Annotated in this window: 30 protein-coding genes (2 of these 30 only partly in view); all 30 read left to right on the top strand. The window is 32.1% G+C overall.

Annotated elements, in window-relative coordinates; translation table 11 throughout:
• Positions 1 to 13, top strand: partial view of a BNR-4 repeat-containing protein gene (locus DIS07_RS02260; RefSeq protein WP_109403590.1) — the end only. 2,180 nt of this gene lie to the left of the window's left edge; the window shows 13 of its 2,193 coding nt (coding positions 2,181–2,193); the start codon falls outside the window, past its left edge; its stop codon occupies positions 11 to 13.
• A gap of 1 nt (position 14) precedes the next feature.
• Positions 15 to 716, top strand: a complete 702-nt coding sequence (locus tag DIS07_RS02255) for a fibronectin type III domain-containing protein (protein ID WP_109403589.1) — start codon at positions 15 to 17, stop codon at positions 714 to 716.
• 187 nt (positions 717 to 903) lie between these two features.
• Positions 904 to 3,105 carry a glycoside hydrolase family 3 N-terminal domain-containing protein gene (locus DIS07_RS02250; RefSeq protein ID WP_109403588.1) on the top strand — a complete coding sequence of 734 codons (2,202 nt, stop codon included), beginning with the start codon at positions 904 to 906 and terminating at the stop codon, positions 3,103 to 3,105.
• Positions 3,106 to 3,125: 20 nt separating this feature from the next.
• Positions 3,126 to 3,440, top strand: coding sequence for an L-rhamnose mutarotase (rhaM, locus tag DIS07_RS02245; protein ID WP_109403587.1), 315 nt, complete (start codon positions 3,126 to 3,128; stop codon positions 3,438 to 3,440).
• Between the two features lie 90 nt (positions 3,441 to 3,530).
• Entirely contained in the window at positions 3,531 to 6,119 is a 2,589-nt protein-coding gene (locus DIS07_RS02240; RefSeq protein ID WP_181374510.1) for a T9SS type A sorting domain-containing protein, read from the top strand.
• A 171-nt stretch (positions 6,120 to 6,290) separates the two neighbouring features.
• Entirely contained in the window at positions 6,291 to 9,068 is a 2,778-nt protein-coding gene (locus DIS07_RS02235; protein WP_109403585.1) for a family 78 glycoside hydrolase catalytic domain, read from the top strand.
• The gene (locus DIS07_RS02230) at positions 9,065 to 10,564 is read left to right on the top strand and encodes a sulfatase family protein (protein ID WP_109403584.1); all 1,500 of its coding nucleotides are present in this window, start codon (positions 9,065 to 9,067) and stop codon (positions 10,562 to 10,564) included. The genes DIS07_RS02235 and DIS07_RS02230 overlap by 4 nt, the downstream gene beginning before the upstream one ends.
• Entirely contained in the window at positions 10,564 to 13,311 is a 2,748-nt protein-coding gene (locus DIS07_RS02225) for a family 78 glycoside hydrolase catalytic domain (RefSeq protein ID WP_109403583.1), read from the top strand. Before DIS07_RS02230 ends, DIS07_RS02225 begins: the two co-directional genes overlap by 1 nt.
• A complete protein-coding gene (locus tag DIS07_RS02220) occupies positions 13,301 to 14,263 on the top strand; it encodes a family 43 glycosylhydrolase (protein WP_109403582.1) in 963 nt (320 codons plus the stop codon). Before DIS07_RS02225 ends, DIS07_RS02220 begins: the two co-directional genes overlap by 11 nt.
• Positions 14,264 to 14,288: 25 nt before the next feature.
• Complete coding sequence (locus tag DIS07_RS02215; RefSeq protein WP_109403581.1) at positions 14,289 to 15,818, top strand: sulfatase family protein; 1,530 nt, start codon at positions 14,289 to 14,291, stop codon at positions 15,816 to 15,818.
• A 34-nt stretch (positions 15,819 to 15,852) separates the two neighbouring features.
• Positions 15,853 to 17,538, top strand: coding sequence for a sulfatase-like hydrolase/transferase (locus tag DIS07_RS02210; RefSeq protein WP_109403580.1), 1,686 nt, complete (start codon positions 15,853 to 15,855; stop codon positions 17,536 to 17,538).
• An 18-nt stretch (positions 17,539 to 17,556) separates the two neighbouring features.
• Complete coding sequence (locus tag DIS07_RS02205; RefSeq protein ID WP_109403579.1) at positions 17,557 to 19,002, top strand: sulfatase; 1,446 nt, start codon at positions 17,557 to 17,559, stop codon at positions 19,000 to 19,002.
• 119 nt (positions 19,003 to 19,121) lie between these two features.
• Positions 19,122 to 20,162 (top strand): GntR family transcriptional regulator, encoded by a 1,041-nt coding sequence (locus DIS07_RS02200; protein WP_109403578.1) that lies wholly within the window; start codon positions 19,122 to 19,124, stop codon positions 20,160 to 20,162.
• A 199-nt stretch (positions 20,163 to 20,361) separates the two neighbouring features.
• On the top strand, positions 20,362 to 24,351 hold the full coding sequence (locus tag DIS07_RS02195) for a two-component regulator propeller domain-containing protein (protein WP_181374509.1): 3,990 nt from the start codon (positions 20,362 to 20,364) through the stop codon (positions 24,349 to 24,351).
• Between the two features lie 90 nt (positions 24,352 to 24,441).
• Positions 24,442 to 27,471, top strand: a complete 3,030-nt coding sequence (locus tag DIS07_RS02190) for a sugar-binding domain-containing protein (RefSeq protein WP_109403576.1) — start codon at positions 24,442 to 24,444, stop codon at positions 27,469 to 27,471.
• A gap of 39 nt (positions 27,472 to 27,510) precedes the next feature.
• Complete coding sequence (locus DIS07_RS02185; RefSeq protein WP_109403575.1) at positions 27,511 to 28,719, top strand: alginate lyase family protein; 1,209 nt, start codon at positions 27,511 to 27,513, stop codon at positions 28,717 to 28,719.
• A gap of 100 nt (positions 28,720 to 28,819) precedes the next feature.
• The gene (locus tag DIS07_RS02180; protein ID WP_181374508.1) at positions 28,820 to 30,874 is read left to right on the top strand and encodes a polysaccharide lyase family 8 super-sandwich domain-containing protein; all 2,055 of its coding nucleotides are present in this window, start codon (positions 28,820 to 28,822) and stop codon (positions 30,872 to 30,874) included.
• Positions 30,875 to 30,880: 6 nt separating this feature from the next.
• The gene (locus DIS07_RS02175; protein WP_109403573.1) at positions 30,881 to 34,267 is read left to right on the top strand and encodes a glycosyl hydrolase; all 3,387 of its coding nucleotides are present in this window, start codon (positions 30,881 to 30,883) and stop codon (positions 34,265 to 34,267) included.
• A 3-nt stretch (positions 34,268 to 34,270) separates the two neighbouring features.
• Positions 34,271 to 37,768: a glycosyl hydrolase gene (locus DIS07_RS02170; protein WP_109403572.1), complete on the top strand. Its 3,498-nt coding sequence runs from the start codon at positions 34,271 to 34,273 to the stop codon at positions 37,766 to 37,768.
• 12 nt (positions 37,769 to 37,780) lie between these two features.
• Positions 37,781 to 39,244, top strand: a complete 1,464-nt coding sequence (locus tag DIS07_RS02165) for a tagaturonate reductase (protein ID WP_109403571.1) — start codon at positions 37,781 to 37,783, stop codon at positions 39,242 to 39,244.
• Positions 39,244 to 40,851 carry a UxaA family hydrolase gene (locus DIS07_RS02160; RefSeq protein ID WP_109403570.1) on the top strand — a complete coding sequence of 536 codons (1,608 nt, stop codon included), beginning with the start codon at positions 39,244 to 39,246 and terminating at the stop codon, positions 40,849 to 40,851. The genes DIS07_RS02165 and DIS07_RS02160 overlap by 1 nt, the downstream gene beginning before the upstream one ends.
• 32 nt (positions 40,852 to 40,883) lie before the next feature.
• Entirely contained in the window at positions 40,884 to 43,730 is a 2,847-nt protein-coding gene (locus DIS07_RS02155; RefSeq protein WP_109403569.1) for a glycoside hydrolase family 2 protein, read from the top strand.
• Positions 43,731 to 43,908: 178 nt separating this feature from the next.
• Positions 43,909 to 47,391, top strand: coding sequence for a T9SS type A sorting domain-containing protein (locus DIS07_RS02150; RefSeq protein ID WP_109403568.1), 3,483 nt, complete (start codon positions 43,909 to 43,911; stop codon positions 47,389 to 47,391).
• Between the two features lie 9 nt (positions 47,392 to 47,400).
• Complete coding sequence (locus tag DIS07_RS02145) at positions 47,401 to 48,840, top strand: BNR-4 repeat-containing protein (protein WP_109403567.1); 1,440 nt, start codon at positions 47,401 to 47,403, stop codon at positions 48,838 to 48,840.
• A gap of 21 nt (positions 48,841 to 48,861) precedes the next feature.
• Entirely contained in the window at positions 48,862 to 50,193 is a 1,332-nt protein-coding gene (locus DIS07_RS02140; protein ID WP_235869073.1) for a sulfatase family protein, read from the top strand.
• Between the two features lie 127 nt (positions 50,194 to 50,320).
• Complete coding sequence (locus DIS07_RS02135; RefSeq protein WP_109403565.1) at positions 50,321 to 52,246, top strand: hypothetical protein; 1,926 nt, start codon at positions 50,321 to 50,323, stop codon at positions 52,244 to 52,246.
• A gap of 26 nt (positions 52,247 to 52,272) precedes the next feature.
• Positions 52,273 to 53,808 carry a sulfatase gene (locus DIS07_RS02130; RefSeq protein ID WP_109403564.1) on the top strand — a complete coding sequence of 512 codons (1,536 nt, stop codon included), beginning with the start codon at positions 52,273 to 52,275 and terminating at the stop codon, positions 53,806 to 53,808.
• Entirely contained in the window at positions 53,809 to 55,131 is a 1,323-nt protein-coding gene (locus DIS07_RS02125) for a family 43 glycosylhydrolase (RefSeq protein WP_219930510.1), read from the top strand.
• Between the two features lie 17 nt (positions 55,132 to 55,148).
• A complete protein-coding gene (locus tag DIS07_RS02120; protein ID WP_109403563.1) occupies positions 55,149 to 56,420 on the top strand; it encodes an alginate lyase family protein in 1,272 nt (423 codons plus the stop codon).
• Between the two features lie 56 nt (positions 56,421 to 56,476).
• Positions 56,477 to 57,671 carry the 5' portion of a sulfatase gene (locus DIS07_RS02115; protein ID WP_181374507.1) on the top strand. 296 nt of this gene lie beyond the right edge of the window, so only the first 1,195 of its 1,491 coding nucleotides appear in the window; its start codon is at positions 56,477 to 56,479; its stop codon lies beyond the right edge, outside the window.

Below are 57,671 nucleotides of genomic sequence, written 5' to 3'. Positions count from 1 at the left end.
AATAAAGAAATAACATGAAAAGATCATATATATATTTAATAGCAATTGGGTTTATAATGTTTTCTTGTGGAGGAGGTGATGATAAAGTAGATAACCAACAACAGGATCAAAATACAGCACCTAGTTTACCTAGTATGGTATTTCCATTAGACAACACAGTTTGTGTAGATAATAATGTTGTGTTTCAATGGGGAGCATCAACAGATGCCGAAGGCAATAGAATTACATATAAAATAGAAGTGGCAGAGAATAATTCTTTTACTCCTATATTACATACAGAAACTAGTTTTTCTGAGTCTAAGTTAATTAGTTTAGAAAAAGGGAAATCTTATTATTGGCGAATTAAAGCAATAGATAGTAATTTAGCAGAAAGTGGTTATGCTCCAACGAGTAATTTTTTAACTGAAGGAGACGGGGTTTCTAATCATGTTCCATTTGCACCAGCTTTAATAGCACCTGCGTTAAATTCAGAAATTAGCGGTACTAGTACAACTTTAAGTTGGTTATCAACTGATTTTGATGGAGATACATTAACTTATGATGTGTATTTAGATACCAATTCTAATCCAGTAACTAAAGTTTCAGAAAACCAATCAGAAAGTACTTATAGTGCTTCAGGTCTAACACCTGCATCTACATACTATTTTAAAATTGTAGTAAAAGATGGGAATGGTGGAGTTAGTATTGGGCAAATTTGGAGTTTTACAACAAAATAAACATCGCTTACCATATTAAAAACTGCTGAAATTGTAAAGATTTTAGCAGTTTTTTATTGCTGATAGGTTTTTTGTAAAGTAAAGAATGTTATGGCTTTCTATTTGCAACATAGAACAGGATGCAATCTATTTTTTTATGTAATACTTTTCAATTAGTTAAACTTTTAATAAAGCAATTTCTTATATAATGAAACATGTAAAAAAACTTTCAAATTTATTTCTAACGATTTTATTTATTATTTCCTTGAATACTAAAGCGCAATCTGTATGTGATTCCAAATTATGGAAGAATAGTAATTTAAGTTTAGAAAAGAGAATAGAAACTCTCATTAATTGCATGACGCTTGACGAAAAAATATCGCAGTTGCTTAATGCTAGTTCAGAAATTAATCGATTGGACATTAAGTCTTACGATTGGTGGAATGAAGCTTTGCATGGAGTTGCTAGAGGGCCAAAAGCTACTATTTTTCCACAGGCAATAGGTTTAGCTGCTACATTTGATACGAAAATAATTAAAGATGTGGGTAATGCAATTTCTGATGAAGCAAGAGCTGTTAATAATTATTTAATCAAAAAAAATAAAGAATCTATACGTTATATGGGGCTTACATTCTGGAGCCCAAATGTGAATATTTTTAGAGATCCTAGATGGGGAAGAGGACAAGAAACTTATGGGGAAGACCCTTATTTATCAGGTAAAATTGGAGCATCATTTATAAAAGGAATGCAAGGGAGTCATCCTAAATATTTAAAAACAGCAGCATGTGCAAAACATTTTGCGGTACATAGTGGGCCAGAAGCGCTAAGGCATAGCTTTAATGCAATTGTAAATCAACAAGATTTGTATGAAACATACTTACCAGCGTTTAAAGCTTGTGTAGATGCGGGAGTAGAAGCCGTAATGTGCGCATATAACAGAACAAATAATGAAGCATGTTGCGGAAGCAAAACCTTATTGCAGTCCATTTTAATGGATAGTTGGCAATTTAAAGGACATGTTGTTAGTGATTGTGGAGCCATCCGAAATTTTCATAAATCACATAAATTAACTAATTCTCCAGAAGAATCTGCAGCCCTAGCAATTAAAAGCGGAACAAATTTAAATTGTGGACAAACATACAAACAATTAAAAAAAGCTTTTGAAAAAGGATTAATAACAGAAGAAGATATTAATATCGCTTTGCGTCCATTGTTAAAAACAAAGTTTAAATTAGGAATGTTCGATAACCCTATTAATAATCCATATTCAAAAATTAGTTTAGGAAAAATTCATTCTAAAGAACATATTACACTATCCAGAAGAGTAGCTCAAAAATCTATTGTATTGCTTAAAAACAATGGAGTGTTACCGCTTAAAAAGGATATTGATCAATTGTATATTGGAGGGCCTTTCGCTGGAGAAATTAGAACTCTTATAGGTAATTATTATGGATTAAGTGATAATCTAGTAACGCTATTAGAAGGTGTTGTAGGGAAAGTTTCTCCAACAACAAGAGTGCAATATCGTGCAGGAGCAATGATAAATCAAGAAAATAAAAATAAAGGTAACAATTACAGTTATTTAGCAGGCAAAGTAGATGCAACAATTGTTGCTTTAGGGCTTACTGTAGTTATGGAAGGAGAAGAAAATGAAGCGATAGGTTCTACTGACAAAGGAGACAATATTAGTATGAAACTTCCAAAAAGTCAGTTAGAATATCTCAGAAAAATGAGAGGAAAACATAAAAAACCAATTATTGCAGTAATATTTGCTGGTTGCCCAATTGATTTAACTGAAATAAATAAATTAGCTGATGCTATAATTTATGCTTGGTATCCTGGAGAGCAGGGAGGTAATGCCATTGCAGATGTTATTTTTGGTGATGTTTCTCCATCTGGTAAATTGCCGATTACTTTTCCAAAAAATGTAACTCAATTACCTCCATATGATGATTATAGCATGACTGGAAGAACCTATAAATACATGATTAAAAAACCAATGTACCCTTTCGGATTTGGATTAACGTATTCAAATTTGGTAATTTCTGATGTTAAACTATCAGCATCAACTATTAAAAAAGGAGATACTGAAACTGTAGAAGTTACCATAAGAAATACTGGAAAATATGATGTTAATGATGTTTTTCAAATGTATGTTTCTTTAAAAGAAAATAGTCATAATGCACCTTTATCATCGTTAAAAAGTTTTAAGAGGATAAAAATTGATGCTGGAAAATCAAAAAAAATAAAATTCAAATTAAGCGATGATGCTTTTAATTTTATAGATAAATCAGGTGTAGAAAGAAGACACAAAGGGTCAGCTATAATTACTTTAGGAAATTCGTCTCCAGGAAGTAGGAGTTTAGAACTAGGAGCTGAAATTAAAGAAATCAAAGTTCAAATAAAATAATAAAAATAAAATAATATCAAATGCAAAGATTAGCCTTTAAAATGAAATTAAATCCTGGTCAGAAAGAAGCCTATACAAAACGCCATAATGAACTTTGGCCAGAATTAAAGAAACTACTTAAAGATGTAGGCGTAAGCGAATATTCTATTTTTTTTGATGATGAAACCAGTACACTTTTTGCTTTTCAAAAAGTATCTGGAGCAGGAGGTTCGCAAGACTTATCATCCAATGAAATTGTTAAAAAATGGTGGGATTTTATGGCAGATATTATGGAAGTAAATCCAGATAATTCTCCAGTTTCAAAACCCCTTGAAGAAGTTTTTTATATGCCTTAACTTTTAGCATAGGTTTTTCTTACAGGTTATTACGGGATAATTTAATTGTTTTTTAGTTGTAACTTTATGAAAATAAATGTATTAGATTTTATGAAAAAAGATAAATTCCATTTTATTATTTTACAGTTTTTTTTTCTTTTAGTTAGTTTTCTATCTTTTTCACAAGTTACATTTGAAAAAGAAGTAAAAATAACAGATTTTGGATTGCATTTTGATGGAAGTAAAGTAGGTGCTGATGCTCCTAATACAGGAGTAAACACGCCTTATGACCGTTATTTTGGTACAAATATATCAGCAAAAGGTGATTGTCTAAAAACGTATGGAGATTTTGTTTTTATGACTTGGTATAGAGGCGGTAAAGCAGATCGTCACGTAATGCTAACACGTTACAATACAGTTACCGGAAAAAGTGTAGATTTAGAATTTCCTCATAGGCATACAGGCTTTCATAATAAATGGTGGATTGGAGAAGCCCATAATGCAATAGCAGTTGCCATAAGTCCATTAGATGGTACAATTCATTTGATATATGATATGCATGCTTATGGCACAACAAGACCAACAGATGGCAGTTTATCCAAAGATTATTTTAGATATAGCTACTCTGTAAAAAATGCTGCATCTCTTTCAGACGAAGAATTTACATTAGATAAATTTGTAAAAAACAGTGATAATGGTTACAAACATTTAAGTTTAAATAGTGGGAAAGCTGGTTATCCTGATGAAGAATATTCTAAATATTCATTCTTAACTTATCCACAGTTTTTTACTAATGATTCTGGGGATATTTTCATGTACATGCGTGAAGGTGGCAATAGCAATGGAGCGTATAAGTTTTCTAAATATGATGCAAATACTTCTACTTGGTCAGATTTTACACATTTTAATGTTTTAAATGCCAAGAACCAACAAGGTATAACTTATAATTGGGGCCTTTATGGTAATATGAAATACGTAAATGGAAAAATTAGAGTTGGTTTTCAGCGCAGATCAGCAAATAGTAATGATAAGTACATACATCAGAATGGTGTTTATTATGCGTATTCAGATAATCAATCTGGGGCAGATAGTTGGAAGAATCATTCAGGAACTCCCTTTTCATTACCTCTTTATGATGCTGACAAAATTAAAGTGATGGAACCTGGAGATTATGTCCAAACGACTCAAACTGATAAAGTATCTATTGTTGGTGATTTTGATTGGACTGTAACAGAAAATGGAGATGTACACATTATTAGTAAAGTAATTGATAGGCAAAATGGTGTTACCAAACCTTTACATACTTACAAGGCAGCAGATGCCTCAGATTTTATAACATCAGAAGATTTTGCTGGAGGAACATCTATTTATACAGCAGGAAATGATGTTTTTATTATTGGGCTAAAAAATAATAGAGTTTTTGTCCAAAAGGCAGTAGGGGGTACCAATAATTTTACAACAGTATACCAAGCTACTTCAGGGAGATTATTTCATCATGGTAGAGTTCATATAAATAATGGTAAACTTTACTATTATTTAATGGAAAAAAAATCAGGAAGCGCACAACCTTTGTATTTACAAATTATAGATTTAGGTATTACAAACGACCCCTTTAGAGTTTCTATTACATCACCAACTAATGGACAAAATATTAATCTTGGAAAAACTGTGGCTATAACTGCTGATGCTATCAATGAAAACGGATCTATCTCTAAAGTAGAATTTTTAGTTAATGGTACGTTGTTTGGAGAAGACACTAATGCACCATATAGTTTAGATTGGACACCAGATACTGAAGGTGCTTATACTGTTCAAGCTGTAGCTTATAATGCAAATAATGAAACAGTATCTTCAAACGAAATTACTGTTAATATTCAAGTTTTTGATCATACAGATCAACCATGTCCTGAACTATGGCTTGAACCTAGTATTTATAAGATTGCAACATGTGGTTTGGCTGGAAATGAACTTTATATGACCATTAATTTAGCTAAAGGTCAGTTAGAGTGGGCTGCAGAAATTACGACAGCACCAGCTGAAGCAACACAACTTTGGACTGTAACCCACCATAGACAACCAGCTTCTAGTGGATATGTTGAAATTACAGCAGACCTCTCTGCTCTTGGTGCTGGACCATGGACCATGATTGTAGATCAATCAACTTATGATGAATCTGGATCAGATCCTGAAATTAGAGTTAACGCTAGAACTGGTGTGCCGATAAGTGATACGGGTGATGCAAACTATGGTTATGACCAGTTTCAAAGAAGAAAAGCGAAGGGTTGGACTGGCACTGGAAACAATGCATTGTTCGCGAAACCTCCAGGACAAGGAAACTTAAGATATAGTGTAACTCCAGTCACAGCAGGTGATCAAGTTCGGTTTCAAAATGGGGGTACAATTAGCCCACTTCGTTACATTCTTGTTCAAACATTAAGCACTGGAGAGTTTGAGGACAATTCCTTCTTGGCAAAGATTTATCCAAACCCAGCTAAAGAAGAGTTTACAATTGTACTAACTAGAGAAACCAATGCTAATATTGTTATATATAATCTTTTAGGAAAAATAGTTTATGAAAATACCGTAACCTCTAATAGAATTGATATTGAGAATAATGGTCGATTTAAACCAGGAATTTATGTAGTTAGAGTGGTAGGTCAAAATCAAAAAATTTATAATAAAAAACTTATTGTGAAGTAAGAATTAACACATTTGATATTTTAAGAAAAGAGGGTAGTAATTAAATTATTACCTTCTTTTTGTTTGATGTGAATTTTAAGGACAGTTCAGGATAGTTTTAAAGAAAAAAAACAACATCTTGCTTTTGATTTATAATAAATTACAACGAAGCATTTAACCATAATCAATAAGATGAAATTCAAATATTTTATTTTAACTTTTTTTATAGCAATAATATCTTGTACTCAAGTTAATATTCAACAACCAAAAGAACTTAGCATTTCAGAAGGTTTCAAAAATTCTATTGGTTTTTACAACGCTAAACCAACGTTTTCATGGAAACTACCTGTTTCAGAACAAATTAAATCGCAATTTGCTTACCAAATACTTGTAGCGTCGTCAAAAGAACTATTACCAGATAATGCTGATTTATGGAATTCTAAAAAGCAAAAAAGTACACAATCTACTTTTGTAAAGTATCAAGGAAAAGCATTAAAATCAAGACAAAAAGTATATTGGCAAGTAAGGTATTGGAACCAAGATGAAAAGGCTTCAGATTGGAGCGAAACCAATTCTTTTGAGTTGGGACTATTAAATAATTCCGATTGGCAAGCCCAATGGACAGGATTAGATACTGCAAAAGATAGCATTAAAGGAGTTCGTAAATTTTTAATGCACAGACCACAATATTTAAGAAAAGGTTTTGAGTTAGCTTCGGATGTTGTTTCAGCAAGACTATATATTACAGCAAAAGGTGTTTTTGATGTGCATTTAAATGGAAAAGATGTTAGTGACGATGTTATGACTCCGGGGTGGACACCATACAATCATCGCATAGAAACATTGACTTATGATGCTACTGAACTTTTGCAAGTTGGTAAAAATGTTGTAGCGGTTGAGTTGGCTTCTGGGTGGCATTCAGGAAGAATTAGTAGAGGTAGTGCATTGTATGAAAATTTTGCTTCACCAAAAATTCTATGTCAGTTAGAAGTTGTGCTGAAAGATGGCTCAAAACAAACCATTGTTTCTGATGAATCTTGGAGAGGAACAACCAACGGACCAATACGTTTAGCAAGTGTTTACGATGGCGAAGTGTATGATGCAAATTTTGAAATACCAAATTGGAATACTGCTGCTTTTGACGACTCTAACTGGAAATCGGTTGAAGTTGAGGCGATTGCTAAGAATGTTAAATTAGCTCCAAAAAGACATCTCACCGTAAAAAATCAAACCGTTTTAAAAGATGTAGAAATAGTTTCAGTTAAAGAAAACTCCGCAATTTTTAATCTAAAACAAAATATGGTGGGCGTGCCAAAAGTAAAAGTTCCTATGAAAAAAGGCGATACTTTAAAAATTCGTTTTTCTGAAATGTTACTAAAAGACAATACATTCTACACTAAAAATTATCGTTCAGCAAAATCTACTGATTACTATATTGCAGCAAAAGATGGAGTGATTGAATATACCCCAAAATTTACATTTCACGGATTTCAATTTTTAGAATTAAGTGGTTACGATAAAAATGCGAAACCAGACGCCTCTTGGGTACAAGGTATAGCACAACATTCTAATTTTGAGAAAAAAGGAACGTTTACATCATCTCACAATAAATTGAATCAATTACAAAGTAATATTATTTGGGGTTTACGAGATAATTTCTTCGATATTCCTACAGATTGTCCACAACGTGATGAACGTTTAGGCTGGACAGGAGATGCTCAGGTAATTGCGCCAACATCTTTGTTTAACTATGACGTGCATGCATTTTGGACAGCTTGGTTGCAAAGTTTAAGAGAAAATCAGTCTGAACATAAAGATGGTATGGTGCCTTTTATTGTACCTGATGTATTACAAACCAAAAGTGGAAGTTCTGGTTGGGGTGATGCTGCTGTAATTATTCCTTGGGATATTTATAATACTACTGGAGATATTACTGTGCTTGAAGAAAGTTACGAATCAGCAAAAAAATGGGTTGGCTACTATCAATCGAAAGTGAAAAAACAACCTTATTTACCAAAGATGCATTCGTTTGCAGATTGGTTGCAACCTTATCCTTCTAAACCTGGGAAATTAGGGAATAGAGGAGATACTCCAAAAGACCTAATACATGCTGCTTTTTTTGCACATTCTGCACATTTAGTGTCTAAAATAGCTAATACTTTAGGAAAAACGGATGATGCAAAAAAATATAAAGATTTATACAAAGCAGTCGCCAATGCTTTTGAAAATGAGTTTTTTGATGAAAATGGAAAGTTTAAGCAAGAAAGACAAACTCAAACAAGTTATTTACTAGGTATATATTTTGATTTATTTAAACCAGAAACCAAACTAAAAGCCCAAAAATATTTATTGGAAGAAATTAAAAATGCCGATTATCATCTAGGAACAGGTTTTTTAGGAACACCAATTTTACCAAAGGTTTTAGATGATATGGGAGAAATAGATTTGATGTATAAAATTTTGTTTAAAGAAACGTATCCATCTTGGTTTTACTCTATCAATCAAGGGGCAACCACCATGTGGGAACGTTGGAATAGTTTTAGTAAAGCCGATGGCTATAATCCACAGCCTATGAATAGCCTGAATCATTATGCATACGGCGCTATTGGTCAATGGATGTACGAGCGTATCGCTGGTTTATCATCTTTAGCACCAGGATACCAGAAAATTAGAATTGCCCCCATACCAAATGCCGAGTTTTTAACATCAGCATCCGCCAGTGTAAAAACACCTTATGGAAAAGCGTCATCATCTTGGAAAATTGAGAATGATTCTTTTAAACTTGATGTTATTATTCCTCCCAATACAACGGCATTGGTAAGTATTCCAACAACAAATAGTAATGACGTGGAAGTTAATGGTGTGAAAATAAGCAAGAATCAAATAATTGACCAAAAAGAAGATAAACTAGTAATAGAAGTTTCTGCGGGTACTTATAATATCAATTCAAAATTTGAATCAAAAAAATGAGATACGCAATTCTAATATTGCTTTGTTCAATTAGTTTAAGTGGATGTTTATCTTCAAAAAAAGAAGAGCAACAAAAAACACCAATTAAACCAAATTTGTTAATTGTCCTATCGGACCAACATTCTTATGATATGGTTGGTGCCTATGGCAATACACAAGTAATTACACCCAATTTAGACAAGTTTGCGAAAGAAGGGATGTTATTAGAAAATAGTTTTTCAAATCAACCTGTTTGTACGCCTTTTAGAGGGATGTTAATGAGTGGTATGCACCCATTAAAAAATGGAGCCTTTACAAATGATTGTCCGTTGCTACCAAACAAAAGTGTTTTATTGGCTCAAAAGTTAAAAAAAGAAGGGTATCAAACGGCATATATTGGGAAATGGCACCTTCTTGGAGGAGATCGGGATAGAGGTATTCCTAAAGGAGATTTACGTTATGGGTTTGATAAGGTAATTACCAACAATTGTCATTTAGATTTTAGAGCTTATAAATCATTTTTTTGGAACGAAAAAGGTGAAAAAGAGTTTTTTGATGAATGGGAAGTGTATGGGCAAACAAAACAAGCACTAACCTATTTAGATACTATAGATAAAAGTAAACCATTTGCGCTTGTCGTTTCATGGCATCCACCTCATGATTGGGGTAAAAAGAAAGGTAAAGATGGAAAAAGCCACTACAGATATGATACCTTAGATGAACTCATGTCTATGTATAATCCAGATTCTATTAAAGTAAGACAAGGTATTGAACCAACTCCAGATTTAATCGAAATGTATCATGGTCATATGTCTATGATTAGTGGAGTTGATAAAGCATTTGGTATGCTAATGAATAAACTAAAGGAAACTAATTTAGAAAATAATACGCTAACCGTTTTTACGGCAGATCATGGCGATATGCTAGAGTCTTACGGAGCTATATTACCTAAGCAATATCCATATGATTATTCGAATAGAACACCGTTTCTTATTAAATATCCCAAGAAAATTAAACCTAATAGCAAATCAGATGTACTTTTTGGAAATTTAGATTTTATGCCAACCATTTTGGGTTTTATGGATATACAGAGTGAACAAAAATATGATGGAAAAGACCTTTCAGGTGCCTTATTGACAAATGACCAAACGGCTGTCGATTTTGTTCCCATTTTTAATTTTGAAAGAGGCACTGTAAAAAAACACAGTTGGAGAGGTGTAATAACCAAAGCATATACATTTACAATGAATGGAGGAGATAATCCACTTGAAATGAACAATGTTTTATTTGATAGGAAAAATGACCCAAATCAATTGAATAATTTGTTTTATAACCCAGTTTATAAAAATAAAAGGCTTGAATTAGAAAAGTTAACATACGAATCAATGGCTTCATTTAATGATAAATTTTATGTTGAAAAAGATTTTAAAAGTGTTGAGCCAGAGGAAACTTGGGAATATAATTATTCAAAGAGTCCTGTAGAATTATTTGAAAATAAAATTAATCAAACTAAATAATGAATTTAAAACCATCTTTTTACATGCTAATGTGTATCATTGTATTATGCACATCTGTTTCTTGTAAAGAACAAGCAACTATAGCAGAAGCTCAAAAATTAACCATTTCAGAAGGGTTTGAAAATCCGTTGGGATTTTATGATAAAACACCTAGTTTTTCATGGCAATTACCAGTCTCAGAAGGCGTTTTAAGTCAGTCAGCATATCAAATAGTAGTGGCTAGTAGCCCAGATTTATTACCTGACAATGCAGATTTATGGAACTCTAAAAAACAGCAAACAGCACAATCTACTTGGGTAAAATATGCTGGAGCAGCTTTACAATCACGTCAAAAAGTATATTGGCAAGTTAAATATTGGGATCAAGATCATGAAAGTTCGAAATGGAGTGAAATCAGTCATTTTGAGTTGGGCTTGTTAAGCAATAGCGATTGGAAGGCAAAATGGATTGGTTTAGATACCAAAAGAGAAAAAGTTATCGGAAGTCAAGACAATATTTTACACAGACCCCAATACTTAAGAAAAGGTTTCGAATTGTCTAATGATGTAGCTTCAGCAAGATTATACATTACAGCAAAAGGCGTGTTTGATGTGGCTATAAATGGAGAAGATGTTAGTGATGATGTGATGCCTCCTGGATATACACCTTATAAAGTGCGTATAGAAACCATTACTTATGATGTTACGGATTTAATAGAATCTGGGCAAAATACGATTGGTATTGAAGTTGCTGCAGGATGGCATTCAGGACGTTTAGGTTGGATGAAAACATATTGGAGTGATACAGAGACTCCAAAAGTTTTGGCTCAGTTAGAATTAATTATGAAAGATGGTTCAAGAGAAATGATTTTATCTGATGATACTTGGAAAGGTACAACGAATGGTCCGATAAGAGTTTCTGAAATCTATGATGGTGAAACCTATGATGCCAACTTAGAAATGCCAAATTGGACTACAAATAATTTTGATGATAAAACATGGGAGTCAGTAAATACTTTTCCTTTAACAAATAACATCCGTTTAGAACCTAAAAGACATACCACTGTTAAAACTAAAATTGAGTTAGCAACACAGGAGGTTGTTGAAAAAGAAGGAACAGCTGTTTTTGATTTACAACAAAATATGGTAGGTGTGCCATTGCTTAAAGTACCTATGAAAAAAGGTCAAATATTAAAAATTCGATTTGCTGAAAAGCTGTCTCCAGATGGTACTTTTTATACTGAAAATTATAGAAGTGCGCAGTCAACAAATTACTATACAGCTTCAAAAGATGGTGTTATAGAATGGATGCCAAAATTTACATTTCACGGATTTCAGTATGTAGAATTAAGTGGATATGACACTTCAAAAACCCCATCAAAAGATTGGGTAACAGGTTTAGTTCAATATTCAGATTTTGAAGAAAACGGAACATTTACATCGTCTCACGAAAAGTTAAATCAATTACAAAGCAATATCGTTTGGGGATTAAGAGGGAACTTTTTCGATATTCCAACCGATTGTCCACAACGTGACGAACGTATGGGGTGGACAGCCGATGCACAAGTGTTTGCACCAGCATCTATGTTTAATGCAGATGTATATAAATTTTGGGCAAGTTGGATGCAAAGTGTTGGTGAGTCGCAATATGATAATGGAGCTGTACCATGGGTAGTACCTGATGTGTTATTTAACAATAAGGTAAGTGCAGGTTGGGGAGATGCATGTACCATTATTCCTTGGAAGATTTACCTAAGAACTGGAGATAAAAAAATCCTTGAAGAGAATTTTGAAACCATGAAAGGTTGGGTAAAATACCATGAAAGTGTTACAAAAAATTATATTTCTAAAATGGGATTTTTTGCGGACTGGTTACAACCGCTTCCTGAAAATGGCGATAATAAAGGAGATACCTCTAAAAGCTTAATAGGAACTGCATTTTTTGCACATTCAGCAAACCTAACAGCAAAGACAGCTAAAGCTTTAGGCAAAAATGAAGAATTTGAAAAGTACAATTCTTTGTATAAATCAGTTGCCAAAGCTTTTGAAAACAAGTTTTTTAAAAACGGAAAAGTAAAAGATGTTGCAGAAACGCAAACCTCTTATTTACTGGCTCTAGCGTTTGGTTTATTGTCTGACGAAAATAACGCCAATGCAAAAAAGCATCTATTAGAAAAAATAGCAGAAGCCGATAATCACTTAAGAACAGGATTTTTAGGAACACCATTATTATCAGAAGTTTTAGATAATACAGGAGAGATAGATTTGATGTATAAGATATTATTTAATGAAACCTATCCTTCATGGTTTTATTCAATCAATCAAGGTGCAACCACTATCTGGGAACGTTGGAACAGTTATAGCAAAAAAGATGGTTTCAATCCGCAAAACATGAATAGCTTAAACCATTACGCTTATGGTGCCATTGGCGAATGGATGTACGAGCGTATTGCAGGAATTGCGCCTTTAGAAGCGGGTTACAAAACCATTAGAATAGCGCCTGTACCAAAAGAGCCATTAACATCAGCGGCAGCTAGTTTAAATACGCCTTATGGAAAAGTAGTTTCTTCTTGGAAAATAAAAGAAGGAAAATTGACACTTGACGTAACCATCCCACCAAATACAACTGCAAAGGTTATAGTACCAGGAGTTATTAGTAATTTTAACGAAAATGTTGAAATGTTGAGCGATAAAAAAGAAAACGCAACGTTTTTAGTACAACCAGGTACCTATCAATTCACATCAAAATTAGAATCGTATGAAAATTAAATATATTTTAATTTGTGCTATAACTGTTTTGCTAAGTTGTAAAACCAACAAAAAGGAAGCCAAAACAGAAGAAAACCCAAAAGAACAGGTTATAGAAGTTACAGAGAATAATCCTGTTATTCGCCATGTAAGAACAGCAGATCCATCCGCACATATTTGGAAAGATGGTAAAGTATGGATGTATACTTCTGGAGATGCAGAAGATGCAGTAAATTACAATACCATGGATGGGTACCGCGCATTTTCATCAACAGATATGGTTAATTGGACAGATCATGGACAGATATTACATTCTAAAGACATTCCATGGGGAGTTCCTGGTTGGATGTGGGCGCCAACTGCTATTTATAAAAATAACAAGTATTATTTATTGTATCCTCATTCTGTAAAAGGTAATAAAGACGATATGCGTTGTGGAGTTGCAGTAAGTGATGTTCCTGAGGGGCCTTTTAAATATGTAGGATGGATTAAGGGAGTAGAAGGGCAATGGTTAGATCCTTGTGTTTTCGAAGATGATGATGGGAAAACGTATTTGTACTGGGGTGTTAGAGAGCCAAAAATGGCTTTGTTAAAAGACAATCTTTTGGAATTGGCTGAAACTCCTAGAAGTATAGCGTATGGAGCTAAAAATTTCTTTGAAGCCAGTTATATGCATAAATACAATGGAAAGTATTACTATTCTTATAACGCAGGTTTAGGTGGTTTTTATGCTATGGGAGATAGTCCTTATGGACCATTTGAATACAAAGGAGCCATCAATCCAAAGCAAAGACAAGATCATCATTCTATAGTTGAGTATAAAGGGCAACATTATTTCTTTTACCACTGGCAAGGTTGGAATGGAGGTTCAAAATTTAGAAGAAACACGTGTATCGAATATTTATATTATAACGAAGACGGAACAATACAAGAAATTTACGCAACAAAAGAAGGAGTTCAAAAAATTAAATAAAACCAACCCAACAATTATTTAAAAAATGAAAATTAAATTATTTTCGATAACTCTATTATTAACCGTAGTTTCTTTATTAAGTTGTAAAAAAGAAACAAAATCTGAGTCAGTATCAGAGAATTCTAAAGAAGTATCTAAAAAGCCAAATATTGTATACATTTTAACCGATCAATGGAGAGGCTCTGCGTTAGGATATGCAGGAAACGTTGATGTAAAAACACCTAATTTAGATGCATTTGCAAAAGAAGCTGTCAATTTTACAAATACGGTATCTGTAACACCTGTATGTACTCCGCATAGGGCAGCATTATTTACAGGAAGATTCCCAACAACAACAGGAATGATTGTAAACGACGTGTATTTGCCTTCGGAAGAATTGTGTATGGCAGAAATATATAAAGAAGCAGGTTATAATACAGCTTATTGGGGTAAATGGCATTTAGATGGTCATGGTCGTTCTACTTATATTCCAAAAGAAAGACGTCAAGGATTCGATTTTTGGAGAGCTTTAGAATGTTCTCATAATTATACAAAAATGCCTTATTATGATAACGATAATGAAGAGTTGAAACACTGGGATAAATATTCGCCTTTTGCAATTGTAGAAGATGCAAACCAATATTTAGCGCAGCATGCCAAAGATGAAGCACCTTTTTTAGCGGTAGTTTCTATAGCTACACCACATTATCCACATAGTTCTGCACCAAAAAAATATAAGGACATGTATCCTCCAGAATCTCTAAAATTGAATCCGAATGTTTCCAAAAAATATGAAGAACGAAGCAGGAAAGAATTGCAAGGATATTATGCACACGCTACAGCTACGGATGAAGCTATAGGACGCTTATTACAACAAATAAAAGCTTTAAATCTTTCAGAAAATACGATTATTGTATTTTCCGCAGACCATGGCGAAATGATGGGGGCACATAACATTAAGCCTTTTGTAAAACAATTGGCTTGGGATGAATCTATTAGAGTGCCTTTTTTAATTAAATATCCAGGAATAAATACTCAAAAGGGAGCAGTTGTAAATGCACCTTTAACCACACCAGATATTTTACCTTCTTTATTAAGTTTATCAAATATTAAAATACCAGAAACGATTGAGGGAGAGAATTTAGCTGATTTAATGAAAAAGCCTGATCCAAATGCAGATCGTGCTGCTTTGGTAATGAATGTTGCACCTTTTGGAGCGAATTTTAATGATCCACCTTATCGTGCTATAAAGACCAAACAATATACCTATGCTAGAACACCTGAAGGGCCAAGTATGTTTTTTGATAATGTAAAAGATCCTTATCAGATGAATAATTTATTGGGTAAACCTGAATTAGAAGCCATTCAAAAAGATTTAGACGAAAAGCTAAATGCGAGGTTAGCAGAAATAGGCGACGAATTTAAATCGAGAGACTATTATCTTAAAAAATACAATTATGTTTTTGATAAAAAGAAGCATGCTATTCCGTTTTGGGGTTTTAATGAAGGAAAAGGAAAATATAAAAATATTGGAGATATAAAACCTGTAGTACAATCTCCAAGACCAGTAAACTAAGGTTTCTATATAAACACTAATCAATATTATTAAAATGAATAAATTACTAGCACTATCAATAATAGGATTATCATTTTTAGCTTGTAATAAAAAAACATCTTCTAAAACAAAAGAAGAAAAACCTAATATTATTTTTATTCTTACCGATGACCAAAGATGGGATGCTTTAGGTTATACTGGTAACGCACTAGCGCACACTCCAGAAATGGATAAATTAGCTAAAAGTGGCGTATTTTTTAAAAATACCATAGCAACAACACCTATTTGTGCAGCAAGTAGAGCAAGTATATTTAGTGGTTTGCAAGAACGTACACACAATTACAGTTTTACTAGTAAAGCAATGAAAGATGAGTATATGGAGCAGGCTTTTCCACGAGTTTTAAAACAATCAGGATATTATACGGGGTTGTATGGTAAATTTGGAGTAAAATATAAAAAACTAGACTCTCTTTATGATGTTCATGAAAATTACGATTTAAGATACGATCGTAAAGATATTACCAGCTATTACTATAAAACTTTAGGTAAAGATACGGTACATTTAACGCGCTATACAGGAGAAAAAGCATTGCAATTTTTAGACAAAGCACCAACAGACAAACCGTTTTGTTTGCAGTTGAGTTTTAGTGCACCTCATGCTAGCGATAATACAGTTGAGCAATATTTTTGGCAAGAAGAAAACAATCATGTTTTAGAAAACGTAACCGTGCCAGATGCTAATATTTCTTCAGATGAAGATTATAATAAATTGCCACAATTGGTAAAAGATGGCTTTAATCGTTTACGTTGGTATTGGCGTTATGATACTCCAGAAAAGTACCAACATAGTGTTAAAGGGTATTTTAGAATGCTTGCTGGAATTGATAATGAAATAGCCAAAATTAGAACAAAATTAGAAGCCAAAGGTATCGCAGATAATACCATTATCGTTTTAATGGGCGATAATGGATTTTTCTTAGGAGAAAGACAAATTTCTGGGAAATGGTTGATGTACGATAATTCTTTAAAAGTGCCTTTAATTATTTATGATCCTAGAAATAAAGAACATAAAGATGTAGAACAAATGGCTTTGAATATAGATGTACCTTCAACTATTTTAGATTTTGCAGGTGTAGAAGCACCTAAAAGTTGGCATGGAAAAAGTTTAAAACCATTTATTAACGAAGAAAATGTGAATTTAGAACGTGATACGATTTTAATAGAGCATTTATGGGACTTTAAAAATATAGCGCCAAGTGAAGGGGTTAGAACCCAAGAGTGGAAGTATTTTAGATATGTAGATGACAAGTCTATTGAAGAATTGTATAATTTAAAAGATGATCCTAGAGAAACAAACAATCTTATTCATAATGAGCAATATCAAGATGTGTTAAACAACTTAAGAGCAAAATGTGAAGATTTAATAGAAAAGTATAAAGATCCTTATGCTTTAATTATTGAAAATAACACGTTTGATGGTAAAGCATTCCGTTGGATTGTGTCTAAAGATTCAAAAAAACAATCGGCTTATCAAATTTTATTGGCTTCTTCTCAAGAAAATATCAACAAAAATATTGCAGATGTTTGGAACAGTACTAAAATAAAAGGCAATACCAAAGAAGTTGTAAAACCAAAAGCACTCAAGTTAGAAAAGGGTAAAACCTATTACTGGAAAATGAGAATTTACGACGAATTAAATAGAACAGGAGCGTATACAAAAGCTCAAAAAATTACGAACTAGTAAAAAACAATATATAAAATGAAGAAGTTATTTTTCTTATTTCTAATTAGCTTTTCTTTTTCAACAACAGTTGCTCAAGAACAGAAACCCAATGTATTGGTGTTTTATGTAGATGATTTAAGAGCAGAATTAGGTTGTTACGGAAGTAAAACAGCAATCACACCTAATATAGATAAATTAGCTAGTGATGGCGTGATGTTTAATAGAGCTTATTCGCAACAAGCCATTTGTGCACCTTCGAGAATGAGTACATTAACGGGATTACGACCGGAAACCATGGGTATTTACAGTATTTTTACACCTCTTCGCAAGATTCATAAAGATGTGGTGTCTATGCCGCAATTGTTTAATAAAAATGGTTACAAAACGGTTAGTATTGGTAAGGTATATCATCACAGTTCAGACGATAAAAAAGAATGGTCTGTGTATTTTGGAAAAGAGGCAAACACTTACAATGACCCAAAAAATATAGCAATAATAGAACAATTAAAAAAAGAAGGAAAAAATCCAAAAGGCCCCGCTTTTGATATGGCAGATGTAGCAGATGAAGCTTATAAAGATGGTCGTGCTTCCAAATACGCAATTGAAACACTACATAAACTGAAAGATGATAAATTCTTAATGTTTGTAGGATTGAGTAAACCACATTTACCTTTTAATGCTCCAAAGAAGTATTGGGATATGTATAATCGAAATGATTTTGAGGTTCCCTCTAGAAATAAACCGGAAGGAGTGTATAGATTATCTTTAACAAAATGGGGAGAATTGAAAGGTTATCATGGCATTCCCAAAGATGGTGATTTAGATGATGAGTTAACTCGAACTTTAATCCATGGTTATCATGCTTCAATTAGTTATGTAGATGCTCAAGTAGGTAAGGTTATGCAAACTTTAGAAGACTTGGATTTGAGAAAAACCACCACCATTATATTTATGAGTGATCATGGATACAAAATAGGCGAATATGGAGCTTGGTGTAAGCACTCTAATATGGAAATAGATACAAGAGTTCCTTTAATTGTTAGTAGAGAAACCAATTATAAAAAACGAAAGACAGGAAAAACCTCTAAAGCACTGGTAGAAAATGTAGATATCTTTCCTACACTCGTTGATTTATGTGGTTTAGAAGGTCCAGAATTTGATGGTAAAAGTATTCTGTCTATTATAAATAAACCCAATAAAAAAGGAGATGAATACGCAACAAGTGTTTATGCAAGGGGTAAAAAAATTATGGGTGTTACAGCTACTGATGGAAAATGGCGTTATACAGAATGGAGAAATGCTAAAACTCATGAAATTTTACAAGCTGAATTGTATGAACATAAAAATAGCTTACTTTCTTATCTAAACTTATCAGGAAATAAAAAATATAAGAAGATAGAACAAAAAATGAAAAAACTTTTGGAAAAGCAATTTCCGAGAGACAAACCTTTTTTGCAAAATGATCAACCAAGAAAAAAATAATTTAATTAAAATTATTAATATAGTATAGAAAAGTGTTAAAAAACTTTTAGTTACCATAAATCAGATTATTAATTTGATGTGACTTCATAATTTTACAGTAATATTCTTAACAAGAAATTATGATTGAATATATTAAATTAGATACTAACTCTGTGGTTCCTAAGTATATACAGATTATAGATTCTATAATCCATAATATTACTATAGGAAATGTTAAAATTGGTGATAAAATTCCTTCAATCAATAAATTAAGTGAAGAGTTTTTTCTATCTAGAGATACTGTTGAGAGAGCTTATAGTGTTTTAAAAAAACGAAAATTAGTGGTTTCTGTCCATGGGAAAGGTACTTATATTTCTCAAAATCAGATAATATCAAAACTTAATGTACTGTTTTTAGTTAATAAACTAAGCCCTTTTAAAATGGAAGTTTACAATTCTTTTGCAAAGGAAATGGGTGATGGATGTCATGTAGATCTTCATAGTTATCATTGTGATGAAACGCTATTTTTAGAGTTAATGGAAAAGTACGAATCTTCTTATGATTATTATGTAATAATGCCTCATTTTAGACTCAAAGACCTATCACATATAAGTGTTACAGAAAAAGTAAAGAAAGCTATTAATAAAATACCTAAAGAAGATTTAATTTTATTAGACAATAAGAACCATAAAATAGAAGGTAATTTTATCGAAGTATATCAAGATTACGAAAATGATATTATTGCAGCTTTAAATAAAGGAGCAGAAAGTATATCCAAATACGACAAATTAACCATTGTGTATCCAAATACTTCATTTTATCCTTACCCGAAAAATATATTAAGTGGATTTGAAAAATATTGCACCCAAAATAATTTTAAATATGAAATTATTAAGGAAATAACTAATGAAACAAAATTAGAAAACAAAAATTTGTTTATCACAATTGAAGAGAGTGATTTGGTTAGTATTGTAAATAGAATTAAAGAAAGTAAGTACAATTTAGGTGCTGAAATTGGAGTGATTTCTTACAATGATACTCCTTTAAAACAGTTGTTAGGAATTACTGTATTATCTACAAATTTTAATGCTATGGGGCAGCAGGCTGCTAAAATGATTATTAATAATAAAATAGAAAAAGTTAAAGTACCTTTTAAATTAATAGAAAGAGATTCTATTTAATAGCTTTTGATATCTTTATAAAATAAAAGGAAGTCTTAAAAGACTTCCTTTTATTTTATAAAGATAATATATGAGTAAATAAAATCTATTTTTTACCTTCGGGAATATATTCTAAACTTAAAACTCAACGAATTTTTTAATGAAAGCTAAATTGTTTTTTTTATTAATATTCATTCATATTGTAAATATAAATGCTCAGATGAGCATTTATAATTTTAGAAATATCAATATTTCAGATGGTTTATCTAATAATACAGTATCATCTATAGCTCAAGACAAGTTTGGACAATTGTGGTTTGGAACAAGTAATGGATTAAACAAATACAATGGTCAAGAGATTACAGTTTATAGAAATTCACCAAAAGATAGGTATAGTATAAGTAATAGCGAGATTTCTAATGTTTTGGCAGATAAAGAGGGCTATGTTTGGGTTGGTACCTACAATGGATTAAATAGGTACAACCCGAAAAATAATACATTTAGAAGGTATTACAAAAGGAGTTCAAAAAAAAATTCTTTAACGCACAGTTTAATTATTAGTAGTTTAGAAATGCCATCTGGTAATATTTGGTTTGGTACTGCAAATGGAGTGTCTATTTATGAAAAAAAGAAAAACAGGTTTATTAAATTTTTACAAGGAAACGAAAAAACAGGTCTTAATTCGATACATGATATTTATTTAGACAAAAATAATATTATTTGGTTAGCTACAAATTCAAGTATTATTAAGGTCGAAAAGGATGAAAACAATAAATTTAAGGTTAAAAAATATAAAATTGATATACTAAAAAACAAGTCTTATGTTAATAGTATAAAAGAAGTTGCTCCTAATATACTAGGTATCGCAACTAGATATAAAGGGTACTTGAATTTTAATAAAAAAACAGAAAAATTTTTTAGACCTAAAGATTTAGATATACCAGATAATTTAGATGTTAGAGATTTAGAAATAGATGAGGATAAAAATTTATGGATAGCCTCTACAAGTGGTCTTTATATTGTGTCTTCTTCAAACAAGACTACTGTTATTAAAGAAAGTAATTTTAGTAATTATGGTAATATTCAAAATTTTATAAGAAGCATTTATAAAGATAAAAATGGGTTCTTTTGGTTAAGTACAGAAAATGGAGGTGTTATGACATGGCACAAATCTTACCAAAACTTTTTGCATCTTAAAAATAGCAATTCGTATAAAAATATAACCAATAGTATTATAGCAGGTAAAGATGGTGTAGTTTTTTTCGGCACTGAAGAAGGGGTAGTAAATAAAATAGATAAAGAAGGCAATGTGTTTGAAATTTTTAAAATTAGTAATGCAGATAATAGTATTAATTATACAGTAAAATCATTGTTCTTTTGCGAACCTAATTTACTGTTTATAGGAACCATAAATAAAGGCATAATTGTACTAGATATAAACACAAAAAAAATAGTACTTAACTATTTTTCTAATGATCTAAATAACTACTTAAGAAATACAACAATTATTGAATTAAAAAAAGATTTAAAAGAAAACTTGTATATAGGTACTTTTGGTAAGGGACTGGTTAAGTACAATTTAAAAACGAAGGTTTTCCAAACATACAGAAGACCAAAAATAGCAACAAACATAGTAAAAAGCATTGCCATAGATAATAACAATAATCTTGTTATTGGAGGTATGGGAGGGGTTTCTATAATTAAAGTGAATAGCAAAGGATATTTTAAAGTAAGCAACTATTTTAAAAACAATCCTTTAATCACCTACAATATAAGTTGTGTTTTTAAAGACTCTAATAATAACATATGGGCAGGCACTACAACAAAAGGACTCTATAAATTTGATAAAGAAGATTTTAAAAAAGCAAATATTCTCTATAAAGACAGATTTTCAAAAGTTAATTCTATTATAGAAGGAGAAAAAGGTGTGTTATGGATAAGTACAGATAAGGGAATTGTAAAATACAATTCTAATACAGGGAAAAGTTTTACCTACAATCAGAACATTATAGTTAATAATAGTTTTAGAGAAAATTCTAGTCTAAAATTAAAAGATCAATTTTATTTTGGAGATTTATATGGAATTACTGTTTTTAATCCTAAAAAAATTATAAAAATAACAAAGGTGCCTAAAGTGGTACTATCTAAGTTAAAAATTAAAAATGAACTAGTAGCTATTAATGATAATAACCAGGTTTTATCAAAAAGCTTGAATTATACAGATGTGTTAGAACTAGATCATACAAATTCTAATTTTTCTATAAGTTATGCGTTGCCAAATTATATTAATTCTAAAGGAAATAGATATGCATATCGTTTAAAAGGGTTAGATGATACATGGACGTTTACTAAACAAACTGAAGCCTTTTTTACTCTTCAAACAGCAGGTACATATACTTTTCAGGTAAAAGCTGCAAATCATGATAATGTTTGGAATAATAGACCTACTAACATAAAAATAATTATTCATCCTGCCCCTTGGAAAACCTGGTGGGCATACACTATTTATTTACTCTTACTTTTTTTTCTTTTTTATACAGTTTCATGGTTTATTCAATCAAAAACAAGGCTAAAAGATAAATTAGAGTTAGAATATATAGCTAACAAAAAAAATGAAGAATTAAATAAAGCCAAACTGCAATTTTTTACCAATATTTCTCATGAGTTTAGAACACCTTTAACTTTAATTTTAGGACCATTACAGAATGTTTTAGAAAACTATAAAGGAACAAACGCAACATATAAAAAGTTAAGAATTATTGAAAGTAGTACCAATCATCTATTAAGGCTAATTAATAGATTAATGGATTTTAGAAAATTAGAAAGTAATCAATTTAAACTAGAAGCTGCAGAGGGGAATATTGTAAAATTTTTAAGAGAAATATATTTGTCGTTTTCTGAATATGCAAAAGATAAAAACTATAACTATAGTTTTAATACTTCAGAAGAAGAGATTAGTGTTTATTATGACAGATATAAATTAGAAAGAGTTTTTTATAATTTAATATCTAATGCCTTTAGGTATACCAAAGAAGGTGGAACTATTTCTATAAATATAACCAAAGACAAAGAAAACGTTTTTATTACTGTAAAGGATTCTGGTGTAGGAATTGCAGAAGAATATATAGATAAAATTTTTGATCGCTTTTTTGAAGTGGCTGCTCATAAACAAGGAGAAGGAAAATATATTAAAGGAACAGGTATAGGTTTGTCTATTGCTAAAAATATAGTAAAACTTCATCATGGAAGCATTTTTGTAGAAAACGTAAAACCTTCAGGAGCTTTATTTTCGGTAAAATTAAAATTAGACAAAAAGCATTTGTCTTCAGATGAGATTATAGAAAATTTTAAAATGAGCGATGATGTTTCTCAGTATGTTTCTCAAATAGACATTCCAAAAGTAAAAACAGATTATAATATTCAAGACTTAATCACTCAAGATAAAAAATATACAATTCTTGTTGTTGAAGATAATGCCGTTTTAAGGTCTTTTATAAAAGAGATTTTAAAAATTAATTATAATGTGTTAGAAGCAGAAAATGGAAAAGTTGCCTTAGAAAAGGCTATTAAAAATTTACCAGATCTTATAATAAGTGATGTAATTATGCCAGAAATGGTGGGTACAGAACTATGTTCTAAAATAAAAACAACCCTGACTACCAGTCATATTCCTGTAATTTTATTAACCTCTAGAACATCTTTAGTATACAAATTTGAAGGTCTAGAGAGTGGCGCAGATGATTATATTAGTAAACCGTTTAATTTAAAAGAGTTTAACTTAAAAATTCGAAATCTTTTAGAATCAAAACAACGAATCAAAGAAAAGTTTTTGACAGATCAAAGTTTTGAATCTATGGACGTTTCTTTAACTTCTTTAGATCAGAAATTACTAGAAAAAGCATTTAAAACTGTAAAAGACAATATCGCAAACGAAGATTTTAATATTGCTCAATTTAGTGAAGATTTAGGTGTAAGTCGTTCTATGCTTTTTACTAAAATTAAAGCTTGGTCTAATGCAACTCCTAATGATTTTATTCAAGAAATAAGATTAAAACACGCTGCAAAATTATTAGAATTAGACAAATTTAGTGTTTCAGAAGTTAGTTATAAAGTAGGTTTTAAGAGGCCTAAGTATTTTAGTCAATGTTTTAAGAAAAAATATAATTTAACACCTAGCGAATTTTCTGAAAAATTCAAAACTAACTTGTAGAAAATAATACTTTATAATCCTGACAGTACAGGATTATTCTTTAGTTTTATAAAATTAAGTTTGGTAATTATCTAAAAACCTAAATAAGAAATGAAAAGATTACTCCTAATACTATTTTTATTTACCTGTGTTAGTTCATTCAATGCACAGCGAAAAGAAATCAATTTTAATAATAACTGGTACTTTATTTTAGAAGATAATCCTTCATTTTCAAAAGAAAAACTTGATGCTTCGTCTTGGGCAAACTTAAATGTCCCTCACGATTGGTCGTTTGAAAAAGGAGTTAGAAAAGGTGGTGATCAAGGACAGGGTGGTGGTTATCATGATGGTGGAATTGGGTGGTATAGAAAGTATTTTAATGTAAAAAAAGAAAGTCTATCTAAAATCACTTACATCAATTTTGATGGTGTGTATATGAATAGTGAAGTTTGGATAAACGGGAATTACATTGCAAAGAGACCTTACGGGTATATTAGTTTTAGATACGATATTTCTAAATATTTAAAAGAAGGAAAAAACACTATTGCAGTTAGAGTAGATAATGCTTTAGAACCTTCAGCAAGGTGGTATCACCCTTGTGGAATATATGCACCCGTAAAATTAATTGAGGTAAACAAAACGCACATTCAACCCAACAGCATTTTTATAAAAACACCTTCCATCAATAAAAATAAAGCAAAAGTTGTGGTTGATGCTGTTGTTAATGGAGCAATAAAAAAGTTGAAATACGAGGTAAAACTATTCTCTCCAGAAGGAAAAGAGTTAACCAATAATTGCGAAAAATTAGAGTCATCAAATCCTAGTTATCAATTTGAAGTAAAAAACCCACAATTATGGAGCCCGGAAAGTCCAATTTTATACAAAGCTGTCACACAAATTTTAAAAGGCAAAAAAGTAATTGATGAAATAGAAACAAGGTTCGGATTCAAAACTGTAAAATGGGAAACGAAAACAGGTTTCTGGTTAAATGGAGAAAACGTAAAGTTAAAAGGTGTTTGCGAACATTGGGAAGGTGGTCCTGTTGGTGGTGCTTGGACAAAACCTTTGTTACGTTGGAAATTACAATCTTTAAAAGATATGGGAATTAATGCTATCCGTCCTTCTCATAACCCAACACCACCTATGTTTTATGATATTTGTGATGAAATTGGACTCTTGGTTATGGATGAAATTTTTGATGGTTGGCACAAAAAAGCACCTCAAGATTATGGAAAACAAGCTTTTGATCAATGGTGGAAACGCGATGTAAAAGAATGGATTACAAGAGATCGTAATCATGCCAGCATTTTTGTTTGGAGTTTAGGTAACGAAACCCATAGTGATGTTGCTCCAGAAATGGTGGAATTTGGAAGAAATTTAGATCCAACACGATTGTTTACTTCAGGAGCAGGAAATCCAGAAGATATGGATATTCAGGGTGTAAATGGAGGATCTGAAACCAAATCTTTTATTGAAGGTAAAACTCTTGAAAAACCTTTTATTTCTACAGAAGCGCCGCATACTTGGCAAACTAGAGGTTATTATCGAACACAAACTTGGTGGAGAGACAATGAACTTCCTGGCACTTATCCTTTACCCAATTTAACTGAAAAAGAAATTTTCTTTTACGAGGGTATTAATCCTAAAAATTGGAGAAACAGAAAACAAAGTTTTAATTCATCTTATGATAATGCTACTGTAAGAGTTTCAGCTAGAAAGTATTGGGAAGTTGTTAGAGATACTCCTTGGCATAGTGGACAATTTAGATGGACAGGTTTTGATTATTATGGAGAAGCAGGTTTAGTGCACGGTGGATTACCTTTTAATCTATTTATGGGAGGCGCTTTAGATGTAGCCGGATTTAAAAAAGATTTATTTCATTTTTATAGAAGTCAATGGACAACAAAACCTATGATTCATATGTTACCACATTGGACACATCCAAGAATGAAAAAAGGAACGGTTATTCCTGTTTGGGTATATTCTAATGCTGATGAAGTTGAATTATTTTTAAACGGAAAATCATTAGGAAAAGATAAACCAGGAACTATTTGGAATGAAATGCAATGCGAATGGATGGTACCTTATCAAGAAGGAAAGCTAGAAGCTGTGGCGTATATTAACGGGAAAGAAGTTAAACGAACCTCATTTAGTACAAGTGCTCAACCATCAACATTAAAAACAACCATTGAGAAATTAGATGCTGAAGATAGTTTTACGACAAGTTATATCATAACTTCAGAAAGTTTAGATAAAAATGATAACCTATATCCTTACGGCGAAAATAAAGTTTATTACAACATTCAAGGTGATGTAAAAACGATTTCCATGGAAAATGGAAATCCAATAGATCCAACAAGTAGAACAAAATCAAATTTTAGAGCTTTGTTTTTTGGGAAGACAAGGTTATTTTTAAGAGAGCAGCCAAATGCGAAAAAAGCTTCAATAATAACTGCCTCAATTTTAGGTGATAAAGCTCTATATAGTTCAAATGTAATTACAATTGATACTAGACAGGTTAATGTTTTAGGAGATAATCAATCTTCTGACTTATCAATTTACTATACCGTTAATGGAGATAATCCTATTTCAAAAGGAATGTTATATACAAATGAATTCGAAGTTTCAGATGGTACAACAGTAAAAGCTGTTGTAAAACAAAATGGTAAAATCATTTTAGAAATGAATGAAACTTTTGGTAAAAACGAAGGATTGTTTTGGGGTGATGAACATTCTAAAGACATGTGGATTGGTAGAGGTGTAAATATTTCTGCTGAAGAAGGTATTTTAAAAGGAGGTGCAAAAGCAAGTAGAGATGCTAGACGCTACAAAGGAAGTGGGTTTGTCCGTTTTGACGGGATGGAAGGATCAGTTGAATTTTATCAAGAAAATGATGGAGAAGAAGGAGATTATAGTATGCGTTTTAGGTATATGCATAATAACAAAAATAAGTTACATCCTATGAAACTATATTTAAACGATGAATATATAAGAACTATAGAATTTAAAGCCACTGGTGGATGGGAAAAAGAATGGAAATTTGTTCCAGCTATTTTAAGATTAAAATCAGGAGCAAATAGTATTAGATTAGAGACTACCGGTCAAAGTGGACCATATATAGATGAATTATTTATCGATTGATGCTATTAGAAAAATAAATTACAATAAATGTAAATTTTTATGATAAATCTTTTTAAGCACAGAAAAAACATATTTTTTATACTTTTAATAAGTTTATGTTATAGTGCTTTTTCGCAAAAAAATAATTCAAAGATTTATGTTGTTGATTTTGATGAATTAGAATCAAAAAAAAAACATATTACGAATAGTAGAAATAAAAAAGCTTTAAAAAATTATAAAAATTTAATTAATAAAGCAGATCAATTACTTGATAGAGCGGTGTTTTCTGTAGTAAATAAAACAGGGATTCCACCAAGCAAAAGTAAGCATGATTATATGAGTATTGGCCCATATTATTGGCCAAATCCAAAAACTAAGGACGGTTTACCATATATTAGAAAAGATGGAAAAGTAAATCCTGAGACTAGAAATAAGTTTACAGACATAGTAGAAAAAAGCAATTTTATCTCTGCAATTAAAACTCTTAGTAAAGCCTATTTTTTTAGTGATGATATTAAGTATGGAAATAAAAATATTGAGTTTATTAACGCTTGGTTTCTAGATGAAGCTACAAAAATGAATCCTAATATTAACTACGGACAAAGTGTTCCAGGGAAATCGGAGGGAAGATGTTTTGGTATCATAGAGTTTGGAGATATTATTGAAATTATTAAATTTTTAGAAATCGCTAGCAAGAAGGGTATTCTAGACAATGATACTGAAAAAGGAATGTTTAATTGGTTTACGGAATATAGTAATTGGTTAAAAAATAGTGTGTTAGGTAAAGAAGAGGCTACCAGAAAAAATAACCATGCTACACACTATGATGCGCAACTGCTAAATATTTTATTGTATTTAAATAAAATAGAGGAAGTTAAAACCTACATTTCAACAATTACAAGATCTAGAATTTTTAGTCAAATAGAACCAGACGGTAGCCAACCTTTAGAGTTAGCAAGAACAAAATCATTTTCATATTCGGTAATGAATTTACATGGATTTTTAGAGTTGGCAATTATTGGTAAAAAAGTAGGTGTTGATCTTTGGAACGAAACCTCAGAAGACGGCAGAAGTATAAAAACAGGATATCAATATATGGTACCATTTCTTACCAAAAAAAAGAAATGGGAATACCAGCAAATTAAAAGCAGGACATACTCCGAAGAAAGAATAATATCAGATTTAAAGTTGATTCGTAAAATTTTTAAAGATGATTCTTTTGACAACTCACTTCTTAAACTAAAAAAGATTAATCGTAAGATGCACTAAATAATTTAAAGCAAAAATAGCTTAACAGAACACCATTTTTATGAAGTTATATGTCACATGTTTTTTTATCTTGCTTATAACAATTACACTGTTTAGTTGTGTGGATTCAAAAGTTGAAAATAACTCAGTAGTTTCTTATCCAAAGGATTTAACACAATTGCATAAAAATGTGCTTAATTATTTTGTAAATCAAAGAAATGATGATGATGAAATTAAACAATTATTACAAAATTTTCAAGAAGATGGATCATGGTCGACTATAGATTATACAAATAAAATAAGAGGAGGTTGGCCTGTAAAAAAACATCTAAAATATGTGCAACAGTTCGCTATTAATTACAAAACAAAAACCTCTAAATACTATCTAGATAAGCATCTTTCAAAAAAAATACATAAAGGTTTAAATTACTGGTTAGATAACGATTTTTTAAGTACCAATTGGCATGATCAACACATAGGTGTTCCAGAATTATTATTGCCAACTCTTTTTTTAATAGAAAATGAATTAACGAAACAGCAGTTAAACAAAGCTACTGTGTTGTTGCATCGTGCAAGAATAAAAATGTCTGGTCAGAATAAAGTTTGGTTAGCTACAAATGTAATGTTGCGCTCATTGTTATTACGAAAACCTGATTCAGTAGCCATTGCCAGTAAAGCTATTCAAAATGAATTACAGATAGCAACAGGTGTTGGCGTTAAATCAGATTGGTCTTACCATGAGCATGGTGCACAATTGCAATTTGGTAATTATGGATTGTCTTATTTAGAAGATATGATAAAATGCTATACTTTAGTTAGCAACACATCTTTTCAGTTTGATGAAAGTAAAATTAATTTTCTTAGAAACATCATTTTGAAAGGTCAGCAGTGGATTATTTATAACAATATATACGATGTAAGTGCATCTGGAAGACAGCTTTTTAACAACGAACAACGCAAAAAAGCAGCCCGTTTAGAAATTTGTATTCAAAAAATGAAAAATTTAGACAAAAAATTTTCAAAAGAATATGATAAGGCTATAGATACTAAAATGTTATCTGGAAATAAACATTTTTGGAAATCCGATTTTCAAGTGCACAGAACGGAAGATTTCTATTTTTCGGTTAAAATGAGTTCAAAGCGAGTTGTTGGTACTGAATCTGTTAATAAAGAAAATGTTCAAGGATACTATTTGGGAGATGGAGTTTCAATATTATCAACAACAGGAAAAGAATACGAAAATATCTTTCCATTTTGGGACTGGAAAAAACTACCAGGAACTACAATTATTCAAGATAACAAACCTTTACCAATTATAAAATTTAGTGGCTTTAAAACCAATAGTGTTTTTGTTGGAGGTGTTAGTAATGGCAAAAACGGAATTGCAGTTTTAGATTATAATCGTGATGGCTTAAAAGCCAAAAAATCATGGTTTATGTTTGATGATAAAATTATTTGTTTAGGAAGTGGAATTTCTACAAATGCAAACCATCAAGTTGTAACATCAATAAATCAATCTTTCTTAAAAGGTAGCGTTGTAATCGGAAAAGATGGTGTTTTAGAAACTAGCGTCAGAAGAAAAAGAGGATTTACACCAGATTGGATTTTGCATGATAATATTGGGTATTTATTTCCTAAAGGTGGTAATGCTAACCTATCTACCCAAATATTAGAAGGTAGTTGGAACAAAGTTGCAAAACGTTACAGACCAGTTATTCTCACAGAGCATATTTTTAAATTGTGGTTATCTCATGGCGCACAACCTAAAAATGCATCTTATAGATACATTTTAGTGCCAAATGCCTCTGAAGAAAAAATGAAGAGCTTGCACAAAAACAATCCTTTTAAAATTATGAATACCAAAGTGCAACAGTCTGTTGTTTCGTCTGATGAAAAAAAGGCAGGTTTTGTATTTTATAAAAAAGGAACAACTACAATTAAAGAAGGAATTTCTGTAGATGCACCTTGTGTGATATTATTAGAAGAAAAGTTAGATTATTTAGATTTGGCAATTAGCGACCCTTCTCAAAAGCTCACTAAAATTGGCGTATCTGTTAAAGGGAACTATAGTATTAAAAATAGTAATTACAAGAATGGTAAAACTCATTTTGTAATTCATTTACCTCAAGGAGAACAAGCAGGAAAAACGGTTCAATTGCAATTAAAAAGAAATTAAAAAAGTATGAAAAAGACAGTTTTGTTTTATACACTAATACTATTCACGCTTGTTTTTACAGTAAAATGTCAAAACATTAAAAAGGAAGTAAAAACAACAAAAGAATTAGCAAAAGGATTTCAAAATCCGCCTGACGAATCAAAACCGAGAACTTGGTATCATGTAAATAGTGATAACATGTCTAAAGAAGGGTTTACTAAAGATTTAAAAGCCATTAAAGAAGCGGGTATTGGAGGTGTTTTGGTATTTAATGTTTCTATGGGTTTGCCAGAAGGCGATGTAAAATACAATTCGCAAGAACATAGAGATATTTTAACACACGCAGCCAAAGAGTGCGAAAAATTAGGACTGAGTTTTGGTGTGCATAACTGCGATGGATGGACGTCTAGTGGTGGCCCTTGGGTTACTCCAGAAAACGCCATGAAAGTTGTGGTACATAGTGAGCAGATTGTAAAGGGAGGTCAAATAAATACCAAACTTGCACAACCACCTTCAAGACACAATTTCTATAAAGATATTGCTGTGGTTGCTTATCCTTCATTAAAAACAGAATTAATAGACGCAGAAGTGCAGCCTATAATTACTTCTTCAGATAAGGCGTTTAATCCAAAATTAGCAACCGATAAACAAACCAATACGCATGCAGATTTAAAGCAAAAAGAATGGGTTCAGTTCGATTATGGTAAACCACATACCATACGTTCGTTGTCTATTTTTATCAATAAAAGAAAAGGAAGATTTAGTTTGTTAAAATCAGACGATGGTATACATTTCACTATAGTTCGTAAACCCAATGAAGAACGTATTGGAAAAGATGAATGTTATTTTAAAGAACAGTTTAAAGCTGTTACTGCACGCTATTTTAGATTGGTTACAGACTTAGATACTGGTATTTATGAAATGAAACTTTCAGCGAATTATAGCTTGGGAAACGAACTAGAATTTACTTCCTACAGAAGACGCAAACGACCTACAGGAAACCCTGATAAGGAAACGTTTATTCATAAAAAAGACATTGTCGTACTAACTGATAAAATGGACGATAATGGTGTTTTAAAAACGAGTTTACCAGAAGGAAACTGGACCATTATGCGATTTGGTTTTACAGCTTCTGGAGCAACAAACGAGCCTGCTTCTGATGCAGGAACAGGTTTAGAGATTGATAAATTCAGTAAAAAAGCTTTAAAAATTCACTATGATGCTTTTGTGGGTAAATTGGTAAAACAAGCCAAAATTGATGCTCCAAATGCTTTGCAATATGTAGAAATTGATAGTTATGAAGTAGGGCCACAAAATTGGACAGACGACATGGAAATTATATTTGAAGAGAAATACAACTATGATTTTGTGCCCTTTTTACCATTATTTGCAGGTAAATATGTAGAAGATGTAGCAACAGTAGAAGATGTGTTTTGGGATATGAAACGTTTGGTTAGCGATTTAATGGTAACCAATTATTTCGATTACTTCACAGAATTATGTCACGAAGATGGATTGTTGTCTTATATAGAACCTTACGGTTTTGTAGGGCCTTTTAATAGTTTAGACGCAGGTAGAAGTGCAGATATTCCTATGGGAGAATTTTGGTTGGGGAAACCAAACAATCATAAAAGAGCAGCCGTGTCATCAGGACATATTTATGGGAAAAATGTCATTTCTGCGGAAGCTTTTACAAGCACCAAATTAAACTGGAGTTTTCATCCAGCGTTAGCCAAACAAAAAGGCGATTACGAGTGGACAAACGGTATTAACGAATATATGTTTCATCGTTTTGCACACCAATCCAATACCCATGTAGAACCAGGCATGTCTATGAGTTTTGTAGGTTCTCACATAGATAGAACGCAAACGTGGTGGGACAATGCAGGGCCAGAGTGGTTCAATTATTTGGCAAGAGGTTCGTACATGTTACGTCAAGGAAATCCAGTAGTAGATTTGTTATTTTTTGTTGGAGATAGAGCTCCAAATCATGTGATACATCGTAAACAAATTAAACCACAATTGCCTAAAGCTTATAAATACGATTGTGTAAATGCTGAAGTTATTGTAAAACGATTAACGGTAGAAAACGGCAAGTTGAAATTACCTAATGGTATTACGTACAATGCTTTGGTTTTGCCTAATACTGATGTAATGACTTTTGCAACCGTAAAAGGTATTTGGGAATTAAGTAAACAAGGCGCAATTATTATCGGGAAAAAACCGAAACGTTTAGGAGGTTATCAAAAATCACAGGAAAATCAAGAAACGTTTAACGAATTAATCGAAGCGATTTGGTCAAGTAAAAAAACTTATACTGATTTTGAATGGGAAAACATTTTCAAAACAAATAACATTCAAAAAGACCTCATTGTTAAGGGGCAACCCGATTTTAACTATTACCACAGAAGAACTGAAAATGAAGATATTTATTTTATCTACAATCATAATTTAACGGAATCTGAAACTTTAGAGTGTAGTTTTTTAATTGATGGAAAAGTGCCAGAATTATGGAAAAGTACTAGTGGCGAAATTGTTGAATTGGCAGCCTATTCTCATAAAGATGGAAGAACAAATGTGTCCATTGATTTAAAACCACAAGAATCGGTGTTTGTCGTGTTTCAAAAGTCTTCAAAAAAAGCGACTAAAATTACTGCTATTGAAACAAATGCTTCAAAAAAACCTTTGTTTTCAGTAAATCAAAAAGACCAAAAATTGAAAATGGAAGTTTTCGAAAACGGAAACTATTCAAGCTTAATTAACAATACTGAAAAATGGAATATAAACGTTACTGATATTCCTAATCCTGTAGCAATTGATAACGAATGGACCATCGATTTTCGCGAACAAGATCATCACAAAGCACAAATAAAAACAACTAATTTATTTGATTGGACAACCCACAAAGAAGAAGGTATTAAGCATTATTCAGGTACAGCTATTTATCAAACAAAGTTTAATATAGAAAAAGGGTTTTTACAAGAAGATAAAGCGTTTACGTTAAACCTTGGAGCAGTTCATGTTATTGCAAAGGTAATGCTTAATGGAAAAGAGATTGGGGTAAGTTGGCTAGCACCTTACAATCTTGATGTAACTTCAGCCTTAAAAGAAGGCGAAAATGAGTTAGTTATTGAGGTAACCAACCAATGGACTAATCGTTTAATTGGTGATGAAAAGTTACCTAACCAAGCAGGTTATGATATAAGACGAGGTAGTCCAGGTTTTGGACCTTCAGATTTTAGAGGCGATATGATAAAAATGCCAGAGTGGTTTAGAAATAATGAGCCACTTCCAGAAGGACCGAGAACAACATTTAGTGCCTATTCGTTTCAAAAAGCAACAGATAAATTATTACCATCTGGTTTGTTAGGACCTGTTACAATTACTACTTCAAAAATTATAAAAAGAAAATAAGCAATGAAAAAACTAGTTATTTTAGGGATACTCTTTTTATGTTTTGGGTGTAATAATCCGTCTTTAGAAAAAGAGAAACAAACCCTAACTTTAGAAGCGGGATTTCAAACCCCACCAAATCAAGCCAAAGCCAGAACTTGGTGGCATTGGATTAGTGGAAATGTTTCAAAATCAGGCATCACAAAAGATTTAGAAGCAATGAAGTCTGTTGGCATTCAAGAAGCGCAATTATTCAATGTGCATTTGGGTTTTCCAAAAGGCGGAATTACCTATTTAAGTGAAGAATGGCTAGATTTATTTCACTTTGCAGCGTCAGAAGCAAAACGTTTAGATTTAGAATTGGCATTTCATAACAGCGCTGGTTGGTCTTCTTCTGGTGGTCCCTGGGTTACCGAAGAAAATGCAATGCAAACTGTAGTTTTTAGTGAGCTTATTGTTGATGGAGAACAAGAATTTAAAGGTCAAATCCCTAAGCCAAAAACCAAATTCAGTTATTACCAAGATATCGCTGTTTTGGCGTTTCCAAAGCCTAAGGCATCTGTGAAAATTGATGGCTTAGATTATAAAATATTATCAGATAGAATCAGAAATCATTTGTTGCCAGATACCAAAGAAATTCCAAATGCAGCCATTATACAAAAGGAAAGTATCATTGACATTACGTCTAAATTTTCTGAAAATGGTATTTTAGAATGGAAAGTACCTAAAGGAGAATGGGTAATTCTACGAATAGGACATACGCCAAATGGTGCAAAAAATAGACCAGCTGTAGATGGTGGACACGGTTTTGAAGTTGATAAAATGTCTACAGCTGCTTTAGATGATTATTGGAACAAAGGTGTACAGCCCATTTTAAATAAATTAGAAGATTTAGTTGGAGAAACTGTAAAAAATTGTTTGATTGATAGTTACGAAGTAGGTTCTCAAAATTGGACTTCTGGTTTTGAAGATGAATTTCAAAAATTAAGAGGATATAATTTAACTTCATATTTGCCAACTTTGGCGGGCTATTATGTAGAAAGTGGAGAAATTACAGAACGTTTTCAGTGGGATTTTAGAAGAACTATTGGCGATTTAATTGCTGAAAACTACTATGGACATTTTGCAGAATTGTGCTATAAAAACAAACTAAAATTTTCTGTAGAGCCTTATTGGGGACCTTTTGATAATATGCAAGTTGGAGCCAAAGGAGACATAGTAATGTGCGAGTTTTGGAGTGGTGGTTATCCATTTTTTGACTCGTCAAAATTTGTGTCTTCTATTGCTCATTTAAACGGAAGTAGTATTGTTGGTGCAGAATCCTTTACAGGAATTGGTGGTTGGGACAAACACCCAGCAACTATAAAATCTATTGGTGATAAAGCTTGGGCAGAAGGCATAACCCGTTTTATATTTCATACATACGTGCATCAACCTTGGGATATTGGACCAGGCATGGCGCTAAGTTATCACGGTTTTGATTTAAACCGTTTGAATACTTGGTGGACACAAAGCAAATCGTATTTAGATTATATCGCCAAATCGCAATATTTATTACAACAAGGTACTAATGTTGCAGATGTATTGGTGTTTACTGGAGATTCTTCTCCAAATACAGCCTTTTTATTACCAGAACTTAAGAAATCTGGTTATGATTATGATTTAATTGGAGCTAATAAACTAGCAGAATTATCTGTGAAAAATGGAAAAATCGTTACGAAATTTGGTGTAGCTTATGAAGTATTGCTTTTACCAGAGAGCAATTGGATAACGCCTAAAACCTTAAAAATAATAGAGGCTTTGGTTAAAGATGGAGCCAAAATTATTGGGAAAAGACCAAAAAAATCTCCAAGTTTAACGAATTATCTTCAGAACGATGTTGTTATTAAAAATACTGCTAAAAAACTTTGGGATTCTAATTCGATAAAAGATATTTCAATCAATCAATTTTTAGAAGAAAATAAAATTATACCAGATTTTTCAGTTGAAAATGGCAGTAAAGACGACATCAGTTTTATTCACAGAAAAACAGCAGAAGCAGACATTTTTTTTATCGCCAATACAAAAAAAGAAAGCAGAGAAATTGTTGGAAGATTTAAAGTAGAAGACAAACAACCTGAACTATGGAATGCAGAAACTGGCGAAATAAAAAAAGTAGCTGTTTGGAAAAGTAATGAAGATGGAACCATAAGTATTCCTTTAAATTTAGATAGTGAACAATCCATTTTTGTCATTTTTAAAGAAAATTCAGAAGATAAAAATCACATTGTAAATGCTGATGTAAAATTAGAAAAACCAAAACCAAAACCAACACCTTTATCTAACTTAAAAATCATAAAAGCAGAATATGGTAATTTTTTACAAGAAGGTTTAGTAGATATTACGGATAAAGTAGCTGCAAAGGTAAATGGTGGAGCATTAAATTTTCAGATGTCTAGAGGATTTTGCGATTGTGATCCAGCAATGGGCTATGTAAAAGAGTTTCGAATGGAATATCAAATTGGAGATAAAGTAGAACACATTCATGCCGAAGAAAGAGAGTTTGTTAAAATTGATGCAGGCAATCAACCCCTCAAAATAATTTCTGCGGTATTTGGTAAATTTAAAGCAGAAACCAAAGGTGTGCCTAAAAATTTTGAAGCTTTTGATGTTACCAAAGACATCGAAAAACAAGTGACTTCTGGAAACTTGAATATCAAAATTTCAGATGAATTGGTAAATGGAAAAGCATTAAAAAATGCTAATAATTTTCTGAAAATCACATTTGAAACCGATGGTAATTCAAGAACTGCTATAATCCCTGAAGGCAATTTTTTGAATTTAAATAGATCTATACCTTCATCAGAAATTTATAAAATAAAAGGCAATACCATTTGGAAAACACCTTTTTCTGGAAGTTTGTCGTATACAAAGGCATCAGGAAAATCTAAACAAATAAAGGTTAAGGTTCCACAACCAAAAGAACTGTCTGAAAATTGGGACGTTACATTTCCTTTAAAAAACGGTCCAGCACTAAAAAAGCATTTTAAAACATTATCATCTTGGTCGGAAGTAACTGAAGAAGAAATTCAGCATTTTTCAGGAACTGCGATTTATGAAAAAGAATTCACTCTATCTAAAAAACATTTATGTAAAGAGAATGCTTTTGAATTGGATTTAGGAAGTGTAGCTATTGTAGCCGAAGTCTTTATAAACGATATAAAGGTAAGTACCTTATGGAAAGCACCTTTTAGAGTCGCTATTGATGATTATGTAAAAAAAGGTAACAATACTTTAAAAATAAAAATCACGAATTTATGGGTAAACCGCTTAATTGGTGATGAAAAAGAACCTTTAGATTACCAGCGCCGAGGTAATAAAACCAAGGCACTTCCTAGTTGGTTGTCAAATCCAGAATCTCGTGATTCCAAAAGAAAAACCTTTTCCTCTTGGAAACATTGGAAAAAAAATGATGCATTAAAAATGTCTGGTTTATTAGGGCCTGTGAAAATTAATATCTATAAAGTAAAGCCACTAAAATAGATAGTATAAATAATGAATACAAAGCAAGATTTAAATAGAGCAAATTTAAATTTAGAAGAAAAATCGCCAATACGAATCGTTCAATTTGGAGAAGGGAATTTTTTACGCGCATTTGTAGGGTATGCATTTCAAGAATTAAATAAAGCCGCTAATTTTAATGCGGGTATCGTCATAGTACAACCTATCGAAAATGGTATGGTGAACCTAATAAATGATCAGGAAGGCTTGTATACGCTTTTTATGAAAGGCATAACAAAGGGACAAGAAATTCAAGATATTTCTTTAATAAAAAATATTGTAAAAGGAGTTAACCCCTATACCGATTTTCAAGACTATCTTAGTTTAGCTAAAGAAGATACCTTAGAGTTTGTTATATCTAATACCACCGAGGCAGGTATTGCTTATAGAGAAGCAGATACTTTAGAAATGCAACCGCCAAGTTCTTTTCCTGCAAAACTAACTGTGTTTTTATACGAACGATACAAGCACTTTAATGGAGATACCACAAAAGGATTAAAAATAATTCCTTGCGAGCTGATCAATTACAATGCAAAAACACTTAAGGAAATTATATTACAATACATTGAAAATTGGGATTTAGACTTGAAATTTAAAACATGGGTTTTAGAATGTAATTCATTTCACAATACTTTGGTAGATCGTATTGTACCTGGATACCCAAGAAATGATATTGAAAATTATAATAACCAATTAGAATATAAAGATAACTTAATAGTTGCTGCCGAAACGTTTTTTCTTTGGGTTATAGAAGGAGGAGAGTCATTACAAAAAGCATTACCATTTAATAAAACCACTTTAGATGTTAAGATTGTAAAGGATATGCAACCTTATAGAACCAGAAAGGTTAGAATTTTAAATGGAGCACATACCAGTATGGTGCCATTCTCTTTGCTATATGGTAATACAACCGTAAAAGAAACGATAGATAATTCATTTACAGGAGCATTTATACATAAAGCTGTTTTTAGTGAAATTATAGAAACTTTAGATATGGATAAGGCAGAGTTAGAGAGTTTTGCTGAAGAAGTTTTTGATAGATTTAGAAATCCTTTTATAGTTCACAATTTATCAAGTATTGCTTTAAATACGGTGTCAAAATTTAAAGTTAGAGTATTGCCAAGTCTGTTAGAGTATGTGAAAATTAAAAATAAATTACCAATACATTTAACTTTTGCTTTTGCCTGTTTAATTCAATTTTATAAAGGAAATTGGAAAGGTGCAGTGTTACCTGTACAAGATAGTAATGATATAGAAGCGAAATTTTCTAAAATATGGGAATCTGATAATTACTTAGAAATTGTAAAAACAGTTTTAACTATAGAAGAATATTGGGGACAAGATTTAAATGAAGTCTCAAGTCTCACAAATACTTTAGCAATAGCTTTGATAGAAATAAATGCTAATGGAGTAGAACAAGGTTTTGTTAATTTTTCTAAACAATTTGAAGACGTATAATGAAAGAAAAATTAATAAAAGTAAATACACTAGATAATGTAGCGGTTGCTTTGGTAGACCTAGAAGCAGGAGCAACGGTTTTTTGTCAGGATACTGCCGTAAAAGTTATAGTAGCTACAGAGTCTAAGCATAAGGTTGCTTTAAAACCCTTTAATGTTGGTGATAAAATCATAATGTATGGTGTTTTAGTAGGTAAAGCCACAGCACCAATAAACGTAGGAGAGGTATTGACAATAGAAAATGTAAAGCATCAAAGTGAAAAAGTTTCTGGTAAAACCGAATCTTTAGGATGGAATGCACCTAATGTTGAGAAATGGAAAGACAAAACATTTTTAGGTTACCATAGAGCAGACGGACAAGTTGGTACAGAAAACGTGTGGTTGTTTTTTCCTCTTGTTTTTTGTGAGAACAGAAATATAGAAACCTTAAAAGAGATCTTTGATAAAGAACTATTAGAACATAAAAATAATCCGCATCAAAACCTATTAAAGGCATTAATTTCAGGAACAGAAGTTGTAGAGCAAGAAGAAAAATCGACTAGAGTTTTTGATAATATTGATGTGAGGTTTATAACGCATTCTGGTGGTTGTGGTGGTATTCGTCAAGATTCCGAGAGTTTAGCAAAATTATTAGCAGGGTATGTGAATAACCCGAATGTAGCAGGAGTAACCGTATTAAGTTTGGGCTGTCAAAACTTACAAATAAGTATTTTTAAAGAAGCATTACATGCCATAAATCCTAATTTAGAGAAACCTGTTTTAATTTACGAACAGCAACAAATGGGGACTGTAGATGATATGTTATCTACCATTATAAAAGAGTCTTTTATCGCTATAAGAGAAGCTAATAATATCAAACGAAGCCCAGTACCACTATCAAAATTACGCATAGGACTAGAATGTGGAGGCTCCGATGGTTTTTCAGGTATTTCTGCTAACCCCACTTTAGGGATGGTGTCTGATATGCTGGTTGCTTTAAACGGAACTGCGGTTTTAGCGGAATTCCCTGAATTATGCGGGGTAGAACAAGAATTGGTGAACCGATGCGTACATGAAGAAGATGCTGAGAAGTTTTTAAAGCTAATGAAAGCCTTTGAAAAATCGGTTATAGACGCAGGATCTGGTTTTGATATGAACCCGTCTCCAGGAAATATAAAAGATGGTCTTATTACAGATGCAATGAAATCTGCTGGGGCAGCTAAAAAAGGAGGGTCTTCTCCCATAGAGGATGTTTTAGATTATGGAGAATATTTATCCAAATCAGGATTAAACCTTCTATGTACACCCGGAAATGATGTAGAAAGTACAACTGCTTTAGCAGGTGCAGGTGCTAACTTGGTGTTGTTTACAACAGGATTAGGTACCCCAACTGGTAATCCCATTGCACCCGTAATAAAAGTATCCTCTAATACAGAATTGGCAAATAAAATGCCGGATATCATAGATATAGAAACAGGAGCTGTACTACGTGGCGAAAAAACAATTAATGAAATGGCAGAAGAAATGCTGGATTTTATTATAGAAGTAGCAAGTGGTAATATAATTACGAAAGCTAAATTATTAGGACAACACGATTTTATTCCTTGGAAAAGAGGCATGTCATTATAAAGCGTTAAAGACAATAAATTAAAAGTAATACAATGAATATTAAGTTAAAGAATTTATTTGGGGTACTGTTGTTTTGCTTTATCATAACTAGCCTTAAATCACAAACTAAAACCTATTTATCCGGTACTTATGCCAATACAGCTGTAGATTGGGAATTTAAAATGTCTGAAGGACGCAATAGCGGTTATTGGACTACTATACCCGTGCCATCAAATTGGGAAACCAAAGGCTTTGGTTATTATACCTATGGTAAAGATCATAAAGATTATAAAACAAAACCTGAAATTGGGTTTTATCGTCATAATTTTAAATTCAATTTAAAATCAGACAAACGTTATTTTATTGTGTTTCAGGGTTCCATGACAGAAACTACAGTTACTTTAAATGGACAACAAATAGGAGAAACACATGTAGGTGGTTTTACAGAGTTTAAATATGAAATCACTAATTTTTTAAAAACAGGAGACAATCTTTTGGAAGTTGAAGTATTGAAACCAGCAACACATCCACAAGTTGTAAAAGCAGAACGTATTGCAGATTACTGGTTGTTTGGAGGCATTTTTAGACCCGTTTATATTGAAGAATTACCCACAAATTTTATAGATCGTGTTGCTATTGATGCCCAAATGAATGGCGATTTTAAAATGGATGTATTTACAGATGCTTCTAAAGAAAATGTATCATTAACAGCACAAATTTACGACAGTAATAATCAAAAAGTAGGGAAGTCATTTTCTGGAAAAATTTCAAAAAATAAAGGTCATTTAGAAGTGACTCTTAAAGATGTTGCATTATGGTCTCATGAATACCCAAATCTGTATAATGTTGAGGTTACATTAAAACAAAAAAAGAAAACATTACATAGCTATAAACAAAAATTTGGATTTAGAACTTTTGAAGTAAGAGACCATGATGGCTTTTATTTAAATGGCAAACGTATATTGTTAAAGGGTGCGAATATGCATAGTTTCAGACCAGAAACAGGACGTACATTAACGAAGCAAGATATGCTGGATAATCTTAAGTTGATGCAGGATATGAACTTTAATACCGTGCGTATTTGTCACTACCCTCCAGATGCTGAGTTTTTAGATTTATGTGATTCTTTAGGACTTATGGCAATGGATGAATTGCCTGGTTGGAGGCATCCTTATCCAGATACTATTGGTGAAAAAATCGTAAAAGAACTGGTGGTAAGAGATGTCAATCATCCATCGGTAGTACTTTGGAGTAATGGTAACCATTTGGCTCACAATCCTAAATTTGATGAAGATTTTTTTAAATGGGACATACAAAAACGACGTCCTTTAAAAAATGAAACTAAAACAGGCGACATTTATCAAAACTATTCTCCTGATTTCGATATTATAAAAACCAATTTTTATCCATCTTATGATTTATTAAAACAAAGACTCTTTGGAGAAAATCATATTGTATTACCAAATGAAGCTTTACATGCACTTTATGATGGAGGAGGAGGAGCAAATTTAAAAACATACTGGGATGCTATTGAGAAATCTAAAGTGGGTGGCGGTTTGATGATTTGGGCACTTTTTGATGAAGGTTTGAGAAGAACCGATATGAACAATCAGCCTTTTCATCAAGGAAATAATGCACCGGATGGTATTGTTGGACCCAATGGAGAAAAAGATGGAAGTTATTATGCAGTCAGAGAAATATGGTCTCCAGTTCGTATTAAAGAAGATAAAATAACATCAAGTTTTAATGGCAAACTGACTGTTGAGAATAAGTTTGATTTTGTGAATTTAAATGAATGCAAAGTCAAATGGAAACTTATAGCTTTTGAAACCCCAAATACATCGGCACCAGGATTTAGAACCGTAGCAACTGGAAAAGTAAGTATGCCGAGCATTGTACCTGGAGGTGCAGGAGACTTAAGGATAGTGTTACCAGATAATCTCCCTAAATTCGACGCGTTAACTATTGAAGTTTTTGATAATAAAGGGCTGTTAGTCCATGAGAAACGATTACTTCTTGAAAAAGAAACAGTCTTTTTTCAAACATCAGTACAAAATAAAGTAATCCAAGACGAAAAGAATCCGTTTCTTTTTTATATCGGTGAGACCACAATTTTGTTTGATGAATATACAGGGATTTTAAAAACACTAGCTGTAAAAGGAAAAGCAACGAGTATTAAAAATTTCCCTTTTGTTGATATAAAAAGGGCTGACACGCTAAAAGTGAAATATAATAAGGAGCTTTCGATAAAAGCTTCAATTAAAAATGAAGAAGATCATTTTATTATTGAAAGTAAAAACCAAAATGGTTTTGAATCTATTAGATGGACGATCAAACATTCAGGAGAATTAAAATTGGACTATACATATTCTGTCAAAAAAGGTATTTATGAATATGCTGGAATTGGTATGGAAGTAAATGCTAAAACAATAAAAAGTAAACGTTGGCTAGGAGAAGGCCCTACAAGAGTATGGAAGAATCGTTTAGAGGGAGGTATTTATGATGTACATGCAGTAGAAAAAAAGATAAATATTCCTGGAGAAGTTTACAATCAGCCAGAATTTGAAGGGTGTTTTGCACCTTGGAAGTGGGCTGTGTTTTATATGGATGATAATGTGTCTGTAGGTTTTCAGAATAATAGTGATGTGATTTTAGGTGTCTTAAATCCTATAAATGGTGAAAATGCAAAAATGGCAAGTTGGAAATACCCAAAAAAGGAGGGGTTTTATTTTTTTAATGCGATTCCTGCAGTAGGATCAAAATGGAAAAGGCCAACGGAGTTCGGACCTGATGCGCAACCAACTAAAATAAATACATCCTTATCAGGTTCGGTGTCCTTATTTGTAAATTGGAATAATGCTAAAAACGATAATAGAATTTTTAAAATATCAATAGAATAAAAAGTTTACTTAAATATCTGTAAAAAATACTGATCATCAAATAGATGAAGTCAGTTTTATTGATGGAAGCATCAGTTTAAAAGTTACAAATTAGTAAGTTTTTTTACTAGTTACTGTAAGTGTATCAAAATCAGTAATTATAAAACTAGAATTAAATAAATAAACTAAATCAAAAAAAATGAAAAAAATACTCTTTGGATTATTTTTATTTAAGGTGTTGTTTATGTCTGCGCAATCCTTAGAACATCCTGTTATTTGGACTACTGCAGCTGAAAAACCAGCAATTTTACAAAAAATTCAAAATTATGCTTGGGCAAGTACCATTGTATCCCAAGTAAGAGGGCTTGTAGACGCTAAAGTAAATGCTCATATTTCCAATCCAGCAGCATTTTTAAATACTATTCCAGCATTAGCAGCAGACGATAATATTTCTGAAGCAAATGCAGGTTCTGCCATTTCAGGACATGCTTCAATTTTAAATTACGCATCATATGCTGCCCTGATGTATTATATTTCTGGAGAAGAGAAATATGCTCAATTTGCTGCAGATGTTTTATGGTATTACATAGAAGAACTTGCCCCAAGAACACCAGATAAGACTGCTATGAGTGGTAATTATTTTGCAGATCCTCGAACTGGGTATTTGCAATTTGCGATTGCATATGATTTTATGGTTAATTATTTAAAGAAACCGGAAACCAAAGTGTATCAAAAATCTTCAGGAAATAAAATTTCTTTTGATAACGTAAAGGCGCAAAAAGCTGTACACAATATTGCAGTAAATGCACTAGGAGAATTTACAGGGCAAGACAATAGATATGGTAGAGTAGTAAGTAACCATCCTATATTGACAGCTCCTGGTTCTTTATTTACCATACTTTGTGTAGAGAATGATGCTGAAAGAGAAAGATTGTTTAACATTTTCTGGAACGCAGGAACAAAACGTCAAAATTCTTTTACCAAAACAATTTTACCAATATTTGGAGATCAAGGTATTTGGCCAGAGCCTATAAGCTATAGTTTTATGCCCAATGTAACTATGGTACTCAATATAGTGGATCGTTTGAAACCAGAATTGAACGTTTTGAACAATTACACAAAAATATTAGACGGAAATTTTCTATTTGATAACTTAAGGCATCCTAACAGAACTTTTGTACGTTTTGGCGATTCTAAAAGATACAGTGATCAAACAAGAAAAATTTACAGATATACACACAATTTTGCATCAAGAAAGGGGTTAAGCGATTATGTTCAAAAAGCAGAAATAGCTTTAAGACAGGGATATGATGCTGTTGGAGGTTATACGCCAAACATCAAAATAAGTACATATGAAAACGTAGATGCTTTTGAACAATTATTTTGGGCAAAAGATATTCCTAAAACTATAGATGGAGAAATTGATTTTGAAAAACCAACCGTTATTATCAAACACGCAGGAGTAGCATTGCAACGTAATTTAGTAAAAGAAAATAACGAAGATTACGGTCTTACTGGTATTATTGGAGGAGCACATTATGTGCATTCCCATGCTACAGGAATTACGATGGAATTGTATGGAGCAAATTATATTATGGCTCCTGGTGCGGGGTTACCCAAAACAGTTGCAGAAAGAAAACTACCAGAACATACAAATTATTTTTGGCGACACGCAGGAAATAATACAATGATTGTAAACGGGACTACGCACGGTATTCAACCTGGTTCTTGGAATTCGGATTCTTATTTATGGATGAACACTACCGTTAATGAAGCTGCAGAACCAAAACATTTGGAAGATCCTATAAACTCTAATTTTAGTTTTGCTACACAATTCTTAGATGATAAAGTAAATAATGATCAACAAAAAAGAACCTTAAGTACAATTAGAACTAGTGAAACTACAGGGTATTATTTTGACATGTTCCGTTCAAAATCTTTGGGCGAAAATAATTTTCATGATTACATATATCATAATATAGGTGATGTAACGAATGTAATGACAATGGATGGAACAGAATTAGCGGTTTCTCCAACAACCAGATATCAAAATGACATCGGAGATTTACAAAAATCTCCAGGTTGGCGATTTTTCGAAGATACCAACGTTACACAATCTACAGATGCAGCAATAAAGGTGCGTTTCGATTTGAATGAAACCAACACGTATATGAATATGTTTGCTCCATCTGGAGTTTCTAGAGAATATACTAAAGCTTTAGGACCTGCAACTCGTGAAGCTAAAGGAGGATACATAAATAAAAAAACACAAATACTTGCTATAAGACAACAAGGTGAAGCTTGGGATAAACCGTATGTTCATATTTTTGAACCTTCTAAATCTATAAATACAAGTGTTAAATCTGTTGAGCATTTATATAGAGATAACGTAATTGTTGGAGTTAAAGTAGAGAGTCAAATAGGTGATAAGGTCATTATAGATTATATCCTTACACAAGAAGATGCTACAAAAGTGCTTAGTATTGCTAGTTTAGGTATCAATTTTACGGGACACTTTGCAATTATACGACGTGAACAAGATCTTGAAAAAGCGTTCATTACTTTATACATTGGTGAAGGTAAAAGTCTTTCTTTTGGAGAACATTCTTTACAAGTAGGTGATGAAAATAAAGGACAAAAGATTATTGAAGTGGCAGTTGATAATAGTAGAGTTCTTGGATTTAAAAATCTTGTGAATAATCAAGAATTTGCTAAAGGTGCAAATGTAACAGTTGAAGCATTGGTAGGTACAGATTTTACTGAAGCTACGTTGTTTGTAAATAATACCAATATTGGTAAAAAAACAGCAGCTCCATTTGTTTGGTCATCAATACCTGAATTAACAAACTTAACAGAACTTAGCTATGTGCTTAAAATTGAAGCTAAAGATGCACAGGGTAATGTTGTAGAAAGATCATTAACTATTGTAACACCTAATCAGTGGGCTTATACTCCAGATAATCAACCACATTCTGTTCCTGGGAAAATAGAATTTGAACATTATGATAATGGAGGAATCGACATTGCATATTGGGATAAGAAAAATCAAAATAGTTCTTCTTTTAGATCAAATGAAATGGTAGATATTAGCACTAATGGGCAAATTGTGAGAGATATAAAAAATGGAGAGTGGTTAGAATATACTATTGATGTTACCCAAGCAGGAAATTATGAATTAGAGGTAACACATCAAACAAGAAGAAGTCCAGCATTTAAGCAACTTACAGTTTCTTTCCCTGATGAAAATAAAACATTTTTAAGTGATGTGATATTAACCAATACAGGCTCTGGTGCATATTTAACAGAATCTATTGGAAGATTTGATATGGAAGCTGGAAAACATGTGTTGAGATTTAGTATGTTAAATTTTGGTTTCGATTTAGATTCTTTTGAGTTAAAATTAAAGAGTCTTTCAGTATCAGATATCCAAAATGAAGATAAATTTAATATAAATGTATTTCCAAATCCAACAAGTCATTCATTTACAGTAAAAGTGAATAAATCTAATTGGAAAAACGTAAGTATTTATAATGTTCTTGGTAGAAGAGTTTATACGAATAACAAGATTCAAAACGAATTAACGATTAATACTCAAGAACATAAAATGGCAAGTGGTATGTATTTTATTGTTGTTCAAGGCGAACAAGGAAATCAATTTACAAAAAAACTAATCGTAAAATAATAACTATTAATGAGGAATAAGCAACACATAATTTTATTTTTTTTAGGATTCATTCTATTAGGCTGTAAGGCTACTAAAAAAGATTTACAAAATAATGATGAAGGGGAGCAAATGGTAGACTATTTTGCCGACAACGGTTTTGGAAATGCAGTGGCTATTGTGCAACATCCTTCTGGCGTTTATCACAAAGGGATTACCTATGTAGCTTACCAAGGAGCATTAGAAGATCCTTACGTAGCTTCCTATAATCATACGACTAAAGAATGGAAAGGTCCGTTTAAAGCTGGTGTTAGCCAAATGGGTAAAGACCCAAATCGAAAGAAAAAGATAGATAATCATGGTAAGCCCGCGATTCTTATTGATGATGCCGGTTATATTCATATCGCTTTTGGAGGTCATGGAGGAACTCCCTCAGATGGTAATAATCCTTTGGGAAATCATCATTATGGCAAAAACCTACATGCAGTTTCTAAAAAACCTTTAGACATTTCTGCTTGGGAAACCTTAGATAATATTTCCATATTTGGTACCTACAGTCAGTTTGTAAAAATGGATAATGGCGATATCTATTTGTTTTATCGTCATGGAGCACATAGAAGTAATTGGGTATATCAAAAGTCTACAGACAATGGAGTTACTTTCAACGAGCCAGTTTCGTTTTTAAAACATAAACGTCAGCAAAATATCGAAGCTGAAGATTCGTGGTATCCTTGGGTAAATAAAGGTAATGGAGATGATATTATTGTAGCATTCGATTATCATATTTGTAGAGACAACAAAAATAGTCAAGATGCAAGAGGACACATTCCAGAAAGGCATAATTTGTATTATATGGTTTTTGATACAAAAAAAGATATTTGGAAAAATGTTAAAAATGAATCTTTAGAAATGCCTTTAACTAAGGAAATGGCTGATGAAAAAGCACTGGTAAATAAGATACCAAACGATTGGACTTTTCAAGGCGTAGCGGATGTAGATTCTAATGGGAATCCGCAAGTTATTGTGTTGGTTGGGCCAGATATTGGTGCAAAAAGAAGTGGTCCAAAACGCTTACAGCACTATAGATGGAATGGACAAGAGTGGCTGCAAAGTAAGAATACTGATTTGCCTAGAGGAAATGGAGATTTGGAAATAACATCAGCAAAAGAAGTCAGCATTTATTTAGAAAGTGAAACAAACGATGATGTTGGAGAAATAAGCAGATGGGATAGTTTTGATGGAGGAGCGTCTTTTAAAAAGAACAAAGTATTTTTAAGTAGAGAAAATTCAGGTTTTATAATATCTGCGCTTATTGACAATCCACATCCTGATGCTAGAATTATTGTTGGGCAAAAAGAAGAAGGCTCAGATTTTAGAAAAATGTATCTTGTAGGAGATAATGGACCAATAAAACGAAATAAAAAAGAAACGATACTTGAAAAACCATTAATAAAACAAACCAAAAAATAATAAATCTAACCTAAAATGAAAATGATTAAAAAAATATCCATAGTAATATTTGCTGTAAGCATTTTAATTTCTTGTGGTAAAGAAACTAAAAAAGAGACAGAAAGTACGTCTAGTAAAGCGCAAAATCAACCCAATATTGTATTCATCTTATCAGACGACCAATCATGGACTGATTATAGTTTTATGGGCGATAAAAATATAGAAACCCCAAGAATAGATAAATTCGCTTCCGAAAGTTTAACCTTTACAAAAGGTTATGTACCCACACCTCTATGTTCACCGTCATTGGCTTCAATAATTACAGGTCTGTATCCTAAAAACCACGGAATTTTAGGAAATGATAAAGTTTACGATCGTGTAAAAGGAGATCGTAAAGCAAGTCAAAAAAATAGAGCAGAAGCTTACAAACCTATTATTTCAGCTTTTGAAAAGCAATCGACACTTCCAGATATGCTTAAAGAAAAAGGCTATTTGTCTTTTCAAACAGGAAAATGGTGGCATGGAAACCATAAAGTTGGTGGTTTTGATTATGGTATGACTCATGGAAATCCTAAAAGAGGAGGAAGACATGGAGATTATGGTCTTAAAATTGGAAGAGAAGGTTTAGATACCATCAACAATTATGTAGATTTAGCATTAAAAGAAAAGAAACCTTTCTTTTTATGGTATGCACCTTTTTTACCTCATAGACCTCATAACCCGCCACAGCATTTGTTCGAAAAATATAAAAAGAAAACAGACTCTGAGCATTTGGCAAAATATTGGGCAATGATAGAGTGGTTTGATGAAACTTGCGGACAGTTATTCGATTTAATAGAAGAAAAAGGTTTAACAGAAAACACCTTATTTGTGTATGTATGTGATAATGGTTGGAGACAAAACCCTGATAAAAGTGGGTATATGTCAGATTCTAAACGTGCACCTTACGATATGGGAATTCGTACACCAATTATGTATAAATGGGCAGGTAAAATAAAACCTAAAATGGATACAGAAACAGTTGTAAGTAGTATAGATATGGTACCCACAGTTTTAGATATTTTAAACATAGAGAAACCTAAAAATTTACCAGGAATTAGTGTTGTAAATACAGAAAAGCTAAATAAACGTAAAGGTATTTTTGGAGAAGTATATGCACATGATTTCGAATCTATAGAAAAGAGCATGTTTTATAATATGGCTATTTTTCCTCCTTATAAAATTATCGTTCCAGACCCTATTAGAAAGAAGAATGAAAAAGTGCAGTTATTTAATATCAACAAAGATCCTTTTGAAAAGACTAATTTAGCCGAAAGCCACCCTGAAATAGTTAAAGATTTACAGGGAAAAATTGCAGCGTTCAGAGCTGAATAAAATCAATAATATTTTTTCTCCTGAAGAGTTACTCAAATAAATAAAAAATTTATGAGATGTAATTTCTCAGGAGAATTTGTATTTTAGAATATGAAATTAGACATTAAAGGAATAATGAAACATTAAGATGAAGCGAAGAGATTTTATTCAGCTATCCACCATAACAGGTATTGGTTTATCATTATCAGTAACAAGTCTTTTAAACTCCTGTACTAAAGAAGTGCAAGGATTTCACTCTCCTGAATATAGAACGCTGGTATTTGATTTGTTGAAAGACTGGTGTGATGGTATGATTAAAACGCAAATAATAAAACCATCTGATCCAAAAGTTCATGGACTCATGGATTGTCCTGCTTGCGATACTGTTCATGCAAGAGTAATGGATGCTGTGTATCCGTTTTTTTACATGGCAAAAGCTACAGGAGATAAAAAGTATCTAGAAGCTGGCATTTTGGCATTTGAATGGGGTAAAAATGTAACCAGAGATGATGGGGCATGGACCAACGATTTAAATCCGAAATCATGGGATGGTACCACCGTTTTTGGAGCTATCGCTTTAGCCGAAACTTTAAAATATCATGCCGATTTATTAGATGAAAGCACTCGTGGACGATGGTATAAACGTTTAGAGTTAGCAACCGAATTTGTTTATAATCGATTTTATAAAGTAGATGCGTCAAATATCAATTATGGAGCAACTACTATTTATGCATTGAATTTAATTGGAAAATTACTTAATAATTCAAAATATATAAATAGAAGTAAAGAATTGGTTACTCAAGTTAAAAGCCATTTTACAGAACCTAATGCGCTTTTATTTGGTGAGATACAAGGTAAGGATAAGAAAAAATTGAGTCCAAAAGGCTTATCAGGAATAGATTTAGGGTATAATATAGAAGAGTCTTTAAATAATTTGGTGCTATATGCTATAGAAGAAAAAGATGAGGAATTATTAATGGTACTTAAAAAGTCTTTAGACTCGCATTTACAGTTTATTCTGCCAGATGGTGGTATTGATAATAGTTTTGGTAACAGAATGTTTAAGTGGACGTATTGGGGCAGCAGAACGAGCGATGGTATGCAACCAGCATTTAGTTTTATAGCGAACCATAATCCTGCTTTAGGTACAGCAACTTTTAAAAATACAGAACTTTTAAGACAATGTACTCATAACGGATTATTGCATGGAGGTCCACATTATGTCTCTCATGGTATTCATCCTTGTGTGCATCATACCTTTGCACATGCCAAACCATTGGCAACTTTATTAGATCATTGGGATGATTTACCGGAAATAGACAAATCAGCACCATTGCCTAGAACTATTGCTGATGGAGAAACTTATTTTGAAGAATTGGATGTTTCTTTATTTGGAAAGGGAGATTGGAGAGGGACAGTCTCGGCTTATGACTCTATTTATAGTCAAAAAAAGGATGTGAGGCAAGCAACAGGAGCATCTCTTGGATTGTTGTATCATAACAAAGTTGGCTTGCTCTGTACAGCAAGTACTGCAATTTATAAAATGTTAGAAGCGTATAATCAACAACCTCAACCAGGAGAAGATTTTGCGTTAACACCAAGAATTGAAACTTTTAAAGAAACAGTTTGGTATAGTAATTTGTTTGATTTAGAGGCAACATATACTTCAAAAGAGGATGTCAATACAATTGAATATAAAGCCAAGGTTCAGTTAAAGAATGAAGCAAAAGAAGTGGTTGTTGAAACCGCTTCGGATTTTGAATTAAATTATATATGTTCAGTAGAAAAGTTAGAAATAACTGTTTCAACCAAACAAATTATCAAAGAAAAAACGGCTTTTGTATTGCCTATAGTTTCTCCAGAAGAAGAAAAAGTAAATCAAATTTCAGCAAACGAAATCACGATAGAAAAACCAAAAGGAACAGTAAAAATAACGTCTAACTATGGTATTAAAATCAAAGACATTCCAAAAAATAGAATTTTTAATATGGTACCTGGCGTAGAAGTCGTTCCTTTGATAGCAAAATTTAAAAAGTTTGATACTCCTTTAAAAATAACTATTGAAGTAGTATAAATTTCAAATAAATAAAAAATATAATAATGAGAAGATTAGTCTATTTAGTAGTTTTTTTTAGTTTGTTTATCAGTTCTTGTAGAACAAAGTCAACACAAGAACAGGAAAATATAATTAAAAACACTAAGCCCAACATATTGTTTATAGCTGTTGATGATTTAAACAATATGATAGCGCCTATTGATAATTTTTCAAATGTAAAAACACCTAATTTTGATAGGTTAGCTAAAATGGGAGTAACCTTTACAAATGCCCATGTGCAAGCACCACTTTGTGGCCCTTCAAGAGCATCAATAATGACAGGTTTACGGCCTTCTACAACAGGTATTTATGGGATGACGCCTGATAACGAAATTAGAAGAGAAGGAAATTCTTCAACTAAAGATATTACGTTTTTACCAGAGTATTTTCAGCAAAATGGGTACCACACTATGGGTATTGGTAAACTGTTTCACATTCATGCTCCTAAAAATGTATTTCAAGAATCTGGAGGTCGTATTAAAGGTTTTGGACCTTACCCTAAAAAACGTTTTGTTTGGGATGGTTTTGGAACATCAAAAGCTAAAAAAGAAAGATATGGAAGAACAAGTACAGATTGGGGAGCTTTTCCAGAGAATGACACTTTAATGCCAGATCATGAATCTGTAAATTGGGTTGCAGAACGATTACAAAGAGACTATAACAAACCTTTTTTTATGGGCTTAGGGTTTTTAAGAGTACACGTTCCTTTGTATGTGCCTCAAAAATGGTTCGATTTATATCCTTTAGATAAAATTGAAACACCGCCATACAAGTCCGATGATTTAAATGACATTCCACCTGTTGGGTTACAAATTAACGATTTACCAATGATGCCATCTACTGAGTGGGCAAAGAAAAGTGGAGAATGGAAAAAGATTGTACAAGCCTATTTGGCATGTATCAGTTATGTCGATTATGAATTGGGTAGAGTTTTAGATGCTTTAGAAAGTAGCAAATATGCAGACAATACTGTTATTGTTTTATGGTCAGATCATGGATATCGTTTAGGAGAAAAAGGCACTTTTGCAAAACACGCGCTTTGGGAAACCGCAACAAAAGCACCATTAATGTTCGCTGGACCCAATTTGCCGAAAGGAAAGAAAATTAACGCACCTGTTGAAATGCTGTCCATTTATCCAACACTTTTAGAATTAAGTGGTTTACCTGCTTACAAAAGAAATGAAGGAAAAAGTTTAGTAACGATGATGCAAAAAGATGAAGGGTTACAAGATGCTTATGCCTTAACTACTTTTGCGATGAATAACCATGCTGTAAAAAAAGATGGTTACAGGTACATACGTTATGAAGACGGTACAGAAGAGTTTTATGATCATAATTTAGATCCGAACGAATGGAATAACGCCGCTGATAATCCAAAATACAAGCTTCAAATCGAAAAAATGAAAGCACTTTTACCTAAGGTGAATTCTAAATGGGATGCAAGTTCTAACTATACATTTCAACCTTATTTTGTAAAGCAAAAGAAACGTATTAATGGAGCAGAAAAGAAACCAGTAGAGGTAATTGGAGCCGATAGATAAATGGGAATACATAAAACCGATTTCATCAAAACAAGTGTAGCTATTTTTTGGATGGTTTTTTGCAATACTGCTTTTGCTCAAAATCCTATTTTAAAAGGTCTTGGTGTTTCAGACCCTCATATTAGAGTTTTTCAGGATACAATTTATTTATACTCTGGGCACGATGCTAATCCAAAAGACAAAACTTGGGTTATGAAAGATTGGCGTGTGTTTTCATCTACAGATTTACGTAACTGGTCTTTAAGGAATACTATAAGTCCTAAAGAAAATTATATGGATGATAATAGTACGGATTGTTGGGCAAGTGATGCCGCAACAAGAAATGGGAAGTACTATTTTTATTTTTCAGATAGAAAAAGAGGGGTTGGGGTAATGTCTGCCTCATCTCCTATAGGCAGTTTTAAAGACGTTTTAGGGCAGCCTTTAGTTGCACCTATGCACGATCCAACAATTTTAATAGATGATGATTTAGAAAAAACACCTTATTTAATATACGGAGATAAAGAAGGAGGAGGATTTCATATTACAAAATTAAATGATGATATGATTTCTATTTCAGAAACACCAAAACCAATTCAAATTAATGGAAAGGCTTGGGAAAATGCACCGCATTGGATGGATAAGAATTATATTTTTAAATATAAAGATTGGTATTATTTAAGCTGGGGAAGAGATTACGCAATTTCTAAAAATATTTATGGTCCCTACCAATGTGTAGGTTCTGTTGGCAATGGATACAATTTAAGTGAGTATGCTCACGGAAGTTTTTTTAAATGGAAAGGTCAGTTTTATCATATTTGGTGTTATTATATCAATAAAGGATTTAAGTTTAGAGAATCTATCATAACTTATTGTCATATAGATGATAACGGAAAAATTGTAACAGATACCAACTTTTTAGATCAACATTTTAGCAATGGCGTTGGGCAATATCAGGCGTCATGGAAAAAAATTGAAGCAGAATGGTTTTATGAAATATCCGAAGGTATTCAGAAAACAGGAAGTAAAGATGAAGGCTTCATTTTAACAAATATTAAAGATGAGAACTATGTTAAGTTCGCTAATGTCAATTTTGATAGGGTGTATAAGAATATAATTTTACGAATCAAACTTTACGGACAAAAAGGGAAAATAAAAATTAGAACAGGAAGCGCAAACGGAACCTGTATCGGGAAAATTAATTTGAATCCTAAAAATAGGAATGAACAGTTCCAGGAGCTTAAATTAAAAATTAAAGACACTAAAGGTTTAGAGGATATATTTATATTTTTTGAAGGGAATAAGAACGACGCACTTAGCTTAGATTGGATAAAGTTTGAATAAAATAAAAAATTGGTGAAATGAGAAGATATTTTAAAAGACTAAATAGAGTTTTGGTTATGTTGCTTTTTAGTGGATGCATTACGTTATTCTCATGCGGAACTAAGTCAAAGAAAGCAATGATAACTGACTCAGTAGATGAAAGTATAAAAGACAAAACACTTAGCATTCTTAGTTTAAAGAAGCTTAATTCAGTTAAAAAAGCAATAAGGGAAGAATCTAATACAACATATAAAGCGTCATATCAATCGTTAATCAAATCGGCTAATAAAGCTCTAAACGAAGGGCCTTTTAGTGTTACTAATAAAACCCAAACACCAGTTAGTGGAGATAAACATGATTATTTGAGCATAGGTCCGTATTGGTGGCCAGATCCTGCTAAACCAGATGGTATGCCTTGGATTCGTAGAGATGGAGAGGTAAATCCATTAACGTTAGGAGAAAATTTAGATTTACAACGAAAAGCAAATATGTTTCGTAATACCTATCGTTTAGCAATGGCCAATTTTTTATCAGAGGACAAAAAATATGCTGAAAAAGCAATAGAACTGTTGTCGGTTTGGTTTTTGAATCCTGAAACGAAAATGAATCCAAATTTAAATTATGCACAGGGTATTCCTGGAATAACTGATGGGCGAGGAATTGGTATCATTGAATTTGTAGGGATAAAAGAGATTTTAACAGCTATTGAGCTATTAGAAATAAATACCGCAATGGATAAGAAAACTAGTGAAGGTTTAAGATCTTGGTTAAAAGATTATCTCCACTGGTTACAGACTAGTAAGAATGGTATAGATGAAAGTAAATGGAAAAACAACCATGGGACTTGGTATGATGTACAAATCGTTTCTTTACTTATGTTTTTTGATAGACAGGATGAAGCAAAAACGGTTCTTGAAAGCGTAAAAAAAACTAGGATAGATACCCAAATAGCAAAAGATGGGAAATTACCACTAGAACTTGCTAGAACAAGACCGCTACATTATAGTGCTTACAATTTAGAAGCTTTTACATATTTAGCATATTTCGGTAAAAAAGTAAATGTTGATTTATGGAATTATAATCCGTCTAATGCTGGAGGTATAAAAGATGCCTATAACTTTTTACTTCCTTATGTTAAGCAAGAAAAAAAATGGGAATCTGAGGATGTAGGCGGTGCAGATAAAGGACTGGAATATTTAGGAAGATTATTCTTTATGGCAGGAATTATGTTTGATGTTTCTGAATATACCTCGATTCAAAATAATATGAATAAAAAAGATGATTTTGAAATTATAAGCTATTCATTCTAGACGTTTTGTTTATTCAGGAAACTAAAATTTATTAAAAGAACTATTAAAATATCATGATGAAATTATATAACTTAAAACAATATATTATATACCTGTTAGGGGTTATAGTTATGATATCATGTCAATCTAAAAAAGAAGATAAAACACCATACAATATACTTTTTATAGCTGTAGATGATTTAAGAACAGAACTGAATTGTTATGGTGCTTCGCATATTAAGTCTCCCAATATAGATCGATTAGCAAATAATGGTATTCGATTTACAAACGCCCATGTACAACAAGCTATATGTATGGCTTCTCGAGCTTCGGTTATGTCTGGTGTGCGACCAGAAAAATACGGCATATACACAGGAGAGCCCGTTACTGATGTGCTACCTGAAATACTTACAATGAATCAGTTTTTTAAGCAAAATGGATATAATGTTGCTTCTTTTGGAAAGATTTATCATTTTGGTGAAGACACAAAAAATCAATTCGGTAGTGATTTTATAAAACCGGTCTCAACATGGGAGGGTATGGGCTATGTTACTAAAGCAGCTATCAAACAGCAATCATTAAATACAATAACTGGTCGCGGTCCTGCCTACGAATCAGCTAAAGTTCATGATACTTTGTATCAAGATGGATTGAATACCCTTAACGCTATTAGAAAATTAGAAGGCCTTAAAAAAGATGGAAAACCTTTCTTTATGGCTGTTGGTTTAACCAAACCACATTTACCTTTTAATGCGCCTCAGAAATACTGGGATATGTATCCAGAAGCGTCTATATCATTAACAGAACTAAAAGAAAGGCCCAAAAACACTAGTAAACATACATTGAGAACGGGTGGAGAACTTGGTAATTATTATGGCATGCCAAAACTTTATGAAGACATACAGGACTCTACGGCAATAACTTTGAGAAGGGGTTATTACGCTTGTGTTTCATATGCTGATGCTCAAGTTGGAAAGTTGTTAGACAAACTCGATGAGCTTGGTTTAAAAGAAAATACAGTAGTCGTTTTATGGGGTGATCATGGTTATAAATTAGGAGATTATGGAAGTTGGTGTAAATGGTCTAACATGGATATTGATACTAAAATTCCTTTAATATTTAATGTACCTAATGGTCAGAGAGGCAAGGTTTTTAAACATCCGGTAGAGGCTTTAGACCTGTATCCAACTTTGGCAGATTTATGTAATTTAGAGCAACCTGCCCAATTGGAAGGAAAGAGTTTGGTGTCAATTCTCAATAATCCAAAACAAA

The organism is Polaribacter aquimarinus (genome assembly GCF_003129485.1).
GTDB classification, from domain to species: Bacteria; Bacteroidota; Bacteroidia; order Flavobacteriales; family Flavobacteriaceae; genus Polaribacter; species Polaribacter aquimarinus.
This window is presented reverse-complemented; position numbering and strand designations above follow the sequence as displayed.

Bases quoted from the DNA above. Each gene is read 5' to 3' on its own strand.
- DIS07_RS02120 (WP_109403563.1), top strand. From the start codon at position 55,149: ATGAGAAGATATTTTAAAAGACTAAATAGAGTTTTGGTTATGTTGCTT.
- DIS07_RS02175 (WP_109403573.1), top strand. From the start codon at position 30,881: ATGAAAAAGACAGTTTTGTTTTATACACTAATACTATTCACGCTTGTT.
- DIS07_RS02215 (WP_109403581.1), top strand. From the start codon at position 14,289: ATGAAAATTAAATTATTTTCGATAACTCTATTATTAACCGTAGTTTCT.
- DIS07_RS02210 (WP_109403580.1), top strand. From the start codon at position 15,853: ATGAATAAATTACTAGCACTATCAATAATAGGATTATCATTTTTAGCT.
- DIS07_RS02135 (WP_109403565.1), top strand. From the start codon at position 50,321: ATGAAGCGAAGAGATTTTATTCAGCTATCCACCATAACAGGTATTGGT.
- DIS07_RS02250 (WP_109403588.1), top strand. From the start codon at position 904: ATGAAACATGTAAAAAAACTTTCAAATTTATTTCTAACGATTTTATTT.
- DIS07_RS02195 (WP_181374509.1), top strand. From the start codon at position 20,362: ATGAGCATTTATAATTTTAGAAATATCAATATTTCAGATGGTTTATCT.
- DIS07_RS02225 (WP_109403583.1), top strand. From the start codon at position 10,564: ATGAATTTAAAACCATCTTTTTACATGCTAATGTGTATCATTGTATTA.
- DIS07_RS02150 (WP_109403568.1), top strand. From the start codon at position 43,909: ATGAAAAAAATACTCTTTGGATTATTTTTATTTAAGGTGTTGTTTATG.
- DIS07_RS02235 (WP_109403585.1), top strand. From the start codon at position 6,291: ATGAAATTCAAATATTTTATTTTAACTTTTTTTATAGCAATAATATCT.
- DIS07_RS02145 (WP_109403567.1), top strand. From the start codon at position 47,401: ATGAGGAATAAGCAACACATAATTTTATTTTTTTTAGGATTCATTCTA.
- DIS07_RS02220 (WP_109403582.1), top strand. From the start codon at position 13,301: ATGAAAATTAAATATATTTTAATTTGTGCTATAACTGTTTTGCTAAGT.
- DIS07_RS02200 (WP_109403578.1), top strand. From the start codon at position 19,122: ATGATTGAATATATTAAATTAGATACTAACTCTGTGGTTCCTAAGTAT.
- DIS07_RS02190 (WP_109403576.1), top strand. From the start codon at position 24,442: ATGAAAAGATTACTCCTAATACTATTTTTATTTACCTGTGTTAGTTCA.
- DIS07_RS02130 (WP_109403564.1), top strand. From the start codon at position 52,273: ATGAGAAGATTAGTCTATTTAGTAGTTTTTTTTAGTTTGTTTATCAGT.
- DIS07_RS02205 (WP_109403579.1), top strand. From the start codon at position 17,557: ATGAAGAAGTTATTTTTCTTATTTCTAATTAGCTTTTCTTTTTCAACA.
- DIS07_RS02155 (WP_109403569.1), top strand. From the start codon at position 40,884: ATGAATATTAAGTTAAAGAATTTATTTGGGGTACTGTTGTTTTGCTTT.
- DIS07_RS02125 (WP_219930510.1), top strand. From the start codon at position 53,809: ATGGGAATACATAAAACCGATTTCATCAAAACAAGTGTAGCTATTTTT.
- DIS07_RS02185 (WP_109403575.1), top strand. From the start codon at position 27,511: ATGATAAATCTTTTTAAGCACAGAAAAAACATATTTTTTATACTTTTA.
- DIS07_RS02170 (WP_109403572.1), top strand. From the start codon at position 34,271: ATGAAAAAACTAGTTATTTTAGGGATACTCTTTTTATGTTTTGGGTGT.
- DIS07_RS02165 (WP_109403571.1), top strand. From the start codon at position 37,781: ATGAATACAAAGCAAGATTTAAATAGAGCAAATTTAAATTTAGAAGAA.
- rhaM (WP_109403587.1), top strand. From the start codon at position 3,126: ATGCAAAGATTAGCCTTTAAAATGAAATTAAATCCTGGTCAGAAAGAA.
- DIS07_RS02230 (WP_109403584.1), top strand. From the start codon at position 9,065: ATGAGATACGCAATTCTAATATTGCTTTGTTCAATTAGTTTAAGTGGA.
- DIS07_RS02240 (WP_181374510.1), top strand. From the start codon at position 3,531: ATGAAAAAAGATAAATTCCATTTTATTATTTTACAGTTTTTTTTTCTT.
- DIS07_RS02140 (WP_235869073.1), top strand. From the start codon at position 48,862: ATGATTAAAAAAATATCCATAGTAATATTTGCTGTAAGCATTTTAATT.
- DIS07_RS02160 (WP_109403570.1), top strand. From the start codon at position 39,244: ATGAAAGAAAAATTAATAAAAGTAAATACACTAGATAATGTAGCGGTT.
- DIS07_RS02255 (WP_109403589.1), top strand. From the start codon at position 15: ATGAAAAGATCATATATATATTTAATAGCAATTGGGTTTATAATGTTT.